The following is a 56,433-nucleotide window of genomic DNA, read 5'->3' on the forward strand; positions in this document are numbered from 1 at the left end:
TCGTGCTTTCGCCGGATGCGGTGACCTGGTCGAACCCGGCTACCAACATCAATTCGAAGGTTGTTGCGGCTCTCAACGCCCGAGTGCCGTCGGTACAGATCACGCCGCCGCAGGGTTGGCAGCCGAGCCAGCAGGCCGTTGCAGTCTTCCAGCAGGTCCAGCAGATCTACATGATGGCTGCACGCCAGCAGGCTGCTGTGGCCGCCCAGCAGCAGCAACAGCAGCAGCCGGCACAGCCTTCGGGCCGCTAATCGATACGGGAGCAGGGGATATGAGCGATACCGGTTTCGATGTCGTCGAGGTGCTGAAGCGCCTGCCGCACCGCTATCCCCTGCTGCTTGTTGATCGTGTGAAAGAACTCGTCGTCGACGAGCGCATTCACGCGGTCAAAGCGGTCAGCTTCAACGAAGACTTCTTCCAGGGCCATTTCCCTGGCTCACCGATCATGCCCGGCGTTCTCCAGATCGAGGCGCTGGCGCAGGCCGCTGGTGTGCTCGCAGTGGAAAGCCTCGGCCTCGCTGGATCGGGCAAGCTCGTCTATTTCATGGCGATCGAGAACGCGAAGTTCCGGGCGCCGGTCACGCCGGGCGTACTACTCGATCTCGAAGCGGAATTTGTTCAAAAGCGCGCTCGTGTCTGCAAGTTCGCAGGCAAGGCAAGCGTCGATGGCAAGGTCACTTGCGAAGTCAGCTTCACCGCTATGATTGCGGACGCACCCGAATAGCCTTGCGAATCCCGGCGCACGCCGCTATGCGCGCGCCTTTCCCAACACAGCTGGACCGGTCGGAACCGCTCCGAAGCTAGAAGGACGTATATCATGAAGGCCGAAGGTCACCCCGATTACCACATGATCACGGTCAAGATGACCGATGGCACCGAATTTCAGACGCGCTCGACGTGGGGCAAGGAAGGCGACACGCTCGCCCTCGAAATCGACCCGACCAGCCACCCGGCATGGACGGGCGGCAAGCAGCAGCTTCAGGAAGGCGGCCGCGTTGCAGCCTTCAACAAGCGCTTCGGCGGGCTTACCCTCAAGAAGTAAGCGCTCGAGCAATCGACGAGATCAGGAAGGGCGGCCTCGCGGGGCCGCCCTTTTTGCTTGGGCTGCTAATCCGCGCAATCGATGCAGCGCGTGGCGATCGGGCGCGCTTCGAGACGTGCTTCGGAAATCTGCTTGCCGCATTTCGCGCAAGTTCCGTAGGTTCCGTTCTCTATCCTGAGCAGTGCCATGCGGATTTGGCTGACTTCATTGCGAAGGACGTCATCCACTCCTTCGAGCGCTTCGTCGTCGGCCAGGTCTACCGCTTGCTCGCTGGAATCGGCATCCAGCGGATGGCGCAGGTCGTCCTCGATTTCCTCGGCCCGCTCAAGCAGGTTCTGGAGACGGTCTTCCAAACGGGCGCGCATTGCTTCGTATTCGCTCATGGTCACATCCTCGAAAAGCTTCGGCAAATGTAGCACGGCGGCCGAGAGGAGCGTTTGACCTGGATCAATTGCGGACCTGCTTGCCTACCAACCCCATTCCTTTTCGCGGTACCATTTGGTGATCACGTATTTGACGCCTTTCCTCACCTTCATCCCGTGATGAAGGGTGTTGGGGTTCTCACGCCCGTCCGGTCGCATGTTGTTCCAGCAAACGAGCTTGCCGGTTTCCGGCTGGAATGTCTTCTTCACCGCCTTGAACCGGGTCGCCCCTCCGGCCTTCACTTCGTTCAGATAGATCATGAAGGTCCACGTCCGCTGACCCGCGACCGAGCAATACTTGTCCCAGTCCTGCCCGCCTCGATTGAAATAGTCGCAGTGAGGCTTGAATTCCTGGCCCACGTCATAGCGCTGGCCTTGCAGCGGTTCGCCGTATGCAGGATCGATCCCGTTGAGGGCGGATAGTAGCGATTCCAGCTCTCGTACCGCCGGCAAGTCGGCATCGAGATCGCAGGTCTCGCTGGTCCGGAAGTAGTGGTCGTCACCGGCATCGGCCAGCGTCGAGGGGCGGCGATCCTTCTCGATCAGTTCGATTAGTTTGCCGCACAATTCCGCGTTTGCGAAGTCGCGCAACTGGAAGAGCTCGATCTTGTCCGAGGGCACGCGTTGCACCCCCGGACGGGTAAGGAGCAGCTCTGTGGAGGATTCGCCTGGTCGGTTCATGGCGGGCACGATAATTCCCCGCCACGGCTCCGCAAGCCACGAAAGATAATTACGCCGGGAACGCCATTTTCGCTTTTTCGCTTCCCATTTGCGGTCCGTTGTGCAACAGGCGCTCGCCGTTGCGCAAGGCGGGTTGACGGCCCGTTTGTCGCGTATATGTGCCGCCTTCCCGGCAGCGTTCCGGGGGCGTGTGGCGATCGTAGCTCAGTTGGTTAGAGCGCCGGTTTGTGGTACCGGAGGTCGCGGGTTCGAACCCCGTCGATCGCCCCATTTTCTCCTTTCGCTCCGGGTTTGAGAGACACCTTATTGCAAGGGGCGAGAGGCCGATGACAGCGTTCTGGACCGAAGCGGATTACGACGATCACGAGCTCGTGCAGCTTGTGCGCGACGCGAAAAGCGGCCTGACGGCGATCATCGCCCTGCATTCCACCCACCTCGGCCCGGGCGCCGGCGGAACGCGGTTCTGGCATTACGCCGAACCCGAAGCCGCCATGCGCGACGCGCTGCGTCTTTCACGCGGCATGAGCTACAAGAACGCCATGGCCGGCCTGCCCATGGGCGGCGGCAAGGCCGTGATTCTCGCTGACGAAAGCAAGACCAAGACTCCCGAGCTGCTCGCAGCCTTTGCTGACGCAGTGCAGGCGCTGGGTGGCCAGTACGTGACCGCAGAGGACGTCGGGATATCGGAAGCCGACATGGCGGCCGTGGCCGAACGCACGCAGTATGTCTCAGGCCTCCCGGTCGAGGGCGAAGACGCCGCTGGTGGCGATCCGGGCCCGTTCACGGCCCTCGGCATCTTCCACGGCATCAAGGCGGCGGTGAAGCACAAGCTGGGCAAGGACAGCATGGAAGGCGTACATGTCGCCATCCAGGGCACGGGCAGCGTGGGCGGCGGCGTAGCGCGCCTGCTCGCGAAAGAAGGCGCGAGGCTCACCCTCTCGGATATCCACGAGGATCGCTGCGAGGCACTCGCGGCCGAACTCGATGCGGACAGCGTGGCACCCGATGCGATCATGTCGGTATCGTGCGATGTCTTCAGCCCCAACGCGCTCGGCGCGATCCTCGATGACGAGGGCATTGCGCGCCTTGACTGCCAGATCGTGGCGGGCGGGGCGAACAACCAGCTCAAGCGCACCGAGCACGGTCCGATGCTGGCCAAGCGCGGTATTCTCTACGCGCCTGACTATGTGATCAACGCCGGCGGTATCATCTCGGTGACCCTCGAATACCTTTGCCGGACCGATGGCGCGCCCTGCGATATCAACGAAGTGCGCAAGCGGATTGCGCTGATCCCCGGCAGGCTCGAGCAGATCTGGCAGGAAAGCGACAAGACTGGTGTTTCACCCGACCAGGTCGCCGACAAAATGGCGCAGGAACTGATCGGGCGCTGATCGCTCTTGCGACCACGTGCGGGGGCTGCAATAGGCTGGCAGCGACGATTTACGACATGCACGGTTTCGCCAATCCCAAACGGTTCCTTGCCCTTGCAGGCTGGTTGACCCCGGTCTTGCTGGTGGGAGGCATTTTGCTCACTGCCGGCGCGCTCGGCTGGGGGTTCACGCAAGTTCCGCCAGACCGGCTGATGGGCGACACGGTTCGCATCCTCTTCATCCACGTCCCTACCGCGTGGCTCGGCATGGGCGGATGGACGGCGATCGCCGTGTCGAGCCTTGTCTTCCTTGTCTGGCGCCATCCACTTGCGGCAATCGCCGCGCGCGGCGCGGCCGTGCCTGGCCTCGTCTTCACCCTGATCTGCCTTGCCACGGGTTCGATCTGGGGACGCCCTACCTGGGGCACGTGGTGGGTCTGGGACGGAAGGCTCACCAGCATGCTGGTGCTTGCGTTTCTCTACATCGCCTATATCGCGCTCGCCCAGTCGGCACAGCGCGAGGGTGTTTCGGCGCGAATCCCGGCGATCTTCGGCCTTCTCGGCGCAATAAACATCCCGATCATCAATCGCAGCGTCGTGTGGTGGAACTCGCTCCACCAGCCGCCCAGCATCACTATGGGCAAGAGCGCTATCGACAGCGAGTTTCTGGTGCCGTTGCTCTTCGCGGTGGTCGGTTTTTCGCTGATCTTCGGCGGTGTGGTCCTGGCCCGCATGCGGGCCTTGCTCGCCGATATCCAGGCGGAGGCACGACTGCGCCGCCGAGCGATGGAGGCCGATTGATGCGCGAGGCGCTCGACCAGTGGACCTTCGTTTACGCTGCCTACCTCATCGGTATCGGCGGCACCTTGGCGATGATCGCCTGGAGCTGGCTGGCGATGAAGCGAGCAGAAGCACGTCGAGAGAGGGCGAGGCGCAAATGAAGGCCAAGCACCAACGCCTTGTTCTTGTCCTTCTGGCGCTTGTCGCGCTGATAGGGGCGGCACTGCTGGCGATCTACGCCCTGCGCAACCAGGCGAGCTATTTCTACCTGCCAGAGCAGATGGAAGCCGATCCGCCGCAAGTGGGTCAAGCAGTGCGCCTTGGCGGAATGGTCGCCCCCGGATCGCTGGCAACAATGCCCGATGGGATCACCGTTACCTTTACCGTGACCGGACGCGAAGATTCGGCCATCGCGGTACGCTATGCCGGAATCCTGCCCGATCTCTTCGTCGAAGGCTCCGGCGTGGTGGCCGAAGGTCGCCTCGGTGCCGATGGCACATTTGTCGCCGACAACCTCCTTGCCAAGCATGACGAAAACTACGTCCCACGTGAACTCGAGGGCATGAGCGAGCACCAGGCCGCCGAGATGGCCGAAGAGACGACGGTCGGCCTCGAATGATCGCAGAAATCGGATTGGCCGCGCTGTGGCTGGCGGCGGCTCTCGCGGTGTTGCAGCTGGCGGGGGGCTTGCTCGCCCTGCGCGGCGACGGCGCGAACGAGATTGCGGCACTGACCCGCCCAGCGGCAGTGCTCCAGGGCGGATTGGTTGCACTGGCCTTCGGTGCATTGCTCTGGGTATTCGCGATCACCGATTTGTCGGTGAAGCTGGTCGCCACGAGCTCTCACACAGCGAAGCCTCTGATTTTCAAGATTTCCGGTGCTTGGGGCAATCATGAAGGATCAATGCTGCTATGGGTCACGGTGATGGCCCTTGCCGGGGCCCTCATTGCAGCGATCGAACGTCGCCTGCCCGAGCGGACCATGCAGGCGACGCTGGCCGCACAGGGGTTCGTCGCGCTCGGTTTTTATGCCTTCCTCCTGCTCAGTTCGAATCCTTTCGAGCGGCTTCCGCAACCGGCGGTGGAGGGATTGGGCCTCAACCCCCTGTTGCAGGACATAGGCCTCGCCTTCCATCCGCCCACGCTTTACATCGGATATGTCGGCCTCTCGGTCGCCTTCAGCTTCGCCGTTGGTGCGCTGATCACGCGGCAAGTCACCCCCGATTTCGCCCGTGCCATGCGGCCATGGATACTCGGAGCGTGGGTTTTCCTCACATTGGGACTCACCGCGGGAAGCTACTGGGCCTATTACGAACTCGGATGGGGCGGCTACTGGTTCTGGGACCCGGTGGAGAACGCAGCGCTCATGCCGTGGCTTGCGGCGACCGCGCTCCTTCACTCCGCAAGCGTGCTTGCAGGCCGTGACGCCTTGCGCGTTTGGACCATCATGCTGGGCGTGGTTGCCTTCTCGATGTCGATGCTCGGCACTTTTCTCGTTCGCTCGGGCGTGTTGACCAGCGTCCATGCATTTGCCGTTGATCCGGAACGCGGGAGTTTCATCCTGTTCCTCCTCGCCATCTACATCGGCGGGGCGCTGCTGCTGTTCGCCCTGAGGGCGGGCGCGATCAGCGAGGGTGAGCGTTTTTCCATGGCCAGTCGCGAGGGTGCGCTGGTGGTCAACAATGTGATGCTCAGCGCGATCCTCGCGGTCGTGCTGCTAGGCACGCTCTATCCGCTCCTGACCGAAGCCTTCGATGTGCGGGTCTCGGTCGGCCCGCCCTATTTCAATCCGGTTGGCGCGATTTTCGCTTTCCCGATGCTGACGGTGATGGCGGTCGGCCCGCTGCTGCGCTGGCGGCAGGATCGCTGGGGACGCATTTCAAAGGAGATGGGGCTGGTCGCGGCTTTGCTGCTTGCCGGCGTGGTTCTGTTCGGCCTGCTGGCCGAGGCAAGCCTGCTCGCTCTTCTCGGCCTGACGTTTGCGGTCGCCCTGGCTGCTGCGAGCTTCCTTCCGCTCAAGGGCCGTAACCTGCGCCGCGTCCCCATTGCGACTTGGGGGATGGTAGTTGCGCATCTCGGTGTTGCCATGATGCTGTTCGGCATGGCTAGCGAAAGCGCCTTCTCGAAGGAGAAACTTGCCGCGCTTGAGGAAGGCGGAATGACGAGCGTCGGCCCCTGGTCCGTCAGACTCGAAGCGGTCGAACCCGTTGCAGGTCCCAACTGGACCGCGATCGCCGGCCGGATGAGCGCCAGCTACGAACAGGGCGAACCGGTTCAGATCGCGCCACAGTCACGCAATTTCTGGGCACCTCCGCAGCAAACCACCGAGAGCGTCCTGATAACGCGCTGGGACGGCCAGCTTTACGCGGTGATGGGAGGGAGCAGCACTGATGGACGCTGGCAGGTACGCCTGTGGTGGAAGCCCTTCGTCACTTTCATCTGGTACGGCGGCTTGCTGGTCGCGCTTGGCGGCGTGATGGCACTGGTGGGCCGCGTACGAGTCGACCTTCGTCGGCGGCTAGTCAGGCGCAAGCTTGCCGAGCGCCGCAACGATATGGAGACGGCAGTATGAGCTGGCGCCTGTGGCTTCCCCTGGCGATTTTCTTCGGGTTTCTCGGCCTTGCCGGTTACCAGCTGACCCAGCCAAAAGACGACGCCATCAAGAGCACGATGGTGGGCAAGGGGTTGCCGTACTTCATGCTTCCGCCCGCCAGCCTCGACCGACCCGGCGTCGACAGCCGCTATTTCCACCAGGGCGAGCCCAAACTGCTGAACATCTGGGCCAGCTGGTGCCTGCCATGCATTGCCGAGGCGCCGCAGCTGGAGCAGCTCAAGCAAGAGGGCGTCGAGATCGTCGGCGTGGCGATCCGCGACAAGCCCGTCGATGTGATGCGATTCCTTACCGATCACGGCAATCCCTACACGCGCATCGGGCGCGACGATCTGTCCGAAGTCCAGCTGGGCATCGGTTCGTCGGGCGTGCCGGAAACCTTCGTCGTCGATGGCAAGGGCGTGATCACTTACCAGCATATCGGGGATATCCGGCCGGAGCACGTGCCGATACTGCTTGAGGAACTGCGAAAGGCCGGGCAGTGAGGGTTCTGATTGCTCTCCTGATGGCCCTCATGGCGGTTCCGCTGGCAGCGCAGGGCGACGTGCCGCCTGCGCCCTATGCCTATCGCCAGCTCGACGACCCGGCTCAGGAGGCTGCGGCGCAGGAGCTGATGGAAACGCTGCGCTGCCTCAAGTGCCAGTCGCAGTCGATTGCCGATAGCGATGCTCCGATGGCGGGCGACATGCGCCACCAGGTCCGTATCCGCATTGCCGATGGAGAGGAGCCGGAGGCGATCCGCCGCTGGCTGATGGACCGCTATGGCGATTATGTCAGCTATGAGCCGGTCATGAGCGCCACTACCTGGCCGCTATTCGTTATCCCTATCCTGCTGGTCCTGCTGGCCATGCTGATCTTCCGGCGCCGCTTCAGGGGGCGCACATGAGCTGGCTGCCGATTATCGCCATTGCAGTACTGTCGTTTCTCGCGGCTATCCTTCTGCTCCGTGTCCGCAAGGGCGGATGGACCCTGCTTGGCGCAACTTTGCTGTTCGGGTTGACCGGCTACGCACTGCAGGGGTCACCTGACCAGCCCTCTTCGCCCGGGCAGGCTGAGCAGCAACAGGCGGTCGATGGCGAATTGTTGATCGAAGCGCGGCGTGAATTCTTCGATACCTCGCAATTCCCATCGCGCTGGATTGTGACCGGTGACAGCTACATGAGACGCGGCGATTTCGATGCTGCAGCCGGTTTCTACCGAAACGCCATCGAAGAGGCCCCGGGTGATATCGAAGCCTGGCTCGGTCTCGGCATTGCCCTGGTGGAGCATGCGGAGGGCAATCTCACACCCGCTGCGCTCCACGCATTCGAGCGGGCGCAGGAGCTTGATGAGACAAATGGCGGTCCACGCTATTTCCTCGGCCTGTCCTGGCTAAGGGCTCGGGAAATCGACCGAACTCTCGAATTATGGCGCGAAGCACTGGCAGCTGCGCCGGACGATGCGCCCTGGCGGGAGTCGCTTGCCCTGAGGCTCGGCGCGCTCGAAACCATGCTCGAAGCGGCGCAGGCTTCCGAATAGGACGCTCGTGCGCCGGATATTGCTACGCTCCATCCATGGTGCTAAGCGCCGCGACCTTGCACGGGAGCGAGGCTCCCGCAGCCAAGGTTTTGACGCTATGCGGCAGGTAACACCCACCCTATGACAGAGGCCACCGCGCCGACCTCGCAGCCCGATGGCGGCGGCGACAATGCTCATGGCCATGGCCACGGGGCGTCCAAGGCAGCACTTGCCGTGGGCGCAATCGGCATCGTTTTCGGCGATATCGGGACCAGCCCGCTCTACGCATTTCGCGAGACCTTTGCCGGTGCGGCGAACATCGCGATCGACCGGATGCATGTCCTCGGCGTTGTCAGCCTGATTTTCTGGTCGATGGTGATCGTGGTGGCGCTGCAATACGTCACGATTCTGATGCGTGCGGACAACAAGGGGCAGGGCGGGAGCCTCGCCCTGATCGCGCTGATAAGCCGCCACATCGGCCAGACGAAATATGCCTGGCTGGTGGTGCTGCTGGGCGTGTTTGCGACCTCGCTGTTCTATGGCGACAGCATGATCACGCCGGCGATCTCGGTCCTGTCCGCGGTGGAAGGGTTGACCGTGGTGGACGCAGGCCTGCAATCCTACGTGATCCCAATCGCGCTGGTCTTGCTGGTATGCCTCTTCGTATTGCAGCAGCGTGGAACGGCCAAGGTTGGGGCCCTGTTCGCCCCGGTGATGATCATCTGGTTCACGACGCTTGCCGGGCTCGGACTCAACCAGATCGTCCAGCACCCTGAGATCCTCTGGGCACTCAATCCCTATTACGCGGTCATGTTCTTCGTGACCGACGGCTTCGTTGCCTTCCTCGCGATGGGCGCGGTCGTTCTGGCAGTTACCGGTTCTGAGGCGCTCTATTCGGACATGGGCCATTTCGGCCGTGGACCCATGCGGCTTTCATGGTTCGGCTTTGTGATGCCGTGCCTCTTGCTCAACTATTTCGGGCAAGGCGCGATGATCGCCAGCCTCCCGGCAGAGCAGGCGGCTGAGGTCGTCAAGAGTCCCTTCTTCCTGCTCGCGAGCGAGGAATTCCGTTTGCCGCTGGTGATCCTTGCCACGGTTGCGACATTCATCGCCAGCCAGGCGGTGATCTCGGGTGCGTTCAGCATCACCCACCAGGCGATGCAGCTGGGTTTCATGCCGCGTATGACGATCCGCCATACGAGCGAGACCGAGGCGGGCCAGATATACATCCCGATCATCAATTGGGCACTGATGGTTGCAGTCATCCTGCTCGTGCTCACTTTCCAGAGCTCGTCCAACCTCGCAGCGGCTTACGGTATCGCGGTAACCGGTGCGGTCACCATCGATACGCTGCTGATGGGTGTGCTCTTCGTCGGCGTGTGGAAGTGGAAGTGGTGGTACGCCGCGCCGGTCGTCATCTTCTTCCTGATCATCGACGGTGCCTATTTCGCGGCAAACCTCTTCAAGGTGCCGCAGGGCGGCTGGTTCCCGCTGGTAGTAGGCCTGATCGCCTTCACCCTGCTCACCACATGGGCGCGTGGCCGCAAGCTGATGCGCGAGCGCATGCACGAGACCGCGCTGCCGATCGAGATTTTCGCCAAGAGCGCCAAGAACTCTGCCACCCGCGTACCCGGCACCGCCATTTTCATGGCCAGCCAGACGGCCGGCGTTCCCAGCGCGCTGCTGCACAACATCAAGCACAACAAGGTGCTCCACGAACGGGTGGTGATCCTGACCGTGCTGATCGCCGACAGCCCCTATGTCGATCCGGAGGAGCGCTGCGAGTACCATGACCTGGGTGACGGATTCTACCGCGCGATCCTGCACTACGGCTTCATGGAGGAAACCGACGTTCCGCAGGGATTGAAGAAGATGCAACGCTGCGGCGGCGAGTTCGACATGATGCACACTAGCTTCTTCCTCTCGCGACAGACGCTGCTGGCCAGCGACAAGCCGGGCATGCCGATCTGGCGCGAGAAGATTTTCGCCTGGATGCTGCGGAATGCGGCAACCGCGATGGATTTCTTCAACCTGCCAACCAACCGCGTCGTGGAATTGGGAAGCCAGGTCGAAATTTAGGAAGCGAGCAGTCGGAACGACCTGTCACGCCGTTCATAGGTTCCAGCATGAGGGACCTTCTCACCTGTTATCGCTGGCCACTCGTCACCTTGCTGCTCACCGGCATGGTGGGGTTTGCTGCCAGATCCGCCATTGGAAGGGTTTATGGTGCAGCAGAGGCTGTCGACCTTCTTAATGCCCTGTCCCGTGCCGGGCTTTATCTCGGATCGGCGGTCGCGACGGCATCGGCGACAATCATCGCGCTGATGCTGACTCTGATCGGGATGATCCGACGGATGGACAAGGACTTTGACCAAGACGCCTACCGCGATGTCGCAATGGTGGCGCGCTTGTCGACGATCACACTGCTGGTCGCGCTGCTCCTGCTCATGGCATTTGCTCTTCCGATCGGGGAGTTCGAGGAATTGCCGTCTTCCTGGTTCGAAAATGTCTACAATGGGCTGTTTGCGGGCACGGTCCTGATGGTCGGGCTGGCAGCGGCAACTGTCGTGCTGATTTATACCACCTTGATGCGTGTCATGACCAAGATCACACCCGGTGACGAGGTTTGACACGGGTAGGTTCGCGCTAGAGCGCTCGCTCCATCTCAGCGCGCTCGAAGCTCTGGTCGCCGATACGGACGACTTGCTGCTCGACGATGGCAAAGCCCATTTTCTCGAATGCAGGCTGAGCCATCAGGCTGGCATGCACCCAGAGCCGCGTTTCACCCATCTCGCGCGCCTTTAGCTCTATCGCTTCGTAAAGCTGCCGGAACAGACCGCTGCCCTGTGCAGACGGGCGGATATAGGCGAAATCGATATAGCCATCTGCATCGAGGCTCATGAAACCGAGCGCAGTCCCACCTTCCGAACGGACAAGGATGATGTCCTGGCGCAGGAGCCGTTCATCCCAGGCATCGCCGCTACGGGGCGCTGGTACCCAGGCGGCACGTTGGGCTTCCGAATAGCGGCTCGGCCCGTTGCGCACGGCGTCGAACATGATGTCGGCGAGGATCGCGTGGTCCTGATAGCTTGCCCATGAAAGATCGATTCTCGCAGTCATCGGCGGGCTCATAGGCCGCCAGTCTGGCAAATCAACCGGTCGGCGGTTCGTCCTTCAACACGTCGTCGGTGTCCTCCAGCGAAAGCCCGTGCTTCAGCAGCATCGGAATTTGCGTGAAGGTGAAGAGGAAGGTCAGTGGGAGAAACACCCAGAGCTTTGCCCAGAGCCAGCTTTCGAAACTCAAAGTCTCGACCAGCACTTCGTTGAGACCTGCGAGAGCAAAGAAGAAGAAGCCCCAGTTGCGCGAGAGTTTGAGCCAGCCTTCTTGCGTGACGCCCTCGAATGCCGCTTCCAGCAGGACCTGCAGCCACGCGCGCCCGCGCAGCCAGCCAACGATAAGTACGACGCCGAAGAGAAGGTAGATGGCGGTCGGCTTGAACTGGATGAAGCGTTCGTCTCGCAGCCAGATGGTGAGCGCGCCGAAGCCGACGATCAGTGTGGTCGAGAGGATCAGCATCGGGCTGACCTTGCCGAACTTCCATTTGCTGAAAATGAGCGCGACGACGGCTGCAACCATGAAGGCGATCGTGCCATAGATGACTGCAGCGATCTCGCCGAATGTGGAGGTCTCGGGTGGCTGGTAGAATTTGTAGACGCCGAGGAAGACCAGCAGCGGCCCGTAGTCGACCAGCGTGTGCAGCCAGCCTGTGGGCTTTTTCTCGGTCGGTTTCGTCTCGGTCATCATGCAATCCCTGCAATTACACGCGCCACAAGGTCTGGATCGAAGGGGCGCAAATCGTCGATCTTCTCGCCCACGCCGATGGCATGAATTGGCAGGCCGTATTGTTCTGCAGCCTGAACCAGCACACCGCCACGCGCCGTTCCGTCGAGCTTGGTCATGACGAGACCCGTGACGCCGGCGACTTCCTTGAACACATCGATCTGGCTGAGCGCATTCTGGCCGTTGGTGGCATCGAGCACCAGCACCACGTCATGCGGCGCTTCGGGATTGAGGCGGCCGAGGACCTTCCTGATCTTGGCCAGTTCATCCATCAGCTCGCGTTTGTTCTGGAGGCGACCTGCAGTGTCGACGATCAGCACGTCCGTACCAATCTCGGTACCCTTCTTGACCGCGTCGAACACGATTGATGCCGGATCGCCACCCTCGGGGCCGCGCACGATGGGAACGCCGACCCGGTCGGCCCAGGTCTGTAGCTGGCCGATGGCAGCCGCACGGAAGGTGTCGCCTGCCGCCAGCATGACGTTGTAGTCATCCTCGACAAAGAGATGGGCGAGCTTGGCAATGGTCGTCGTCTTGCCCGACCCGTTGACGCCGATAACAAGCAACACCTGCGGGCGCGGGAAGGCAGTAATCTCGAGCGGCTTCGCAACCGGGCGCAGAATCGCCGCGATTTCGTCCGCTACCGCCTGCTTCAGCTCATCGGCGCTGATTTCGAGGCCGAAGCGCTTTTCCTTCAGGCTCTCCCGGATACGCGCAGCGGCGCTCGGTCCGAGATCGGACATGATCAGCGCATCCTCGACATCGTCGAGCGTCGCATCGTCGAGCTTGGCCTTGGTGACCGCCTCGGTGAGGTTCTCGGTCAGGCGTTCCGACGTCTTCTTGAAGCCGCCGAACAGGCGCTCGGTCCAGCTGGGTTTGCTCATGACAGGAGATTGTCCTCGAGTGTCTTGGGCGTCACGGTGACGATGGAGCCGCGCCGCGACCCTTCCGGAAGCTGCACGCGGGCGAATTCGGGCGAATAGCCGGTCCCGTCGGCTTCTGCGAGGACTTGCAGCGGCTTATCGACGAGCGTCCGAAGCCAGTCTGCACGCAGCGTCGCGACTTCGGCGCGCAGCTCAGCGGCTCGGCGCTTGATCGTGGCGCGCTCGACCTGCGGCATGCGCGCAGCGGGCGTGCCGGGGCGCGGCGAATAGGGAAAGATGTGGCCGTGCACGATGTCGAGATCACGAATTATGGAAAGATTGGCCGCGTGATGCTCCTCGGTCTCGGTCGGGAAACCTGCGATCAGGTCCGCTCCGACGGCGAGGTCAGGGCGGCGCTCTTTCAACCGCGCGACGAGGTCCACCGCATCGACACGCAGGTGGCGGCGCTTCATGCGCTTGAGGATCAGGTCGTGACCGTGCTGAAGCGACAGGTGGATATGCGGCATGACCCGGCTTTCACCGGCGAAGAGCTCGAACAGCTGTTCATCCACCTCGATCCCGTCGATGGACGACATGCGAATGCGGGTCAGGGCGGGAAAGGCGTCGAGCACGGCACGCACCAATGCGCCGAGCTTCGGGCTGCCGGGCAGGTCGTGTCCCCAGGAGGTCACGTCCACGCCAGTGAGAACGACTTCTCCCGCACCGGCTTCGAGATGCGCTTCCACCTCGCGCAAGACCTCTGAAATGCTCAGTGAGCGGCTCCTGCCGCGACCCTGCGGGATGACACAGAAGGTGCAGGCATGATCGCAGCCGTTCTGCACTGCCACGAAGGCGCGAGTGTGGAGGGCTGGAACGGGCGGGGCACTGGCGGGCACGTTCCATGCGCGCGGGTCCAGCTTCGCTTCATTTGCGATCAGCCCGTCGACCTCTGGCATGGCAGCGAGCTGGTCGCGTTCGATATCGGCTGCACAGCCGGTGACCAGCAAGCGGGCATCGGGATTGGCCTTGCGGGCTTTGCGGATCGCTTGCCTCGTCTGGCGCACGGCTTCGCTGGTGACGGCGCAGCTGTTGACCACGACGAGGTTCTCCTCACCCGCCAGCATGGCGCGCATACGCTCGCTCTCGGAGATATTGAGGCGGCAGCCGAGCGAAACGATTTCAGGCATTTTCATGGGAGCGTTCACGCGTAGTCGTCCCACTCGAATGTGCCCCGAAAGCTCTCGGTGGCGGGGCCTGTCATGCGGATCGAACCGCCAGCTTGCCATTCGATTTCCAGGTCGCCTCCAGGGAGCGAAACTGTCACCGGACTGTCGACCAGCTTTCGGCGCATTGCATGGACGGCGGTGGCACAGGCTCCCGTGCCGCAAGCGCGGGTGAGGCCCGCGCCGCGCTCCCACACGCGCAGGCGGATACTGTTGCGGTCCTCTACCGTGGCAACGTTGACGTTGACGCGTTCGGGAAAAAGGGGATCGTTTTCGATCTCCGGGCCAAGCCGGTCGAGCGGCACGACATCGGTATTCTCTACGAAGAAGATCGCGTGCGGATTGCCGACATTCACCGCGCCGGGATTATCGAGCATCTCCCAGCTGACAGGCATGGCCGACGTGTCCATGGCGTATTCAAGCGGGATCGCGTCCCAATCGAAGCGCGGCTCGCCCATGTCCACGCTCGCTCCGCCCTTTGTCGGAGAAGCACGAAGCAGGCCGCCTGCGGTTTCGATACTAGCCTCTTCGCCATGAAGCATGGCCACCGCGCGCGTTGCATTGCCGCAGGCCTCCACCTCGCCGCCGTCATGGTTGAATATCCGCATCCGGAAATCGGCCTTGTCGCTCGGTTCGAGCAGGATAAGCTGGTCGCAGCCGAGGCCCGTATTGCGGTCGGCGAGGGCAGCGGCCATCTGTGCGCTAATGGCCGGGAGAGTATTCGCACGCGCGTCCAGCACGACGAAGTCGTTGCCGAGACCGTGCATCTTGGTGAAACCGACGCGCATAGGCCCGCGCATCTAGGTGCTGGAAGGGGGAAGGTCCAGCCTCAGACCGCGTTGCGGCTGCCGTCGAGTTCCTCGTCACTGGCAGTCTTGCCCACCAGTCCGGTAATCTCGACGACGTTTTCATCGCTTGCCTCGACCAATCGGCCCAGGTTTTCCAGGCGTTCGACGACCTTTCGTGCTGGTTCCGGCCGACCGTAGTGATAGCCCTGTCCCTTGAGCTGGCCCCAGCGCTTCAGGGCGTTGGCGACCTCTTCGTCTTCGATCCCTTCGGCGGTGATGGGCATCTTCAGGCCGTCGCTCATCGAGATGATCGCCTCGACCAACTGGTCGCCTTCGTTCTTGTTCTTGAGCTCGCGGATGAAGCTGCGATCGATCTTGAGGCGATCGAAGGGCAGGCTGCGCAGTTGCGATAGGCTGGCGTAGCCGGTGCCGAAATCGTCGAGGCTGACCCTGACCCCCTGGTTGCGCAGCGAGGTAATCATCGAACGCACCATGCCGATATTCTCGTGCAGGCAGGTCTCGGTGACCTCGATTTCCAGGCGGTTGGCGGGGAAGCGATGTTCGACCAGCATTTTGAGGATCTTCTGGGCAAACCAGGGATCGCGCATCTGCACCGGGGAAATATTGACCGACAGCGTGATGCTCGGATCCCACTGCTTAGCGTCTTCGAATGCCTTGGCGATCAGGCGCTCGGACAGTTCGGCGATGACGCCGATTTCCTCGGCGATCGGGATGAAGATGTCCGGATTGACGAGGCCCATCTCGGGCGATTCCCAACGGGCGAGCATCTCGAACCCGGCGATCTCGCCAGTGTCGAGATCGATCTGCTGTTCGTAATAGGGCACGAACTCGTCGTTATCGATGCCGCGGCGAATGCCGGCTTCCAGTTCGTTGCGGAAGCGCAGTTCGTTTTCCATCGGCGGTTCAAACCAGTAGAAACGGTTCTTTCCCTGCTTCTTGGCGTGATACATGGCGATATCCGCCTTGTGCATCAGGTCCTGCGCCGGTGTTTCCGTTGGTTCGTCGCCGAGGTGGTGGGAACCTGCAATACCGATCGACACGGTCACATCGATGGCTGTGGACTGGTGCAGCACGGGGCGCGCAACCTGTTCCACCATCCGCATGACAAGGTGGTCGATCCGGTCGGGCGAATGCGTGTGATAGGGGACGGCGCAAATGAACTCGTCGCCGCCGAGGCGGGCAAGGCAGGCACCTTCAGGCAAGAGCTTGGCGATGCGCTCGGCACTCTCGCAAAGCACCCGGTCTCCGGCAGCATGGCCGTTGAGATCGTTGACCTGCTTGAAGTTGTCGAGGTCGATCGCGATCGTCGCGATGCCATGGTCGGCGGTGCATTTCGTCGCCAGCAGTTCTTCGAGCCGGGCGGCGAAGCTGCGCCGGTTAAGCGAGCCGGTGAGGTCGTCCATGTCGGCCAGCTGACGCGCCTCCATCTCCGCTTCACGATGCGACGCGAGCTCGCTGGTCAGCACCTTGTAGCGTTGCCAGCCGAGGAGGATGAGTGCGATGTTGAGCAGCAGGGCATTGGTCAGGACTGCATCGGGAGCATTGCGGCTACCGAGATAGGATTGGGCAAGAGCAGGCAGCACCGCACTGGCGAGCGCGACGAAAAGGCCGATGGCTGAGAACGCGATGACCAATGCCACATAGTTGCGTCTTCCACGCGCCCCTTCGGCCGGCGTTTCGCGGCTTGCGTGATCGATGTCTGTCAACTGATCCTGCGCCAAGGGACCCCCCGGAATTTTCGGCCATCCCGGATTATGCAGACAAAGCTAATATGCGGTTAATTCGCGGAGGCTTCCACAAGGGGAGGGTAGCCAAGGAATTGCGCGCTCGCTACGCAGCGCCAACTAGGACAACCCACCTGCCAATCCAGGAGAATCCCCCAATGGCCCGATACTGGCTGATGAAATCGGAACCCTTCAAATACAGCTGGGACGATCTCGTGGCCGAGAAGGAGGGGACTTGGGACGGCGTTCGTAACCACCGCGCGAAGAACAATCTTGCGGCGATGGAGGTGGGTGATCAGGCTTTCTTCTACCACTCGCGCGAGGGATTGGAGATCGTCGGCATCTGCGAAGTCAGCGTCGCCGGCATCACCGATCCGACCGATCCGGAAGGGAAGTGGGCGGCGGTCAAGGTGAAGCCCAAGACCAAATTGCCGCATCCGGTCACGCTCAAGCAGATCAAGGCCGAGCCCAAGCTCGCCGAGTGCGAACTGGTCAAGCTGTCGCGTCTTTCGGTGGCCGAGATCACGCCGGACGAGTGGTCGGTGATCTGCTCGATGGCGGGTATCTGACAGGGCTGGATCCAAGGAACGGGTTACGCCTGCCGCTCATTGAGTGAGTGAGTTCCTCATAGGAGAGCAGACAGGATGGACCGTTTCAAAGGCAAGCGCATACTGATTACCGGCGGCACGAGTGGCATGGGCCTGGCCGGTGCGAAGTTGATCGTCGAGGAGGGTGGAGAAGTCGCGGTAACCGGGACCAGCCAGAATCATCTTGATGAAGCCGGGCGAGATTTGCCTTCCGGATCGCTCGTCCTGCGCAACGATGCCTCCGACCCCGAAGCGGCCAGGGAACTCGGCGCCAAGATCAAGGACCAGATGGGTTCGATCGACGGAGTCTGGCTAAACGCGGGATTCGGCAAGTTCGGTGACAATACCGAGATCGATGCCGAGACTTTCGACGGCATGACGAACGTGAATGTCCGAGGGCCTGTACTGCAGATGGCACAGCTGATTCCCCTGATTTCCGATGGCGGTTCGGTCGTCGTGACAGCATCGGTGTCGCCCTATCTGGGACAACCGCAGGGTGCAGTCTATGCTGCGACGAAAGGCGCGGTCACCGCCCTGACGCGCGCTTGGGCTGCCGATCTAGCCGGTCGAAACATCCGCGTGAACTCAATCGCACCGGGACCAATTGAAACAAACTTCTTCGAGGGAATGGGTCTATCTGACGAAGAGGTCGAAGGCTTCAGCAAACAGATCAAAAAAATGGTTCCGCTGGGCCGGTTTGGGAGTAGCGAAGAGGCCGCACAGGTGGCCCTCTTCCTGTTGTCGGACCAGGCAAGTTACGTAACCGGCTCGCAATACATGGTCGACGGCGGGATGACGATGCGTTAGCCGCTGCGTAGTCCGCTTACGGTCGCTCCGCTGGCGGCGAGCTGCTCGATCTCGATGTGGCAATGGATCAGGCGCAACCCGCTGCGTCCTTCGGCAGCGACCAGCGCGTCCTTGAATTCCTGCGCGGTCGTGGCGGTCGCGGACCAGCCGCCGAAGGCCGAACCCATGGCCGCGAAATCGGGATTGGCGAGACGTGTTCCGCTGATCCGCTCCTCGCCCGGGAACTCGCGTTCCTGGTGCATTCGGATCGTGCCATAGGCCGAATTGTCGATCACGATGACGATAAGGTCTGCGCCGTGCTGGACCACCGTCGCCAGCTCCTGTCCGTTCATCAGGAAATCGCCGTCACCTGCGACGGCAACGACCGTCCGGTCGCGGTGGCGCAGAGCGGCCGCAACGGCGGCAGGAACGCCATATCCCATCGCGCCGCAGGTCGGGGCGAGCTGGGTCGGGAATCCCTCGTATCGCCAGTACCGATGCCACCAGCCAGCGAAATTGCCCGCGCCGTTGCAGATGATCGTGTCGGCTGGGAGCGTGTCGCGCATGAACTGCACGCACTGGCCCATGTCGAGTTCAAACTGCGGGGCGGGGTGTGCGGTTGCCCAGGCCTCCCATTCGGCGTGGGCCTCGACGCCGGCATCGAAGTCGATAGTCTCGCCATCGTCCCACAGCGCCGCACTCTCGGCGAACTCGTCCATCTCGGCGCAGATCGCGAGATCGGCGGGGTAGACGCTGTTGAGCTCGTTCGGGTCGGGATGGATGTGGACCAGCTTGCGATCCTCGGCCAGCAGCGGCGGGACAGTGTAGCCATCGGTCGTGGCCTCGCCGAGACGTGCGCCCACGGCAATAACGAGGTCGGCATTCTTGACCCGTTCGACCAGCTTGGGGTTGGGCCCGTAACCGAGGTTGCCTGCATAGACCCGGCTGGAAGGCGAGATAGCGTCCTGGCGGCGGAAAGCGGTTGCGACGGGTAGGCCGAGGCGTTCGGCGAAAAGCTGGAAGTGCTGGCGGGCCTTGGCGTTCCAGCCTGCGCCGCCGATGATCGCGACCGGCGAGGCGGCATCGGCGATCAAAGCCATCATTGCCTGCATTGCGTCGGGGCAGGGGGCCTGTGCGGGACGCTCGACCCGTGGGCGGGGCTTTGCTGAAGTGTCGCGGCTGAGCATGTCCTCGGGCAGGGCGAGTACGACCGGCCCGGGGCGGCCGGAAATCGCGGTGGCATAGGCGCGCGCGACATATTCCGGGATGCGGTCAGCCGAATCTATCCGCGTCGCCCATTTGGCGATGGGTCCGAAGAAGGCCGCGAAATCGACTTCCTGAAAACCCTCGCGGTCGCGCATCTCGCTGTCGACGTCGCCAACGAACAAGATCATCGGCTGCGAATCCTGCATCGCGACATGGACGCCGATGCTGGCGTTGGTCGCGCCCGGCCCGCGCGTGACGAAGGCGACACCTGGGCGCTGGGTCATGGCACCGTCCGCACATGCCATCATCGCCACTCCGCCTTCCTGGCGGCAGGTGACGAGGTCGATCGTATCCTGCTGGCCGAGCGCGTCGAGTACCTGGAGGAAGCTTTCGCCGGGGACGGTGAAAATCCGCTCGCAGCCCTGCTCGATCAGGCAATCGACAAGCAGTTTGGCGGCGGCGGGGGTGGGATGTTTGCTCATGGCTGGGGCGGTTAGCCGCGCAGACCCTGCGGTGCAATCTTTGCTGTCGTTCCAGACGCTTATCCCCGGAGCGAAAACGCTTGTCCCGAATTGGAACAGCTTGATTTTGCGGGAAACTTTTAGTTAAAGAAGCGTTAACTCGACATCATGAGACGCGCACTTGTTCTTACCAACGAGACCGCCCGGCACTGGCTTCGGGCATCTCTGCCGCAGCGCCGCCGTATGTTTGCGGATGTCCCTCAGGCCGATGTCGTCGACTGGCGGCTGACGGCTTCGGACGTGCGCGGCGTCGCGACGACCTATTTCGCCACAGTCGCTGCGGTTCTCGCCTTCATCATCTAGGCACTCGCGCCGGCAGCTGCCGCTGCGGTTCGCTCTGCTACCAAGAGGCGGCGGCCGAGCCATGCCGAGATCAGGCACATGGCTGCGCTGATCAGAACCTGCTCGACGATTGGCACGCCGGCGACGCTCATCCCCATCGCGAGCAGCGATCCGCAGACCATCGCCCCCGAATTGACGATATTGTTGGCCGCGATCGTTCGCGAGGCGCGATCCGGTGCGACGCGCGTCGTGAGGAATGCGTAGAGCGGCACCACGAACATCCCGCCTGCCACCGCGATCCCCAGCAGGCTCAGCAGGATCACGGTCGCAAGCGGCCAGGAGAGGAAGCCCGCGACATCGAGCAGTTCGGTCGGCTTGTCCGATTCCCACAGTTTGCAGACCAGGTAGAAGGCAACCACGAAGACCCCCATCGCGATCACCGATAGCGGCGCATAGCGGGCGGAGACCTTGCCCTTGAGCAAAGCCCCGACAATCACCGAACCGATCGCGACGCCGACCGAGAATACGACGAGGAAGATGCTGGCCACCTCCTTGCTCGCCATGATCACGTTCTTGGCGAGCGGCGGGAACTGGATGAACAACACTGCCCCGATGGTCCAGAAGAAGCTGATCGCGAGGATGGCGTAGTAGACCTCGCGGTTGTGCATCGTCTCGCGGATCAGCTGGGTCGAGGCCCTCAGGATGTGCAAGTCGATCTTCTCGATCTTGCCTTGCGGCGGGGCGGGGGGAACCTGCCGGCTGACGAGGTAGCCGACGATAGAAGTCAGCACGATGCCCACGGCGGCAACCTCGACCGCGATCCATCCGGCCAAGATCGTGCCCGCGAGAATCGCGATATAGGTTCCGGCCTCGACCAGCCCGGTGCCCGCCAGTACCTCGTCTTTGTGCAAGTGCTGCGGCAGGATCGCGTATTTGATCGGCCCGAGGAAGGTCGACTGGATCCCGGTCATGAACAGCGCCAGCAGCATCAGCAGGACGGGAACGCTTGTCTGGATCCCGAACAGATTCACCGGCATCTCATAGCCCTGCCATGCGAGCATCAATCCGCTCGCGCCGATCAGCATCAGCACGATCTCGCAGGCCTTCACCTTGCGGATGATCGAGGCCTTGTCGCGCATGTCGGCCAGCTGCCCGGCGAGCGCGGACAGGATGAAGAAGGGCAGGATGAACAGGCCCGACGCGATCGCCGAAAACAGCCCCTCCGCCTCTTCCGAATTGAAGATCGAATAGACAACGAACAGGACCATCGCGGTCTTGTAGAGATTGTCGTTGAAGGCGTTGAAGAGCTGCGTGACGAACAGCGGCAGGAACCGCCTGGTGCGCAGCAAGTGAGTGCTTGTGAACATGACCCCCCGGGAAGAAACCTTCCGTATAGGAACCCTTGGTAGAGACATCGCGGCGGCGGACAACCCCGTGTCGCGTCTTTTGCGGCGGGGCGTTTGCCGTTAGGGGAACGAGGAACGATGCTGACGCTGCCCAATATCCTGACGCTTTCGCGCATTTTCGCGATTCCCGTGCTGGCCTTCCTGCTGTGGTGGCCCGGCTGGGAACTGGGCTTCCTGATGGCATTCGGCCTCTATTCGCTGATGGGCATCACCGACTATTTCGACGGCTATCTCGCGCGCAGCAGCGGGACGGTGTCGAAGCTCGGCATCTTCCTCGACCCGATTGCAGACAAGATCATGGTGGCCGCCGTAATCCTCGTGCTTGCCGCGCAGGGCGTGCTTACAGGGCCCTATGTCGGCGATGCGCATGTGATCGCGGGGCTCATCATCCTGATGCGCGAGATCGCCGTATCGGGCCTGCGCGAGTTCCTCGGGCCGTTGCAGGTCTCCGTCCCGGTCAGCCGCCTCGCCAAGTGGAAGACGACCTTCCAGATGCTGGCGCTGGGCTCGCTAATCCTCGGCCAGGGCCTGCCGGACTGGAACGTGATGATCGGCACGGTCGATGCGAATGTGCCGCACACCGTGGGCCTGATCACCCTGTGGGGCGCGGCCGTGATGACGGTGATCACAGGCTGGGATTACCTGCGGGTCGGCCTCAAGCACATGGATTAGGACTGCGCGGGCGATCCTACAGCTTGGAACACATGGAACACGGTCTTTGAGGGGAAGCTCTCTTGGGCCTGAAGCCGCGGTGTGTGAGTGATCGACTGGGAGAAAGAGCGGACTGGAAGCTAGCTGCCTCCGGGCAGGTAGGAAATGTCGGGAATGGGGTGAAAAGCGGACATTCGCTAGCGTCATTCGTTTTCCACTCTCCTGTCCGGCATTGCTTCTAATGCCGCAGCGGCGCACTCTCGAATCTGCTCCCAGCGCGGATCAGAGAAGAGCGCTTCGCGCCTCCAAAACGCCTTGTCACCGCCAGTTCGAAGGTCCCCAAAGATTGCGGCAACTGACCGCGCCGCATCAATTTCAGCCTGTGTAATTTCACCAAGCTCATGTTTGTATTCGCAAGCAACGTAGTAATCGTCAAATTCCAATAGCAACTCGTCGTTGCCGTAGCAGGCGGCACTTTTTCCATTTGTCAAATTTCTAAAGGTGTAATCGAGGTATTCGACTTGGGCCTGCGCAGGAGACGCAAGTATCAAGATCGAGTCTCGCAAATTTGCATACCACAAACTCATGTTTGGACACTATCTGCCAAATTTCTTGGACACAATGCTCTGCGCGAGATGTCAGACTCACAGACCTAGAAGTATTGATCGCAAATTCGGGCGGCTGTCAGCCTTCGGGTCGCTCGCGAACCTTCCTCACCCCGCCCGCAATTCCTCTGCCAGCAGTTCGAAATCTTCCCGCCGCGGGGAGTTCTTGCGCCAGATCAGTGCGATCTCGCGGCTGGCGCTCTTTGATTTGAGCGGGCGGGCGACCACCTCGGTGCCGCGCAGGATGCCGGCCTCGACCGCCATTTCGGGCAGCATCGTCAGCCCCAGGCCGTTGTCGACCATTTGCACCAGCGTGTGCAGGCTGGTGCCGATCATGGTGGTCGAACCGCGCAGTTCGGGCCGGTTGCAGGCGGCGAGTGCGTGGTCCTTCAGGCAGTGCCCGTCTTCGAGCAGCAGCAGTCGCCCGTCGTCGATCATGTCGGGGCTCACCGTCGCGGGTGGATCGCGCGGATCGTCTTTCGGGAAGGCGACATAGAGCGGATCGTCGGAGATATGCGCCTTCTCCACCTCTCCGGTGGCAAAGGGGAGGGCGAGCAGCACGCAATCGACGCGCCCGTGCTGGAGCGATTCTACCGCGTCGTGGCTGGTCTCCTCGCGCAGGAATAGCTCGAGCTCGGGCCGTTCCTTGCGCAGGCGCGGCAGGAAGCGCGGGAGCAGGAAAGGCGCGATGGTCGGGATCACGCTCATGCGCAGCTGGCCCGCCAGCGGCTTGCCCGCGGCCTGGACGAGGTCCGCCAGTTCCTCCGTCTCGCGCAGCACCCGGTGCGCCTTTTCGACCACCTGGTTGCCCAGTGCCGTGAAACGCACCACCCGCCGGCTCCGCTCGACCAACGTCACGCCCAGCAACGACTCCAGCTCGCGAATGCCCGCAGACAGCGTCGACTGCGACACGAAGCTGGCCTCGGCAGCACGGCCGAAATGGCCATGCTCGTGCAGCGCCACGAGGTACTGCAGCTGCTTGAGAGTGGGGAGGTAGGTAGACATTCTGGCTCGGCCCTATCCGTTCGCCCTGAGCTTGTCGAAGGGCCGTACTTCACTTTGAGCGATGCGCTAGATGAAAAAGCGGTGCTTCGACAAGCTCAGCACGAACGGAAAGCCTACTCCGCCGTTATCACTTCATCTTGAGCCGCTTCCATCATGCCGGCGTGCACATCGTCGACGTGGGTCATCAGCAGGCGACCGTCTTTGACCGCGAATGCCAGGCGGCCTTCGACCAGTTCGAGGGCATCCTTGCCGAACACCTCGTAGCGCCAGCCCTGCAAGATCGGCAGCTTGCGCACGCCAGCCGCCAGCGCTTCCATTTCGTCGGCGCGGGTCAGGAGGCGGGCGGCCACGTCGATCTCGCGAGCGCGGATCTTGAGCAAGAGCTTGAGAAGGTCCGCCACCAGCGCGCCCTCCTTGCCCAGCGGCGCACCGCGCTTGGGCTTTTCGGGCATCTCGTCCTTGGACAGCGGTTCGGCCTTGTCGATGACCTTCATCAGCCGCTTGCCGATGTCATTGTCCTTCCACGCATTGGACAGGCCGCGGACCTTGGTGAGGTCGCCCTGCTTCTTCGGTGGGTGGCTGGCGATGTCTGCCAGCGTTTCGTCGCGCATGATCCGGCCGCGCGGGATGTTCTTGTGCTGCGCCTCACCTTCGCGCCATGCGGCGAGCGCTTTCAGGCGGCCGAGGACGGTGGGGTTGCGCCCTGGCGAGCGAATGCGCTTCCACGCCTGGTCGGCATCATTGGCGTAGTTTTCCGGATCGGCGAGCTTGTCCATCTCCGCATCGAGCCAGGCGCCGCGGCCGGTCTTGATCAGCTTCTTCAGGATCTTGGGGAAGATCTTCGAGAGGTGCGTTACGTCGCCGATCGCATATTCGATCTGCCGGTCGGTCAGCGGGCGGCGCCCCCAGTCGGTGAAGCGCGCGCCCTTGTCCACGGTAATGCCGAGCCAGCTTTCGACCAGATTGGCATAGCCGATCTGCTCGTTCTGGCTGATCGCCATCATCGCGATCTGCGTGTCGAAGATCGGGTGCGGCGTCTTGCCGGTGAAATTATAGACGATCTCGACGTCCTGTCCGCCGGCATGGAAGACCTTGAGGACCTCCTCATTGTCGCACAGCAGCTCCCACAGGGGTGCAAGGTCGATACCTTCGGCCAGCGGGTCGATGGCCGCGGCCTCATCCTCGTTTGCGATCTGCACCAGGCACAGCTCCGGCCAGTAGGTGTTCTCGCGCATGAATTCGGTGTCGACGGTGACGAAATCGCTCTTCGCCAGGCGCTCGCAAAGATCGGCGAGCGTATCGGTATCGGTAATCAGTTCGTGTATTTTCATCGTGTCTTTTCTGTCGTTCGAGCGGAGTGCCGCTCCCGCACCGCAAGCGAACCTTGACAAAAGCCCGCTGGTGCCCTGTTAGCGCGCGCGATTCCCCGCTAGGGGTCCGCGCACGCCAGCGCCCTTAGCGCCATACATCCCAAATTGGAAAGACTTCCAGATGCACGCCTATCGTACCCACAACTGCGCTCAGCTGACGAAAGACAATGTCGGCGAAACCGTCCGCCTGTCAGGCTGGGTGCACAACAAGCGCGATCATGGCGGCGTGCTCTTCGTCGATTTGCGCGATCACTATGGCATCACGCAGATCGTTGCCGATAGCGACAGCCCGGCGCTGCCCGTGCTGGAGAAGATGAAGCTGGAATCGGTCGTCACCATCGACGGCACGGTAAAGGCGCGCGACGAGGTTGCGGTCAACAAGAACCTGCCGACGGGTGAGATCGAGGTCTTCGCCCGCGAAATCACCGTCCAGAGCCGCGCGGACGACCTGCCGCTGATCGTGAACCAGGCAGAAGACTATCCGGAAGAGACGCGTCTCAAATACCGCTTCGTCGACCTGCGCCGCGAGCGTGTTCACAACAACATCATGTTGCGCAACCGTGTGATTACCTCGCTGCGCCAGCGCATGATCGCGCAAGGGTTTTCCGAGTTCCAGACGCCCATCCTCGGTGCATCGAGCCCCGAAGGCGCGCGCGACTATCTCGTGCCCAGCCGTCTCCACCCGGGCCGCTTCTACGCGCTTCCGCAGGCGCCGCAGATGTTCAAGCAGCTGCTGATGGTCGCCGGTTTCGACCGCTACTTCCAGATCGCGCCCTGCTTCCGCGACGAAGACCTGCGCGCCGACCGCAGCCCCGAATTCTACCAGCTCGACTTCGAAATGAGCTTCGTGACGCAGGAAGATGTCTTCCAGGCGATCGAACCGGTGCTTGCTGGCGTGTTCGAGGAGTTCTCGGGTGGCAAGACTGTGACCCCGGCCGGTGAATTCCCGCGCATCCCCTATGCCGAGGCGATGCTGAAGTATGGTTCGGACAAGCCCGACCTGCGCAACCCGCTGATCATTTCGGACGTCACCTCGCACTTTGAAAAGTCGGGCTTCGGACTGTTCGAGAAGATTGTCGGCACCGGCGGCAAGGTCCGCGTGGTCCCGGCTCCGAACACGCATGAAAAGAGCCGCAAGTTCTTCGACGAGATGAACGACTGGGCGCGTAAGGAAGGTTTTGCCGGTCTCGGCTACGTCACGCGCAAGGGAGGCGAGTTCGGCGGTCCGATCGCCAAGAACCACGGCACCGAAGGCATGGAAAAGCTCTATGCCGAACTGGGCCTCGGTGAAAACGACGGCCTGTTCTTTGCCGCGGGCAAGGAAAAGGATGCTGCCAAGCTGGCCGGTGCTGCGCGCACCCGCGTCGCTGAGGAACTGGGCCTGATCGAAGAAGGCTGCTTCAAGTTCTGCTGGATCGTCGACTTCCCCATGTTCGAATATGACGAGGAACTGAAGAAGGTCGATTTCAGCCACAACCCCTTCTCGATGCCGCAGGGCGAGATGGAAGCGCTGGAAACCAAGGACCCGCTCGATATCCTCGCATGGCAGTACGACATCGTCTGCAACGGCTACGAACTGTCCTCGGGTGCGATCCGGAACCACAAGCCGGAAATCATGTACAAGGCGTTCGAAATTGCCGGCTACACGCAGGCCGATGTGGACGAGAATTTCTCGGGCATGATTGAGGCCTTCAAGCTCGGCGCACCGCCCCACGGCGGTTCCGCACCGGGCATCGACCGCATCGTGATGCTGCTCGCCGACGAGCCGAACATCCGCGAAGTGATCGCTTTCCCGCTCAACCAGAAGGCTCAGGACCTGATGATGGGCGCACCCAATCTCGTCAGCCCGCGCCAGCTGCGTGACGTGCATATCCGCACCGTTGAAGCCCCCAAGCCGCAAGGCGCCGAGGCAACCCGCGTGGACCGTAGCGGCGGCGAGTAAACCCATGCCCCTTGCGCAAGCCTCTTGCGTTCATTAGGGCGAAACCCAACTTAATAACCCCCAAGATTGAGAGGGAATAGAATGAGCGATACTGCCGACCGCGTGCAGAAGATTGTCGTCGAGCATCTCGGCGTCGAGGCCGACAAGGTTACCCAGGAAGCCAGCTTCATCGACGATCTGGGCGCAGACAGCCTCGACATCGTCGAACTGGTCATGGCGTTCGAAGAAGAGTTCGGCGTCGAAATCCCCGACGATGCGGCTGAGAAGATCACCACCGTCGGCGACGCGACCAAGTATATCGAAGAGCACAAGGGCTAAGCCCAACCTGCTTTTTGCACCCGCGTGATGCGCGGGACCGGACAGGCCCGACCCTGATGATGGGCCGGGCCTGTTGTCTTTTTTGCGGAGAATTACATGCGGCGTGTGGTCGTTACCGGACTTGGCCTTGTCACCCCCCTTGGCGGTGATGTCGAAACCTCGTGGAAGAACCTGATCGCAGGCAAGAGCGGGGCGGGGCAGATCACCCGCTTCGATACCGAAGGCCAGAAGGCCACGATCGCCTGCGAGGTGAAGGACAAGGACCACGAATGGGGCTTCGATCCTGACAAGCGCGTCGATCACAAGGTCCAGCGCCAGGTCGATCCCTTCATCATCTACGGCATCGATGCCGCCGGACAGGCGATCGAAGATGCCGGGCTCGAAGACATGGACGAAGAGACCAAGCTGCGCGCGGGTGTCTCGATCGGTTCGGGCATCGGCGGCCTGCCGGGAATCGAAAGCGAATCGCTCGTCTGCCGTGACCGCGGCCCGGGCCGCGTCAGCCCGCATTTCGTCCACGGACGCCTGATCAACCTCATCAGCGGCCAGGTCTCGATCAAATACGGTCTCATGGGCCCGAACCACGCGGTCGTGACCGCCTGTTCGACCGGCGCGCACTCGATCGGCGATGCCGCGCGCATGATCGCGCTCGACGATGCCGACATCATGCTGGCTGGCGGTGCGGAAAGCACGATCAACCCGCTTGGCGTGGCGGGCTTTGCACAAGCACGTGCGCTCAACATGAGCATGAACGATCGCCCCGAGGAAGCTAGCCGCCCCTATGACAAGAACCGCGACGGTTTCGTCATGGGCGAAGGCGCCGGTGTTGTCGTGCTGGAGGAATACGAGCACGCCAAGGCACGCGGCGCAAAGATCTACGCCGAAGTGGTTGGCTATGGCCTGTCGGGCGATGCCTATCACGTCACCGCCCCGCATCCTGAAGGCAAGGGCGCGGAACTGGCGATGCGGATGGCGCTCAAGAAATCCGGTCTCGAACCCTGCGACATCGACTACGTCAATGCGCATGGCACCTCGACCATGGCCGACACGATCGAACTGGCGGCGGTCAAGCGCGTGCTGGGCGACGATCTGTGCGGCGCCTCGATGAGCAGCACCAAGTCTGCCATCGGGCACCTCCTGGGCGGTGCGGGCGCAGTGGAAGCGATCTTTTGCATCCTAGCTATCCGCGACCAGGTCGTTCCGCCGACGCTCAACCTGACCGATCCGGATGAAGGCACGGAAGGCGTCGACCTCGTCCCGCTGCAGGCGAAGAAGCGCGAAGTGAAGGCCTGCCTCAACAACAGCTTCGGCTTTGGTGGCACCAACGCTTCGCTGATCGTCAAGAAGGTCGACTAAGGTGAAGAAGGCTGCCCTCTTGCTGGGGGCTGTCGTCGTACTGCTGATGGCAGGCGCCGGCGTCTGGCTGGCGAGCGGCTGGTACGGATCTTCCACCGTGTCCGAAGATTCCGGTTTCGTCGTGCCACAGGGCGCGAGCGGGACCGCAATCGCGCAAAAGCTCGAGGAAGAGGGGCTGATCCTGTCGGCGGACGCCTTCCTCCTGCGCGCGCGGATTTTCGGTGGCAGCGGCACCATCAAGGCGGGCGAATACTCCATCCCGGCCCAGGCGAGCTCGGCCGAGATCATGGATATCCTCCAGAGCGGCGAGGTCGTCCTGAACTTCGTCACTATCCCTGAGGGGCTGCCCTCGATCCTCGTCCACGAACGCCTGATGGCAGTCGAAGGCCTGGTCGGCGAAATCCCGGTGCCCGACGAGGGCTCGATCCTGCCCGACACTTATGATTTCCAGACGGGCGAGGAGCGTTCGGCGGTCGTCGCGCGCATGCAGGCCGCGATGGACGATTATCTTGCCGAAGCCTGGTCGAAACGCACCGACAAGTCGGTGGTGAAATCGCCCGAAGAAGCCCTGATCCTCGCTTCCATCGTGGAGAAGGAGACAGCGCAGGCAGACGAACGCCCGATGGTCGCCGGCGTCATGACCAATCGTGTGCGTATCGGCATGATGCTGGGCGCGGATGCGACCACGATCTATCCGATCACCAAGGGCAAGCCCCTGGGCCGTCGTATCCGCGTGTCGGAACTGCGCAGCACCAATCCCTACAACACCCGTGCCGTCGCGGGGCTGCCACCGGGGCCGATCACCAATCCCGGACGCGAGAGCATTGCCGCGGTGCTCGATCCGGCCGAAACGAAGGCGCTCTACTATGTCGCCGATGGCAGCGGCGGTCATGTTTTTGCAGAGACGCTTGAAGAGCATAATCGCAACGCAGCGAAGTGGCGCCAGCTGCGCCGCGAACGCGGGGAAATGTGAGCGAGGCCGATGCGTCGCTGATTCTGGCGGCCGAACTGCCGCCGGAGATGCATCGCCGCTACACCGACCTACGCACGCAATTTTTCCCGCCCGAGCGCAATTATCTCGAAGCGCATGTCACGCTGTTTCACGCCATCCCAGCGCAATGCGAAGACGAGTTGCGTCGGTACCTCGCGCGGCTGACTGGCGAGGTCCCGCCGATCCGTGGACAGGTCGAAGGGCTGATGTCTCTAGGAGGAGGCACTGCCATCAAGCTGTCGAGCCCGGATCTGCTCGCCCTGCGCGACGAAATCGCCGAGCATCTTCGCGGGATGCTGACCCAGCAGGACCAGCACCGCCCGCGGCTCCATGTGACGATCCAGAACAAGGTGACATCGAAGGACGCGAAGGCGCTGCAGGCGCAGCTGGCGGGCACGATCGAGCCCCGCGAATTCGCCTTTTCGGGCCTCGCGCTGTACATCTATCGCGGCGGCCCGTGGGAATTCGTACGGCGCTTCGCATTTCGCGGGAAATGAGTGTTGACCACCGGGGCCACGCGCCCTAAATGCGCCGCCTGCCGAGCGGGCATATGCCCGCCGCACGGCCTTTCGGGGCGGAGTAGCTCAGGTGGTTAGAGCAGCGGAATCATAATCCGCGTGTCGGGGGTTCGAGTCCCTCCTCCGCTACCAATTTTACCCGATCGTTGATTTGTCCGGGCCGACTTGCGGCCACCAGTGATCGTGGGCTGCCGCAGCCCGAGGTCCCCGGCCCTCTTGCGCCAGCGCTCACCTTCGACCGTATTGGCACGCCTTGTCGGATTAACCTCGGCTGTCGTCGGCATCTGCCGCTCCGTTCGGCTCTCACCAATCCGCAAAATCCGTCAGGCCTGAGGGCGCATGGATGCGCTGCGAAGTTGCGCATTCCCGGCGCATTTGGCCACCATCTTGCGGATATCGCGGATTGCTGGCACAATATGAACATGAGCAGGCGATTTTTCTGTCCTGATTGCGGCCTCGTTGCCGTACGCCGATCGGTGGAGTTTCATCTCACCGACTGGTTCAACGAGTAATCCCGAACCGCGCGGGATAGGCGCGGATTTCGGGCACGCTCCTGATCGTGCCTTCCGACATTCCGGGCCCATCCCCGACCATTCGCATGCGGCCATTGCGCTGCCCATGAAGGTTCGAGGGATCACACCATGTCAATGCAATCGAATATCCGTTGCGGGGCTGCCGGCACCGCTGCCCTGCTGCTCGCAGGAATTTCCACACCCGTCCTTGCGCAAGCCGTCGCCGGGACCGAAGAGGCCACTCAGACCGACGACGAGGTAATCGTCGTCACCGGTAGCCGCATCGAAGGACTGCCATCCGATGGCCCGGTCCAGACCATCTCCATCGGCCGCGACGATATCGTCGAATCGGGTGCAGGCACTATCATCGAGGTTCTCCAGGACCTTCCAGTGGCCACCGGAGGCGGCGCGACATTCTCGACCGCAACCGCCGGACCGCTCTCGTCCGATACGCCGGTCGGCGCGTCTGCTGTCTCGCTCCGCGGACTGGGCGCGTCCTCGACGTTGACCCTGATCAACGGCCGCCGCGCACAGATCAGTGCCTTCGCGCGCGGTCAGGAAAGTTTCATCGACGCCAGCTCCATTCCCCTGGCAGCGGTAGAACGGGTCGAAGTCCTGCCCTCCGGTGCTTCGGCGATCTATGGGGCTGACGCGGTGGCCGGCGTGGTCAATTACGTCCTGCGCGATGATTTCGAGGGTATCGAGCTCACTGCAAGCTACGGCAACTCCACGGCAGGAACAGACGAGGGGCGCTACAACATTACCGGGGTCGTCGGTACGCGTCTTGGTGATCGCAATTCGGTCATGCTGGTGGTCGACTACTTCAAGCGCAATCCCTTCTTCCTGCGCGACCGGGCCATAAGCCGCGACAGCTTCCGTCCCAGCCAGCAGGGTTTCTATCCCAGCTATAACGACCTGTTTTTCCAGTTCTTCGACCAGACCGAAGAGCCTGCCGACGGTGGCTGCGCCGCCGACGATTTCGGTTTCGGCAATTTCGGCGAGTTCTGCGAGGTCAACACCAACGCCTTTATTTCGGCGCAGGATCGGCTGGAGACCATTGGCGGCCTGTTCACTCACCAGTTCGAGATCTCGGACAGGCTGACGTGGTACAATGATGTGCTCTATAGCCGGGTGGAATCGCGCGGCATCAGCTCGCCCGCAAACTTCTCGCGTGCGCCCATCGATCCGGAAAATCCGTTCTGGCCCGCAGCCTTGCAGGCAGACATTGTCGAAGAAGGCGGGGTCACCGATTTCAGCGACTACTTCGGCTTCCCGATCTTCGCCTGGGGCAAGATCCCAGAGCCGCGCGCAGTAGAAATCGAATCCGACAGCTATCGGATTACGTCAGGCTTGCGCGGCGATCTGGCAGGTGACTGGCGATTCGACGCCGCTTTCCTGTTCGGCGGCAATGACCGCATCCAGAGAGGCTTGTCCGGGCTGGTCGTCGCGCAGAATTTCTACGATCTCAATCTCGGCAACATCTGTACCGACGGGACGAGGGTGGAACGCTGGGATGTCGATCCGGGGCGCCCGACCGCGGATTTCGTGGGTGACACCTGTGAAGACATCGGCCTGACCACGCTCTGGTACAATCCTTTCGGAGGCCAGACTACCCAGGAAGCAGGAGTGGCGGAACTGCTCGGCACCGAGGCGGAACGCAGCGGCAAGTCGCGGCTCTACGCCTTCGATGCGAGCGTCAACGGCACGCTGCTCGAGATGCCTGCCGGTCCGTTGAAGGCAGCATTTGGGGGCGAGTTCCGCCGCGAAACGCTGCGGGACACCCCGTCTGGGATTGCAGTCGCGACAATTGACAATCCGGAGCCCATCCTCGGCTTCTCTTCCACCAGCGCCGAGGCGGATCGCAACAGCTGGTCGCTCTACGGTGAATTCTACGTACCACTCGCAGCTGGGCTAGACCTGCAGCTTGCCGGGCGGTTCGACGATTTCGAAGGCTTTGGGAGCGACTTCAATCCGAAGATCGCCGCGCGCTGGGAACCAGTCGACTGGCTTGCCCTGCGCGCCAATTATTCGACCTCATTCCGCGCTCCTTCGCTCGCCCAGAGCGGTGCGGGTGTGCTGCTGAGCTCGTATCGTGTCGATTGCGAAGCGACGCCAGGCGCGTGCGACGATGATCCCACTGCCGATGGCGAGGCACTGTTGTCCGAAGATGTCGGCAATCCGAACCTCGGTGCCGAGAACGCTCGGAGCTTCGGCGGCGGCATTGTCGTCATGCCCAATTCGGATATCGAGCTGCGTGTCGACTACTGGAATATCCGGCACGAGGACCTGGTCGGCATCGACGAGGACGACTTCATTCGCCGTGCCTTGGCGGGAGAATTCGCTGTTGTCGGGGATGGGGAACTGGCCACCGGTACGCCCGGCCTCGAAGTCACCAACGGTTTTGTGACCGACGCCCATTTCCAGATCACCAATCTCGGATTCCAGAAAACCGACGGCATCGACTTTGCCTATACCCACCGGTTTGGTGGCGGAGATGCGGGCGATTTCACCTTCTTGCTGGACGCTACCCACATCCTCAACTTCGAGCGCAAGGCCTCGGAAGCCAGCCCGCTGGAGCAGTTGGCGGGCGACTATCTTTATCCCGACTTCATCGCGAGCGGGAAGTTGCGCTGGCGCAAGGATGAATGGCGAGCCGCGCTATCCGGCCACTACAAGAGCGGGTATCGCGACGATCCGTCGGACCGCACGCTCGAGGCGCTCGGACTGCCACTGGATAGCGAATACGAGGTCGACGATTACCTGACCTTCGATCTCAGCGTGAGCTACGACTTCGCCGAGGACAGCTTCATCCAGCTATCGCTGCGCAACATCCTCGATGCGGACCCGCCACGGGTGCTTGGATCCTCCTCGAATGTCGATCTCTTCAACCATGACCTGATCGGGCGCTACGCTACGATCCGCGTGACGAAGCGCTTCTAACGCGACAAGGTCAGAAATCCGCCGTGTCGGGGCCTGCCATTGGGTGGCAGGTCCCGGGCGGCGACGACGGGAGAAGGCGATGGCCGATCGAGAATCCGACAAGGCGGAGGGTGCTGCCGACGCATCGACGCGGGTCTGGCGGATGCCGGACACGCTGCTCATCATGTTCGTGCTGGCGGTGCTGGCCTGGGCCGCGACATTCGTCTTCATACCTGGCCAGTTCGACGTGGCAGGCGATCCGGCGCGGATCGTACCGGGCAGCTTCCAGGCGGCCTCCGGGACAATGCCTGCGCCCGTGCTGGGCGATGAAGACCGCGCGGGTTTCCTCGACTTTTTCTATGCCGGGCTCGTAACCGGTGATCGTTATTCGCCCACCGTGGGCCTGATGGCCTTCATCATCGTGCTGGGCGGGGTGTTCGGCATGATCATGCGCACCCGTGCAATCGACGCTGCGCTTCAGGCCTCGCTACCTGGCGGCAAAGCGCAGGGAGAGACGCTGATACTGCTGCTGTTCGTGTCTTTCTCCCTCGGCGGCGCTGTTTTCGGCCTGTCCGAAGAAGCGATTGCCCTGACGCTGATCCTGGCGCCATCGCTGAGCCGCGCGGGCTATGACTCCATTACAGCATTGCTCGTCTGCCTGTGCGCGAGCCAGATCGGTTTCGCGACGAGCTGGATGAACCCTTTCAGCGTCGTGATTGCGCAGAGCATATCTGGTCTCCCCCCCATGTCCGGCATGGGTCCACGAGTGGCGATCTGGGCCAGCTTCACGGTGCTCGGCGCCCTGTTTACCTGGCACTACGCACGCCGGGTCCGCCTCGGGATCCGTCCGGCAGTTGGGAAGATCGCCGACACGTCCGACAAGGGCGCAATCGACAAGTTTCGCCTCGCCCACCTGTCGGTATTGGCCACTCTTCTGGCGGGTGTCGCCTGGGTGGCGTGGGGCGTGACGACGCGTGGCTACTATTTGCCGGAAATCGCGGCACAATTCTTCGCAGTGGGCATGGTTACGGCGGTCATCGCTTATTTGGGCAAGCTCGAGGGTGGATCGACCGGCGAGATGATGGAGGCATTTCGCGAGGGAGCGGCACAATTGCTGCCGGCCGCACTTATCGTCGGTGCCGCGAAGGGGATCATGCTCCTGCTGGGAGGCGATTCCCCGACAAGCGTTTCGCTGCTCAATGCGTTGCTGAACGGCCTTGCAAACCTGACGGCGGCAGTGCCCGACTGGATGACGGCCTGGGCCATGTATCTGGCCCAGAGCATTTTCAACTTCGCGGTGTCCTCCGGCTCGGGCCAGGCGAGCATCACCATGCCGATTATGGCCCCGCTTGCCGATCTTTCGGGCGTGACACGTCAGACCGCGGTGCTCGCCTTCCAACTGGGCGACGGCTTCACCAATTTGGTGGTGCCGACTTCCGCCACGCTGATGGGCTGCCTCGCTGCAGCACGCGTTTCTTACGGCCAATGGCTGGCGTTCTTCTGGAAACCCATGGTGGCGCTGTTCGTCTTAGCCAGCGCGGTCATGTTGATCGCCCACGCAGGAGGGTTCTGATGGCCTGGAAACTCCTGACGGCCTTCCTAGCCCTCGCGATGGGAGCCTGCACAACGCCCAGCCTTCTGGCTCAACCGGGCACTCTGGTGATCGTCGGCGGCGGGCTCGAGGCCGACAATGAGGAAGTCTTCCGGGCCTTCCTCGAAGCACGGCTAACGGAAGCTACCTCCATCGCAATTGTCCCCGCGGCGTCGGGCGCGCCGAGCCAATCTGCTGCGGACTTCCGTGATGCGCTTGTCAGGCACGGTGCCGATCCTGCCGACATCAGGATTGTCGAGCTTGCGGTAAAGGACGATCCGGCGACGGCCGATATTGACGAGGCCGGCTGGTCGGCGAACGCCGACAATCCATCGGAAATCGAGAAAATCGCGCAGGCAGGAGCGATCTGGTTAACCGGAGGCGACCAGTCGCGACTGACCGAGTTGCTGATCGGCGAAGGTGGCCGCGACACGGCGATGCTGGCTGCCATTCGCGCGCGCTTGGAAGCAGGCGCGGTGGTAGGCGGGACCTCGGCGGGCGCCGCAATCATGAGCGATCCGATGATCACGCAGGGCGATACGCTGGCAGCACTACTGCCAAATGCTCCCGGAGAGGAGGTTCGCTTCGACCGGGGACTGGGGTTCTTTCAAAGGGCACTGGTCGATCAGCACTTCGGGGAGCGGGCAAGGCTCGGCAGGCTCGCCGCGCTCCTCGTCAGCAAGGACCAACCGCATCGGATCGGGATCGGGATCGACGAGAATACCGCAATCCAGTTCACAGTCGGAGAAACACATGTCCTCGTTCTGGGGTCAGGATATGTGACCTTCCTGGATGCGCGCTCGGCCAAGATCGGGGACGGGTCGCGGTTTGCAGTCCGGAACCTGGCGCTGAGCCTCGCCTCGAGCGGGGACCGGATCGCGCTGGGAGATGGCCAGGTCGAACCCGCGCCTAACAAGCAAGCGACCGTCGGCAATGAATATTTCGACGCTGAGACCATCTCCGGAGGCGGCATGGCGCTTGGCGGCAGCACGCTTGCCGAGGTGGCCGGCGAGGCCCTCCTCGACAATTCGGCTGCCCGCAGCGTCGAACGCCACAGTTTCAGCGGCACCTTCGGAGTAACTTATCGCTTGGTGCAAACCGACGATTCCCGGGGCTGGTGGGGGCGCTCTCCGGCCGGGAACGCAAGCTATGCCCTGTCGGGCATCCGCTTCGACATCGAACCTATCGATATAACCATAATGAAAGCAGAAAACTGATGTCGCATGACCATGTCATAGCCTTGCACGGCGGTGCTGGAGTGAACCCGGAACGCGACTACGCGAAGGTTGAGACGCATCTAAGCGAGCTGGTCGACCGATGCGAGCAGATGCTGGCTGGCGGCGAAACGGCTCTCGACACGGTCGAATTTGCCGTGGCCGAGATGGAAGACAGCGGGCTCTACGTTGCCGGGCGAGGATCCGCCCCGAACGACCAGGGCGTGGTGGAATGCGATGCCGCGATCATGGACGGCGCGCGCCTGAGGGCTGGCGGCATCTGCGCCGCCGTCGATGTTGCGCAACCTATCCGGGCTGCACGCGAAGTTCTCGAGAATACTCCCTACGTCCTACTGGCTGGTGACGGAGCGAACGCATTCGCTCGCGAGCGGGGTCTGGAGATGGTGTCGGACCCGGTCTCCCATTTCGTATTGCCTGTCGGAGTTGAGGCGGAGGAACTGCTGAAGCTCGATGACGGCCTCGCGCATGGGACGGTCGGTGCCGTCGCCCTAGATCGCAACGGCCAGCTCGCGTCGGCGACCTCGACCGGCGGCTTGCTGGGAAAGCGGGCTGGCAGGGTGGGCGACACGCCTATTACGGGGATTGGAAACTGGGCCGATGAGGAGGTCGCGGTCAGCTGCACCGGGATTGGCGAGGCGTTCATCTACGCCGGGGGCGCGCGCGATCTCGCGTCTCGCATGGCATATGCCGGGCAAAGCCTGGAGGATGCCGGCGCCTCTTTGCTCGCGGAAGTCGCGCGGCACCGCGGCGATGGCGGTCTGATCGCAGTCCACCGGACTGGCGAGGTTATCATGCCTTTTAATTCGGCCGGCATGAAACGGGCGGTCGCAGGTTCTCGGATCACCCGGGCGGTAGCGATTTTATAGCGCAAACTGTCCGGGCGATTGGTCGCAAGAGAGGCTTCGCAAGCCTTGCAGTCCCGCCCCATTCCCTCCTGACCGAGCGTCAGAAGGAGTACTTCGTCGAGACCTGGACCTTTTGCAGGTTCCCGCTCTGGCCGTCCTCTGTCGTGCGTTCGGCATACATGTATTCGATGCCGATATCGATCGGTCGGGCAGGGGAGTAGATGATGTTCGCCAGCACGTTCCAGCTTTCATCGGTGGCTGCGCCCGAGGTCAGCAGGACGGGATTATCCGCCTTGAAGTAGGAAGCGCCGATATTGGAGCGGAGCTTGTCGGACCACGAATGGCGCAAGGCACCGAATCCGGAATAGGTGAAGATCGGGTCGAGGTTGCCCTCGGCATCGACCGCCGCATCGTTGACGATGTTCAGGCCGATGTAGCGTCCGAGCCCGTCACCGACGGTCCCCATGAACCGGAAGTCATCGCGCTCGCCGAGTTTGAGCTTGCCCGAGACGCTGAGGCCGTAGCCGAACGCGCTGTCCGAACCCGTGCCGAAGTCATCATCGGATATGCGCAGCGTCCTGAAGATGCCTGCAGTCGAAAGCGAACCCCAGTCGCCGGTGAAGTTGTATCGCGCGACGATATCCGGGATCGTGTCGTCGCCTGCCAGCACGCGCGATCCATCGCTGGCGGTCACGGTCGTTTCGGGTTGTTCGACTGCAAGCATCAGCCCGCCATCGGTGTAGCGGATCATCGGCTGGCGTTCGAACACGGTCCCCGGCGTCGTGCCGATGAAATCGAGGCTTTCGGGCAGTGCACCCACGTTCTGGAAGGTCGACCAGGCTTGGCCGAACAGCCACTTGTCATAGGTGATGAATGCTTGCCGCAGGCGCGGTTGGTAGCTGTTCGAGATGCGTTCGTCGCCTCCCGGCGTGACCATGAAATCGAGCTCGATTTGCGAATTGAGCGAATGTTCGGCGCCGACATCGGTCGCAGTCTTGAAAATGAAGCGCGTCTGGCGCGCGTTGAAATCGGTGTCCCAGCCGGATGACTCGCCGCCCACCGGGATGGCGCCGGGAATGAGGAAATCGCGCACGATGCTGCCCGTACCGACCTGTCCCGCGCTCGTGCGCTGGGCGATCGCATCGAGCTTCACATAGCCAGCATAGGATACGAGCGTGCTGCCAACGCGGAAGCCCTTGTCTTCCTGCTTCTTGGGTTCGTCGATCTGGGCGGCGAGTTCTTCCTGCCTTTCCTGGAGCGCGCGTGTTTCGGCTAGCGCTTGCTGCGTCTGTGCGACGGTTTCGGCCTGTTGGGCATCCATCTGGCCTTCCTGCGCATCGAGCCGCTCGACCAGCTGCATGACCAGCGCCTCGAGCCGATCCAGCCGCGCTTCGACGTCGTCGTCCTGCGCCGCGGCAGGAGCTGCCGCAAGGCATGTCCCCGCAAGTAGACCCGCACGGATCACGTTCCTCAAAGCGCTGCCTGCCATTCCTTCCTCCCATTCACATTGCGAGGTCGAATGATGCGCTCGTTTGTGCCCACCGATAAATCGGCAGATGGTCGTAAGACCTTGGTCTGACAGCGCGGGTGTGGGCAGGAGTGCTATCCGAGTCGGCAGACAAGGGAGACTTTCCATGCTCGATGCCGTCCAACGCCTGGGCACCGCCAGCGAAACCCACTGCACCTCGGAACAGTATGATGCGCTTTACCGCCGGTCGGTCGAAGACAGCGACGGATTCTGGCTCGAACAGGCAAAGCGGCTAGACTGGATCGAGCAGCCGACCGTGGCGGGCGAATGGTCATACGACCCGGTCGAGATCAGCTGGTTCGCCGATGGCAAGCTCAACCTGTGCCACAATGCCGTTGACCGGCACCTGGAAAGCCGGGCCAATGAAACCGCACTGATCTTCGAGCCCGACGATCCGAAAAGCGCGGGCCGGTCACTCACCTATCGCCAGCTCCATGACGAAGTCGTCGCAATGGCCAATGCGCTCAAGGCGATAGGCGTAAAGAAGGGCGATCGGGTTACCATCTACATGCCGATGATCGTCGAAGGCGTGCTCGCGATGCTGGCTTGTGCACGGCTCGGAGCGATCCATTCAGTGGTCTTCGGCGGCTTCTCTCCCGAAGCCCTTGCCGGGCGGATCGAGGGCTGTGGCAGCCGCTTCGTGGTCACTGCCGACGAAGGCCTGCGCGGGGGCAAGCGCGTCCCGCTTAAGTCCAATGTCGATGCCGCGCTCGCCGAACCGGATCACGACACGCCGGTCGACGGCATGCTGGTAGTTCGCCACACAGGCGCGGAGATCGCGATGACGGCCGGCCGCGACCATTGGTATCACGATGTAGCCAGCGATGCTGACTGTCCCTGCGAGCCGATGGATGCGGAAGATCCGCTATTCATCCTCTATACCTCGGGCTCGACGGGTAAACCCAAGGGGGTGGTGCACACCACCGGCGGCTATGGCGTGTGGACTGCGACCACCTTCCACTACGTGTTCGATTACCAGAAGGGCGAAGTCTTCTGGTGCAGCGCGGACATAGGCTGGATCACCGGGCACAGCTACATCGCCTATGGCCCGCTGCTGAACGGTGCAACGCAGATGATTTTCGAGGGCATTCCGAGTTTTCCGGACCACAGCCGCTTCTGGGAAGTCGTCGAGAAACACAAGGTCAACATCCTCTACACCGCGCCGACCGCGATCCGCGCGTTGATGCGCGAGGGCGATGCCTATGTGACGGCGCACGACCGGTCCTCGCTCCGCCTGCTCGGCACAGTGGGCGAGCCGATCAATCCGGAAGCATGGCGCTGGTATTTTGACGTCGTTGGCGAGAAGCGTTGCCCCATCGTCGACACCTGGTGGCAGACCGAAACCGGCGGCACGATGATCACCACATTGCCTTCGGCCCACGACATGAAGCCGGGAAGTGCCGGCAGGCCCTTCTTCGGCATCCAGCCGCAGCTGGTCGACAACGATGGTGCCGTGCTCGACGGAGCGACCGAAGGCAACCTCTGTATCACCCACAGCTGGCCGGGGCAGGCGCGCACGGTCCACGGCGATCACGAGCGCTTCGAGCAGACCTATTTCAGCACCTACCCGGGCAAATACTTCACGGGTGATGGCTGCAAGCGCGACGAGGACGGCTATTACTGGATTACGGGCCGGGTCGACGACGTGATCAATGTCTCGGGTCACCGCATGGGTACCGCCGAGGTCGAGAGTGCGCTCGTCAGCCACGCCAAGGTCGCCGAGGCGGCGGTGGTCGGCTACCCGCACGACATCAAGGGGCAGGGCATTTATTGCTACGTCACCCTCAACGCGGGCGAGGAAGGCTCGGACGAGCTCTACGCCCAACTGCGCGGCCACGTGCGCAAGGAAATCGGTCCGATTGCCTCGCCTGACCATATCCAGTTCACCGATGGCCTGCCCAAGACGCGTTCGGGCAAGATCATGCGCCGGATCCTGCGCAAGATTGCCGAGAATGACTACGGCTCGCTTGGCGATACATCCACGCTGGCCGATCCGAGCCTGGTTGATCGCCTGATCGAAGGAAGGCAGAACCGTTAGTCGAGATGGCAAGCCGCATCATCATCGCCGACGACCACCCGCTGTTCCGCACGGCGTTGAGCCACGCGGTGGCCAAGGTCTGGCCCGAAGCCGAGATCGTCGAGGCGTCGAGCGCTGGCGAGGCGAGGCGGGAAGTCGAACAGGGCGCGGAGGCGTTGCTGCTCGACCTTCACATGGAGGATTCGAATGGGCTGAGTGCGCTCATGGATTTCCGGCAGGACTTTCCCGCGCTTCCCGTCGCCATCGTCTCGGCGAGCGAAGAAGTGCGCGTCTATGATGCGGCGAGTCAGTTGGGCGCGGCGGCCTTTATACCCAAATCGGCCAGCCTCGAGCTGATGCGCGAGGCGCTATCTTGCGTGCGCGAAGGCGACAGCTGGTTTCCCGAAAGCGGGGGCGAAACCGACGATGACCTTGCCCGCATTGCCAGCCTGACCCCGGCCCAGCGCCGCATTCTTGGCCAGTTGAACGAAGGACTGCTCAACAAGCAGATCGCCTACGAGCTCGACATCAGCGAGGCTACGGTGAAGGCCCATATCACCGCCATCTTCCGCAAGCTCGGGGTGGTAAACCGCACGCAGGCAGTGCTGCTCGCGGGCAAGCTCGATGTCTCTCAGGACGTGGCGGAGTCGGCCTCCGATTGATCGCGAGACGAGCCGCGCGCAACGCAATCCGAAATAAGCGCCCGTAACGCGGCGGGCGAAGACGGTTTCAACAGGCGGTTCGCACACATGCGCCCTGCCGCAGCTTTTGTCTCCTCGCCCGCTTCCGCTGTCAGCAGGATCGCAGGTGGGCGTGTGCCCCAGGCATTGCAAAGGGCCTCGTAGACAGTGTCACCGCGCTCATCTTCGTCCAGGCGGAAATCCATGATTACGACGTCGGGTGGGGCAGGGGCACTGGCCAAGGCCTCCTGTTTGCTTGCCGCGCATGTTACTTCGAGCCCCCATTTCCCGAGCAGAGCGGTGGTCGCCGCAAGCGCGGACGGATCGTTGTCGACCACGAGAATGCGGGCACCGGACAGCGTCGAGGCTCGGCGACGTCGGCGCTCGGGCTCGGCACGAGCTCCCCAGCGAAGCACCGGCAATCGAACAGAGAAACTGCTCCCACGCCCGAGAACGGAACGCGTGACGACCTCTATTCCCAGCAATGCGGTGATGCGGCGCACAATGGCAAGGCCGAGGCCAAGCCCCTCGCGATCGGCTGTCCTGCCACGCTGAAACTCGTCAAACAGGCGTTCGACATCTTCTTCGGGAATCCCCGGTCCGGTGTCGAACACGCACAGTTCGATATCGTCTCCCGCCCGGCGCACACCGAGCAAAACACCACCACTTTCGGTATAGCGGATCGCGTTGCTCATGAGATTGCGCACTACGCTGGCAAGCAGCGCCCTGTCGGTCCGGATCCACGCACTCGTGTGAACACGGCGCATGGAAAGGCCCTTGTTTTCTGCCTGCACGGTGAACTCGCGCATGATCTCATCGAAAATATCGTCCAGCGCTACCGGCTCCGGCTTCGGCTCGATCCCGCCCCCGTCGAGCTTGGAGATATCGAGCAGCGCACGGATAAGGCGGTCGGCCGAGGTGATCGAACCATCGAGGTCACGAACCAGCACTTCCAGCCGGTCTTTTCCGCGCACCTCCTCGCCCAGCGCCGAGGCGAATAGCCGCGCCGCGTTGAGCGGCTGGATGAGATCGTGACTGGCCGCAGCAAGAAAGCGGGTCTTGGACCGCGTCGCTGCCTCGAGCTTGGTATTCGCCTCGCTTAGCTGCCGGGTACGTTCGGCAACCTTGTGTTCGAGCGCCTGCTCGGCGCGGCGATCGGCTGTCACGTCGCTGTAGCTTGTTACATAGCCGCCACCGGGCGCGGGATTGCCGATGATACGCATGATGCGTCCGTCGTGCTGTTCGCGCTCCATGCGATGCTGGCGGCCGGCGCGCATGTGCTCGAGCCGTCGAGCGACCTGTTCCTCGATTTCCTCTTCGGGCGTGCCGCCTTGTTCGAGGTTGAAGCGGATGAGATCGGCGATTGGTGTACCGACGCTGGCCAGTTCGTCGGGCAGCGTGAACATCTCCTGGTAGCGGCTGTTCCAAGCCACGAGGTTCATGTCCGCATCGACCAATGCCACGCCTTGGTCGATGTTTTCGATGGCGAGTTGCAGGAGGTCGCCGCTGAAACTGAGGCGGCGGTTGGTCTCGTCAAACATGGCGACGACCTGCTCGAGCGGGACAGGATCGCCCTGCGACCAGCTCGACACGAGCATCCTCGCCGATGAGGTTCCCACCACCCCGGCAATTGTCCGTTCGGCCATGGCCACGATGTGCGGATCGGCCGGATCGCTATCTTTTCGGCCGGTCCCCAGGGCTTCCGTTGCCCGCTTCTGGCCGACGAATTGCGCGAGGAGCAGGCGGATATCCGCTACGCGTTTCGCAGTGACGAATGCCGGCCGCGACCCCGGCGGAGCCGTGCCTACAAACGCTGCAGCCTGCGCTGCATCGACCAAGGTTTCACGGCCGAAGGCGGAACCGGCCCAATAGGCAGCGGTATTCGCGCCAAGGCTCAGCAGCACGCCCGAAACCAGGTGATCGGGATGGATCAGGAACAGCGGGGCCTGTCCGGTTGCCGGCGGCACGATCAGCAGCACCAGCCAGCATGCAAAGCCGGCAACAAGGCCGCAGATCATTCCGGTCTTGTTGCCGCGTCTTGTGATCATGCCGAGCACGAGGCCGGGCGCGAATTGCGCCATGGCCGCAAAGGCAAGAGTTCCGAGCCCGGCAAGGTTGGCCGTGGCACCGAAGCCGAGGTAGAAGAGATAGGCGAGAAACAGCAGCGCGGCGATGACCAGTCGCCGGACCATCAGTAGCCGGGCTGCGAGGCGCGTTCGGTCGCCTCCTCCCAGCAATTCTCGCCGGAAAGCGAGTGGCGAGACGAGATCGTTGGTGATCATCGTCGACAGGGCCACGCTGGCGACAACGATCATTCCGGTCGAGGCAGCAAATCCGCCAATGAAGACCAGAAGCGCCAACGCCGCGTTTCCGCTCTCCAGCGGCAGCGCCATCACAATCATGTCCGCTGGTGTCGAAGCTGGCAGCACGGCCACGCCGGCCAGCACGATCGGGACGATGACGAGCGAAGTGATGGCAAGATAGGCAGGGAACAGCCATTGCATGGTCCCGCTGGCGCGGTCGGTTTGCGCTTCGACGAAGCTCATGTGGAACTGGCGCGGCAGGCATAGCGCAGCGCAGGCTGCGATGACCGTCAGGACGGCGAAGCGCGCATCGAACTGGCTGGCCGAGAATGGCGATATCGAGGGAGCGACGACTTCGGGGCGGTCTGCCACGATGGCGAGCGCAAAGGCTGCAACGGCCAGCAGCGCGAGCAGTTTGACGACCGATTCGACTGCTATCGTGAGTACGAGCCCGGCATTGTCGCCCGCGCGGTCGCCGCGGCGCGAGCCGAACAGGATTGCGAACAGCGCCATGCTCCCCGCCACAAGCAGCACCAGTTCGTCCGCCGTGACATTCGCCTGAAGATCCGGGTCGATTGCCAGCAGCGATGCGCCGACCGATTGCAATTGCAGCGCCATGTAGGGAAGCGATCCGATCGTGGCGATGATCGTGACGAGTGCAGCGACTATCGCGCTCTTGCCGTACCGGGCGGAAAGGAAGTCGGCGATCGAGGTGGAATGCTGCGCCTTGGCTTGTGCCAGGATGCGTCGCACCAGGCCAAAACCGAGCGTGAAAACGAGCACCGGGCCGAGATAGATGGGCAGGTAGTGCCAGCCCGAACTCGCCGCCGAGCCCACGCCGCCGAAGAAGGTCCAGCTGGTGCAATAGACGGCAAGGCTGAGGCCATAGATCCAATCTCGCCTGCGCGCAGGGACAGCCTGTCCCGCGCCTGCCAGCCTGTCCTGCCGGGCGGCGATCCAGAACAGCAATGCCAGGTAAAGCGTCGCTGCAGCTACCGCCGCTCCGAACAGCATGGCCTACTCCCTCCTTTGCGCAGACTATCGCAACGCGCGTCTCATGCAAGAAAAGGGCGGCACCTCTCGGCACCGCCCCTTCCTGCGATAGCCCGTTGGGCCCTTAGTGAGCGTGGGCCTCTCCGGCGCCACGCGGCACGCGGATCGAATCCACCAGCTTGCGGATTTCGACCGGCGGGCTTGCCGTCATCTTCGACACCGCGATGGCGACGATGAAGTTCAGCAGCATGCCGACCACGCCGATCCCTTCGGGCGAGACGCCGAAGAGCCAGTTCTCCGCTACATTCGCAGCCGGGTTCGCCAGCTTGAAGTAGAAGATGTAGCCGAAGGTGAAGGCAAGGCCCGTCACCATCCCCGCAATCGCCCCTTCCTTGTTCATCCGCTTGGAGAAGATGCCCATGAAGATGGCAGGGAACAGGCTGGCTGCGGCAAGTCCGAAGGCGAAGGCCACTACTTGCGCCACCCACCCCGGGGGATAGATGCCGAGGTAGCCGGCCACCACGATCGCTGCCGTTGCCGCCACGCGTGCCGCCAGCAATTCTCCCTTCTCCGAGATATTCGGCTTGAAGGTCGACTTGAGCAGGTCGTGGCTGACCGAGCTGGAGATCACCAGCAACAGGCCTGCCGCGGTGGACAGTGCTGCCGCAAGGCCGCCCGCTGCCACCAGCGCGATCACCCACCCCGGCAGATTGCCGATCTCAGGGTTGGCGAGGACCATGATGTCGCGATCGACATAAACCTCGTTCTCGCTGTCGGCGACCGGGGTATTGGTCACCACGCGCTCGCCCGAGGGCCCGGCTTCTGCGGCAAACTCCGGCGCACCTTCGAAGGCATCGCCGCTGCGCACCTGCATCACTCCGTCGCCGTTCTTGTCCTGGAAGGCGATGAGGTCATTGCGCTCCCAGTTCTTGAACCAACCGGGTGCTTCGGAATAGCTCGTCTCATTCACCGTATCGATGAAGTTGAGGCGGGCAAAAGCACCCACTGCCGGAGCCGTCGTGTAGAGCAGGGCGATGAAAACCAGCGCCCAGCCGGCGGACTTACGTGCATCCGAGGCCTTGGGAACGGTGAAGAAGCGCACGATCACATGCGGCAGTCCTGCCGTGCCGACCATCAGGGCCAGCGTGATGCAGAACACATCGATCATACTCTTCGACCCGTCGGTGTATTGCCCGAAGCCCAGGTCGGACAGGACGAGGTTGAGCTTTTGTAGGACGTATAGCCCTGACCCGTCATTCACCTGCGATCCAAGGCCGATCTGCGGGATCGGGTTGCCCGTGATCATGAAGCTCAGGAAGAATGCCGGGACCATGTAGGCGAAGATCAGCACGCAATATTGTGCGACCTGCGTATAGGTGATGCCCTTCATCCCGCCGAGCACGGCATAGACGAAGACGATGCCCATTCCGATGATCACGCCCCAGAAGATCGGCACGTCGAGGAAGCGCGAGAACACGATCCCCACGCCGCGCATCTGGCCCGCGATATAGGTGAAGCTGATGAAGATCAGGCAGATCACCGCCACCACACGCGCAGTCTTGGAATAGTATCGCGTACCGATGAAATCGGGCACGGTGAACTGGCCGAACTTGCGCAGATACGGCGCCAGCAGCAGTGCCAGCAACACATAGCCGCCGGTCCAGCCCATCAGGTAGACCGACGCGTCGTAGCCGAGGAAGGCGATGAGGCCCGCCATCGAGATAAAGCTCGCCGCACTCATCCAGTCGGCGGCGGTTGCCATGCCGTTCACGACCGGGTTCACCCCGCCGCCGGCAACGTAGAATTCCTTCGTCGAACCAGCCCGCGACCAGATCGCGATACCGATATAAAGCGCGAAGCTGAGGCCGACGAAGATGTAGATCAGGGTCTGTGTGTCCATGGTCGCCTCCTCAGTCGTCGAGGTCGTACTTGCGCTCGAGCTTCTTCATCCGGACGACGTAGAAGACGATGAGTGCAATGAAGATGTAGATCGAGCCCTGCTGGGCGAACCAGAAGCCGAGCGGGTATCCGCCGAGCATGAACTGGTCGAGGAAGTCGCGGAACAGGATTCCGGCCCCGAAGGAGCAGGCGAACCAGATCGCCATGAGTGAGACCAGCAACCGGATATTGTCGCGCCAGTAGGCGCCCTCCGCTGCGCTGGTTTCGTGGGTTTCGTTCTCGTCGGACATGACCTCCCCTTCCTCTCGTTTTTGCAAAGCCCCCAGGGATTCGGGAGCTTTGCCCGGAAGGCTATGCCGTGCAGCCCGTCACGACGAGCGAGACATAAGTCTAATGAGTGTTGTCAGAGCCTCTCGAGCGAGCCGAGCCGGGTCGCCGCCGGCATGCGCGACAATTGCGCGAGCAGCAGCTCCGCCGCCGCGAGGGCGTCGGACAGAGCATCATGCTGGCCATAGTCCGGCAGGCCGTAGCGCTTGCGGGTCGCAGCGAGGCGGTATGGTCCATTTCCGACCAGGTTGGGATTGAGCTTGCGCTCCAGTGCGAGGGTGCAGATCGACCGGACCGGGATGGCGTGGCCATAGCGTGCTCGCGTGACACGGGAGATCACTTCGCGTTCGACCGATGCGCCATGTGCAACCATGATCCGGCCGGCGAGCGCACCGACCAGATCGTCTACGACGCCGCCAATTCCTTCCCCCGCGCGTGCCCGTTGCTCGCCTATCCCGTGGATCGCGACCGCATCATCGTCGAGCGTGCGCCTGCTCCTTACATCGAAGGATTGCGCAGCCCTGAGATCGATGCCTCGCGCGTCGAACGGCAGCCACCCTGCCTGCAGCAGATGGGCATCTTTCGACAGACCATCGAGCTCGAAATCGAGCGCGAGCAGCGAAACATCGGCCATCGCCATGTCGCCTGCGGGCCAATCTGCCGCGGCATAGCGCGTCAGCCGCTCATCGCCCTGCGCGGCACAGGCCCTCAGCGCGCGTGCGAAACGCCAGGAGCGAAAAGCCTCACGCAATGCCGCCCGCCAAGTTACGCTTAAGCGAGTCGAGCCCGCCGCGGATCACGGAGAATGCATCCTTGAGATAGTCTCGCTCGAGAGGCGAAAGCGAAGAAGGGGCGATGATATTGTCGGGCTGCTTTCCGGCTCGCAGTTGTGCTGCCTGATGGGCAATCCGCAGCTCGTTGACGAGCAGGAAGGCATCCTTGAGGCTTTCGGCATCGCCCCTCGCCATGCGGCCAGCTTCCGCCAGCGCATCGAGCCGGTCGAGTGTGCCGACCGCCGCGAGCCCCTCCGACAGCGTAAAACTGCGCGCAATATCGATCACCGGCAGGATAGCCTGCGCCTTCGCATCGAAGCCCTTTGTGCCATCCTCCGACTTCTCAAGCACGAGATTGCGAAAGATCCCGAGCGGAATGCGGCTGCGCTGTGCATCGCGCGCGAGGTAGCTGAGGAAGAGCCGGTTGCCCGCCACTTTTTCAAGGACGTGATCGCGCACGCGGCTCTCGAGCTCCAGATTTCCATGCACGGCGCGCATGTCGAAGAAGATCGTCGCGCGCAGGATCTTGTCTTCGTCCGGATTGTCGATCCAGTCCTCGTACCGCGATTGCCATTCGCTCACCGTGAGACGCTGATCGGCGTTCTTCGCCATGATCCCGCCCTTGCAGTAGACGAAGCCTGCCTCGTCCAGCATGTCCGAGATGCGCGTCCCGAGTGTTTCGAAATAGGTCCTGCCAGCCTCGTCCACGCGGTCGTCGATAACGAGGCCGTTGTCCTGATCGGACCCCACGAGCTGTTCGCCCCTCGCGAGCGACCCAAACACCAGCAGCGCGTAGGGCACGGGCGGCGGGCCCAGTTCCACCTCTGCCAGCTCGGCTGCCCGTCGATGCACGGCCTCGCCAAGCGCGGAGGTGAAGCGCATCGTGTGCTCGGCGTGGAAACCGCCAGCCTCCATGCGCGTGAAGCCATCGGGAATGCCTTGGGCCGCCGAAACCAGCGCCTCGGGACTCGCGGCGCGTGCTACAAGCATTCCCGTGTCGATCGCGCTGTCTCCGAGATGCGCAAGAATGTCGGTCGCGCTCAGAATGGCGCGCAATTCGCCGTGCTGGCCGAGCACCGGAATGTGGCGAAATCCACCCGCGGCCATCATCGCCATGGCTTCGGAGATGTTCGCGCTTTCGGGCAGGGTGACCGGTGACGGTGTCATCACTGTGCTGACGGGTTCGTCGAAGCCGATCGCCCTTGCGACGACGCGATTGCGCAGGTCCTTGTCGGTGAAGATGCCGATCAGTTTGTCGTCTGCGCATATGGCGAGGGTGCTCACATCGCTTTCGCTCATCAGGCGGGCCGCATCCGACACTTTTGTATCCGGACTGCAGGACACGGGCTGACGATGGGTGAGGAGCGCGCCGATGCTGCTCTGTTCAAGTGTGTTCGAGCGCTTCAGCTTGAGTTCGCGCACCGCGCTTCGAATGCGTTCGCTCTCGCTTTCCGCAAAGAACTCCCGGAACTGCGCCGAGTTCTGTCGCAACTCGTGAAAAATCTGCCCAGGGAGGAGATAGGCCAGCGTATCTTCGAGGGCGATGGTCGTGTTGCGGATTTCGCCACCTCGCAAGAGCGATGGAGAAGCGAAACAGCTGCCTGTAGCGAGGCGCGCGGTCAGCTCCGCTCCGGCGAGACGCAGTTCGACTGCCCCGGAGCGCACGATGAACAGGTGATCGTTTTGCTCACCGCTCGCGAGGATGACTTCTCCCGCGCGGTAATACCGGACCGTGATACGGCGTGTGATGGATGCACGCATGTCAGGGGACAGGCTGTCGAACGGGGCCGTATCCCCGAGGAACGATTGGATTTCGCCCAGCTCACTGACCATGCAGACGGATTAGCACGAATGGCGCCATTTCGCGCATCGACCTTAGTAGTACGGGCATCCCGGCACATTGATTTGGTGAATTCCTGCTGCGCAGTTACCTTCGTGGACAGCTGGATTGGGGGGAATGCGATGACTGGGCGCTTTCTTGTGTTTTTTGCGAGCCTTGCGCTCGCTGGATGCTCCGGCAAGGATTCGCCGGCAGAAGAAGCGACGGAGAATGTCCTGCCGCTCGAAGTGGTGGGGATGACATTTTCCGGTCCGGACACGGTCAAATCGGGATGGACGACCGTGCGCATCACCAATGATGGCGGGATGACCCATTTCGGCCTCGTCTACAAACTGCCCGATGGCGTCGATGCGGAGATGGTGGACGAAGAGGTCGTGCGCCGCTTCCAGGCCAGTCTTACCGCCCGCCTCGCAGGCGATGACGCGGAGGCCGACCGCCTGCTTGCGGGTGTGCCCGAATGGGTGGGCGGGCTGACCTGGCTGGGTGGCCCGGGCATGATTGCCAATGGCGTTGTCGGCGAAGCGACCATGTATCTCGAACCCGGCAATTACATCGTCGAATGCTACGTCAAGACCAATGGCGTGCAGCACAATTTCAACCCCGAGCCGGGCGAGTTCGGCATGGTGCATCCGTTCACCGTAGTGGCGGAGGAAGGCGGCATGGCCGAGCCGGAGGCGAACGTCACGCTCGAGCTTCGCAACGACGGATACCGTATCGCGGATGGGCAGTTCCAGCCCGGCGCGAACAGCGTCAGGGCGCGCTTCGTGGAGCAGAGCCTCTACAACGGCTTCGTCGGGCATGACGCGCATGTCTTTCGCATCGATGACGACACTGATGTCGATGCCGCTGCAAAATGGGTCGATTTCTTCCCGATCGATGGGCAGCAGACCCCGGCCCCGGCAAAGTTCGTGGGCGGGATCCATGACATGCCCCAGGGTTCAACCGGCTATTTCACGCTCCAGCTCGAACCGGGGCGCTATGGCATTGCGGCAGAGATACCCGACACGCAGGCAAGCGGGCATTTCACGACGTTCGAAATCGGCGAGGACTAGGGCGGGAGGATATTTCGACCGGATGTCAGCGGTTCAGGCGATTGGCGATCAGCCCGCGGCCGATGACATGCGCCTGGATTTCGCCCGCACCTTCGAAGATGTTGAGGATGCGTGCGTCGCATAGCACGCGGCTGATCTCGTATTCGAGAGCGTAGCCGTTGCCGCCATGGATCTGCAGGGCGTTGTCGGCATTGGCCCAGGCCACGCGGGCAGCGAGGAGCTTCGCCATGCCCGCCTCGATATCGCAGCGTTCGCCGCGATCCTTGTGACGCGCGGCCGAATAGGTGAGCTCGCGCGCCATCAGCAATTCGCACACCATCATCACGAGCTTGTCGGCCACACGCGGAAAAGCGATCAGAGGCTTGGCGAACTGCTTGCGATCGAGCGCGTAGGCGACGCCGAGATCGAAGGCGTTCCAGCCGACACCGATCGCGCGGGCGGCGGTCTGGATGCGCGCACCCTCGAATGTCTGCATCAACTGTTTGAATCCCTGGCCCTCGTTCCCGCCGAGCAGTCCGCTTTCAGCGACGGCGAAGCCATCGAAGCCGAGCGCATATTCTTTCATGCCGCGATAGCCGAGCACCTCGATCTCGCTGCCGTCGATGCCGGGATCGGGGAAGGGCGCGTCTTCGCTGCCGCGGGTCTTCTCGGCGAGCATCATCGACAGCCCGCCATAGCCAGAGACCGCCGGATCGGTGCGGCACAGCACCGTCATCAGATCGGCACGCGCGGCATGGGTGATCCATGTCTTCGCCCCGGTGATATGCCAGGTTCCGTCCTCCTGCCGGTCGGCGCGCGTGCGGACCGATGCGAGGTCGGAACCGGTATCGGGTTCGGTAAAGACGGCGGTAGGGAGGATCGAGCCGTCAGCGATGCGGGGGAGGAAGTACGCCTTCTGCGCTTCGGTGCCGTTCTTTCCGATCAGCTCACCGGCAATCTCCGAGCGGGTGCCGAGCGACCCGGCGCAAATCCACCCGCGCGACAATTCTTCGGACACGAGGCACATCGCCATCTTGCCGAGGCCAAGCCCGCCGTACTCCTCCGCAATGCAGATACCGAAGACGCCGAGGTCGGCCATCTCCTCGACTACTGCGAGCGGAATGAGCGCATCGGCGAGGTGCCATTTGTGCGTATGCGGCGCGATGCGATCGGAGGCGAAGGCGCGGAACTGCTCACGGATCATGTCGAGTGTTTCGTCACCCGAGCCCTCGAAAGGCCGCTCGCCATCGGCCAGGCGCCGGGCAAGGGCAGCGCGATTGGTTGTCGAGCTCGCAAAAGCGATGAGCTGGCTGACTGCTTCTCCATCGGCGAAAGCGCGCGCTTCTGGTTCAAGGGCAAAGGCAGATGGGCGGATCACCTCGTTCTGGCTCATCGCCACGCCACTGGCGATCTGTGAGCAATATTCGCCGAATCCGATCCCGAGGGCTAGCGCTTCGATTTCGCCGAGATTTCCCTCGTCATCCATGCGCTGCGCCCATTTGGCGCTAGCATCCAGTGCAGCCTGGAGGGTTGCGATCCATGCGAAGCCGTGGAGGAGATGCTGCTCGCGTTCGGCGACAGCAGCATCCAGCTTTCCGTCCGGGGCGACAACGGCGGCGAGTTTCGCATGAACGCGATCGGTGTAGTCGGCGGCAGCATCGGCTGCTGCGCGGGTAAGGGCGGGCAAATCCTTCACTGGAATTCCGCCCGCGCGGACATCGCGATCACACCGTCGCAGCGAATGGCCTCATAGGCGCCGTCATCCTGCTTCGAGAGATAGATCGGCTGGCCCAGGAAAAGCGGTGCCATCGCCCGGAACGAAAATCGCGCCAAAGAACCATCGCGCATGGCCAGTCCGGCCAGCTTGGCGGCGGTAAAGGGTCCGTGGACGATCAGCGCGGGATAGCCCTCGACTTCGGTCGTATAGGGCAGGTCGTAATGGATTCGGTGGCCGTTGAAGGTGGCGGCGGAGAAGCGGAAGAGGTTCACCTCATCCGGGTGCCATTTCTCACCTCCGGGATGCGGCGACGATGGCACCGGCATGGGCACTGGGTCGCCCTCGTCGCGGTACACATAGGTTTGCACCTCGCGTACGCAGAGCGAACCGCCTTGTTCAAGCCGTTTCTCGACCTTCGCAAAGACCAGATCGCCCGAACGGCCAGCCTTGTGCGTCACTTCGGCAACCCGGCTGGTCTGCCGCGCGGGCAAGCCGGGTTGCAGAGCGCCGGAAAACTCGATCTCCGAGGCTGCAAACATCCGCCGTGGAAGGCTGACATCGGGTAGGAAATCGCCGCGGCGCGGGTGTCCATCCGGCCCGATCACGGAGTCGAGTGGGCAGGGCAGGAAGAACGCCCAATGGGGGAGGGGCACACCATCGGTCTCGTTCGGCAAGCCGACCGCCCGTGCGAAGCGGCGCAGGGCAAGCGGATCGAGGGTCTCTTCCTCGACCAGTTCCCTCCCGACTGCGGACTGCCAGTCGGCGATCTGCGCTTCGCTGATGCCCGGCATGGCTCAGGCCCCTTTGAATTCGGCCTTCCGCTTCTGGAGGAAGGCCAGCGCACCTTCGACCGCATCCTGCGTGTTGCCGGCCTGTCGCTGGGTCTTCGCCTCTGCTGCCAAGGTAGCGGTGAAGTCCTTCTCAAGCCCTTCGCGCAGCGTCTGCTTCATCAGGCCGAGCGCAACTGTGGGTCCATTGGCAAGCCGCTCGACCAAGGCCCTGGCCTCGGCTTCGAGCGCGTCGTCCTCGACGCATTTGTAGATCAGGCCGATGCGTTCTGCTTCCTCGCCATGGATCTTCTCGCCCAGCATCATCATGCGGGTTGCCTGTGCGCTGCCGACGAGGCGCGGCAGCATCCAGCTCGATCCACCATCCGGGACGAGACCGATATTGACGAAGGCCTGGAGGAAATAGCCGCTCTTGCCCGCGATCACGAAGTCTGCGGCCAATGCCATCGAGCAGCCGACGCCTGCAGCCGGTCCCTGGACCATCGAAACCACCGGCACGGGAAGCGTCGCCAGCGCCTGCACCATCGGATTGTAATGCTGGCTGAGCGAGGCGAATGCGCGGTCGCCACCGCTGATCGACATCTCGGCATTCCCGGCGAGATCGGCGCCGGAACAGAAGGCACGCCCTTCGCCCTTGATGAGCACGGCGCGCGCATCGCCGATATCGCGCACGGCGGTGAATATCTCGTCGGCCATCGCTGGCGGGCAGGCGTTCAGCCGCTCAGGCCGGTCGAGCGTTATGGTGAGAACATTGCCCTCGCGCTCGGTCCGGATCATTTCGAAGTCGCTCATCGCCTGCTCCCAGTCATCTCTTGTGTTGGGGATGCTTTGGGCAAACGGGTCTGGAATTGCAACCTAGCTTTGCGTCAGGCGGCCTGCCCGTAAGCCATCGTCTTGGTCGATTTGTCAGACAGGCGATGTCCCAGCACGAATGCGTGCGGCGTGGTGGTCGCGTAGCGCCAGAATAGATGCCGCGGGTTCACGATCATCCGGTGCAGCCATTCGAGGCTGTTGTCCTGCATCCACTGCGGTGCGCGAGGATAGTCGCCGGTGATGAAATTGAAGCAGCCGCCGCAGGTGATCGTCCAGACCGCGTCGAGGCGGTCCTTGTATTCGACGCAGAACTTCTGTTCGAGCGGCTTGCCAAGACCCACCCAAAGGAAATCGGGCTTCTTCTCCGAAATATCGGCAAGGATTTCGTCTTCGCGGCCCTTGAAGAAGCCGTGGTTGCGCCCGACGATATTCAGCTTCGGATACATCTTGCGCAGTATGCGCGTGCATTCCGAATTGATCTCTTCCGGCGCGCCGAGGAGATAGAAAGTCCGCCCGCTTTCCTCGCACGCCTTGGCGAAATCGTGGATCATGTCGGTGGTCGGAGTGCGCTCGGGAATAGGTTCGGCACAGTAACGCTTCGACATCTCGACAATGAACTGACCGTCGGCATGGATGACGTCGGCATGATCAAGAGCGGCGCGAAATTCCGGGTCCGTGCGCGCCATTGATACGCCCTGGCCGTTCGAATCGAAGATCAGTCTTGTGCGTACGCGGCCATGCGCATCGGCATAGTCGGCATCGGCATGGGCGGCATCGACGAAGTCCTGACGACTGGCAGCCGCGACCCATTGGTCGGCCACTCGTACGTGCCGGATCGGTGTCCAAACTTGGTCGGTCATCTGACCCTTCGACAATCCCTGCTCTGCTGGCGATCGGTCAGCCGTCCGCCATCTGCCAAAGCCCCATGCCCGCTTCATCGCGGACGATCAATCCCGCTGTCCCCACAGGCTCTCGAATCCCGTCGGTCAGGAAAGTGATGGTATTATCGTCTGTTGCAGGGACATGGGCAAGGGTGCGATTTCCGCTAGCCGTCCGGGCTACGATGACGCCGGATTTCACCGAACCGTCGCGCTCATAGTGGACTACATAGGTCTCGATCATGGCCTCTCCGGTGTAGTCCTCCTCGATATCGGGAATGGGGCCACGCCTTGCGTCGGCTTCCAACTGAAAGTCGAAATCCTGCGGGAAAACCGCGCCCGTGGGAGCGCCCGACAGCAGGATCGTGTGGCTGTAGGTCGCGTAACCGCCATTGGCGAACAGCAGGCCCTTGTCGCTGGTCCCGCGCAGGCGCAGCACCATTTCAGCCACCGCATGGCTCATGTAATTCCCGATGGGGCCGCCGCCGAAGGTCAGCCCGCCGAACACCGTCGCCGGCCTGTCGAGCGGCCAGCCGAGTACGCGCCGCGCCATCTTGGGGACGCAAGGGAAGCAGGAATAAAGCTCGACATGCGCCAAATCGTCGACCGTGACTTCATTCAGCCGCATCGTCTCCTCGATCGAGACGGCAAGGCTGAAGGATTCGTAGTAATGATCGCGGGCGAGGAAATCGCCATCCTTGCGCGCCGCAGCACCATAGCCAACGAAAGCCAGGCGATCCTCCGGCACTCCCCGCGCGCGTGCCTCGGCAAGGCTGGTCACAAGAAACCCCGCACCCTGGTTTACCGCTGCATTTGCGACCTGGAGCTTGGTATAGGGAAAGGCGATCATCCTGTTATTGGATGAGGGAGTGATTACCTCTTCGGCGCTGACGGGTTTGCGAATCCATGCGCTTTCGTTCTCGGCGGCAACCTCGCTCATCAGCGCCCAGATTGCACCGCTCTCCGCCTGGGCTTCAGCAAGGGTCTGCCCATAGGCGGCGCGGCCTGCGTTCTCATAGAGCGGATAGACATCGGTCGGGATCACCAGGCCGTAACGCTGGGCATAACCTTCGGTCTGGCGGTGCTTGGCATCCCTCAATGCATTGGGTTTGCTGCCATCCTTGCGAGGCTTCAATGCGGCGAGTTGCCCAGCGGTGCGCAACGCCTCTGCGCCGACGACTGCGCAGACCCTTGCCTCGCCTCGCGCAATGCGATTGGCGGCCTCATGCAGCAGGAGGACTGGGCTGTCACCGCTCGGGATGGCGGTTTGCTCACGGTGTGCGTGATCGATCCCAAGCATCTCGGCCAGCGTCCCGTCGACAGGGTTCAAATGCGGCCA

General features: G+C 62.5%; 53 protein-coding genes and 2 tRNA genes (2 of these 55 cut by a window edge). 31 read left to right on the plus strand and 24 right to left on the minus strand.

Translation table 11 applies throughout. The features are described from left to right. From K3146_RS02250 to rpmE, 3 genes are all read left to right on the plus strand, one after another. Window positions 1–251, plus strand: partial view of an OmpH family outer membrane protein gene (locus K3146_RS02250; RefSeq protein WP_221544572.1) — the final stretch only. 439 nt of this gene lie to the left of the window's left edge; only the last 251 of its 690 coding nucleotides appear in the window; its start codon lies beyond the left edge, outside the window; its stop codon occupies window positions 249–251. A 20-nt stretch (window positions 252–271) separates the two neighbouring features. Then, complete coding sequence (gene fabZ, locus K3146_RS02255; RefSeq protein WP_221544573.1) at window positions 272–724, plus strand: 3-hydroxyacyl-ACP dehydratase FabZ; 453 nt, start codon at window positions 272–274, stop codon at window positions 722–724. A 93-nt stretch (window positions 725–817) separates the two neighbouring features. Then, window positions 818–1,042, plus strand: coding sequence for a 50S ribosomal protein L31 (gene rpmE / locus K3146_RS02260; RefSeq protein ID WP_221544574.1), 225 nt, complete (start codon window positions 818–820; stop codon window positions 1,040–1,042). A 65-nt stretch (window positions 1,043–1,107) separates the two neighbouring features. Here rpmE and K3146_RS02265 read toward each other — a convergent pair whose 3' ends face one another. Beyond that, complete coding sequence (locus K3146_RS02265) at window positions 1,108–1,425, minus strand: TraR/DksA family transcriptional regulator (RefSeq protein WP_221544575.1); 318 nt, start codon at window positions 1,423–1,425, stop codon at window positions 1,108–1,110. Between the two features lie 84 nt (window positions 1,426–1,509). Beyond that, window positions 1,510–2,145, minus strand: coding sequence for a prolyl hydroxylase family protein (locus K3146_RS02270; RefSeq protein WP_221544576.1), 636 nt, complete (start codon window positions 2,143–2,145; stop codon window positions 1,510–1,512). Between the two features lie 193 nt (window positions 2,146–2,338). Between K3146_RS02270 and K3146_RS02275 the strand changes: the two genes are divergently transcribed. The 11 genes from K3146_RS02275 to K3146_RS02325 all read left to right on the plus strand — a co-directional run bounded on the left by K3146_RS02275 (window position 2,339) and on the right by K3146_RS02325 (window position 11,031). Further along, window positions 2,339–2,415, plus strand: a tRNA-His gene (locus K3146_RS02275). A gap of 56 nt (window positions 2,416–2,471) precedes the next feature. Next, entirely contained in the window at window positions 2,472–3,536 is a 1,065-nt protein-coding gene (locus K3146_RS02280) for a Leu/Phe/Val dehydrogenase (RefSeq protein ID WP_221544577.1), read from the plus strand. 56 nt (window positions 3,537–3,592) lie between these two features. After that, window positions 3,593–4,315 (plus strand): heme ABC transporter permease CcmC, encoded by a 723-nt coding sequence (ccmC, locus tag K3146_RS02285; protein ID WP_221544578.1) that lies wholly within the window; start codon window positions 3,593–3,595, stop codon window positions 4,313–4,315. Continuing rightward, window positions 4,315–4,455, plus strand: coding sequence for a hypothetical protein (locus K3146_RS02290; RefSeq protein WP_221544579.1), 141 nt, complete (start codon window positions 4,315–4,317; stop codon window positions 4,453–4,455). The genes ccmC and K3146_RS02290 overlap by 1 nt, the downstream gene beginning before the upstream one ends. After that, window positions 4,452–4,913 (plus strand): cytochrome c maturation protein CcmE, encoded by a 462-nt coding sequence (ccmE, locus tag K3146_RS02295; protein WP_221544580.1) that lies wholly within the window; start codon window positions 4,452–4,454, stop codon window positions 4,911–4,913. The genes K3146_RS02290 and ccmE overlap by 4 nt, the downstream gene beginning before the upstream one ends. Then, window positions 4,910–6,865, plus strand: coding sequence for a heme lyase CcmF/NrfE family subunit (locus K3146_RS02300; protein ID WP_221544581.1), 1,956 nt, complete (start codon window positions 4,910–4,912; stop codon window positions 6,863–6,865). The genes ccmE and K3146_RS02300 overlap by 4 nt, the downstream gene beginning before the upstream one ends. After that, window positions 6,862–7,389: a DsbE family thiol:disulfide interchange protein gene (locus K3146_RS02305; RefSeq protein ID WP_221544582.1), complete on the plus strand. Its 528-nt coding sequence runs from the start codon at window positions 6,862–6,864 to the stop codon at window positions 7,387–7,389. The genes K3146_RS02300 and K3146_RS02305 overlap by 4 nt, the downstream gene beginning before the upstream one ends. Window positions 7,390–7,409: 20 nt before the next feature. After that, entirely contained in the window at window positions 7,410–7,790 is a 381-nt protein-coding gene (locus K3146_RS02310; protein WP_221545199.1) for a cytochrome c-type biogenesis protein, read from the plus strand. Then, complete coding sequence (locus K3146_RS02315) at window positions 7,787–8,422, plus strand: tetratricopeptide repeat protein (RefSeq protein WP_221544583.1); 636 nt, start codon at window positions 7,787–7,789, stop codon at window positions 8,420–8,422. Before K3146_RS02310 ends, K3146_RS02315 begins: the two co-directional genes overlap by 4 nt. Before the next feature lie 120 nt (window positions 8,423–8,542). Beyond that, on the plus strand, window positions 8,543–10,480 hold the full coding sequence (locus K3146_RS02320) for a potassium transporter Kup (protein WP_221544584.1): 1,938 nt from the start codon (window positions 8,543–8,545) through the stop codon (window positions 10,478–10,480). A 47-nt stretch (window positions 10,481–10,527) separates the two neighbouring features. Beyond that, window positions 10,528–11,031 carry a hypothetical protein gene (locus K3146_RS02325; protein WP_221544585.1) on the plus strand — a complete coding sequence of 168 codons (504 nt, stop codon included), beginning with the start codon at window positions 10,528–10,530 and terminating at the stop codon, window positions 11,029–11,031. A gap of 16 nt (window positions 11,032–11,047) precedes the next feature. Here K3146_RS02325 and K3146_RS02330 read toward each other — a convergent pair whose 3' ends face one another. From K3146_RS02330 to K3146_RS02355, 6 genes are read right to left on the minus strand one after another with little or no spacing between them, the layout of a single operon-like run. Further along, window positions 11,048–11,521: a GNAT family N-acetyltransferase gene (locus K3146_RS02330; protein ID WP_221544586.1), complete on the minus strand. Its 474-nt coding sequence runs from the start codon at window positions 11,519–11,521 to the stop codon at window positions 11,048–11,050. Window positions 11,522–11,552: 31 nt separating this feature from the next. Beyond that, window positions 11,553–12,203, minus strand: a complete 651-nt coding sequence (locus K3146_RS02335) for an inner membrane-spanning protein YciB (RefSeq protein ID WP_221544587.1) — start codon at window positions 12,201–12,203, stop codon at window positions 11,553–11,555. Beyond that, the gene (gene ftsY, locus K3146_RS02340) at window positions 12,203–13,126 is read right to left on the minus strand and encodes a signal recognition particle-docking protein FtsY (protein WP_221544588.1); all 924 of its coding nucleotides are present in this window, start codon (window positions 13,124–13,126) and stop codon (window positions 12,203–12,205) included. The genes K3146_RS02335 and ftsY overlap by 1 nt, the downstream gene beginning before the upstream one ends. Beyond that, a complete protein-coding gene (locus K3146_RS02345; protein ID WP_221544589.1) occupies window positions 13,123–14,298 on the minus strand; it encodes a MiaB/RimO family radical SAM methylthiotransferase in 1,176 nt (391 codons plus the stop codon). Before K3146_RS02345 ends, ftsY begins: the two co-directional genes overlap by 4 nt. Before the next feature lie 8 nt (window positions 14,299–14,306). After that, on the minus strand, window positions 14,307–15,116 hold the full coding sequence (gene dapF / locus K3146_RS02350; RefSeq protein WP_221544590.1) for a diaminopimelate epimerase: 810 nt from the start codon (window positions 15,114–15,116) through the stop codon (window positions 14,307–14,309). 41 nt (window positions 15,117–15,157) lie between these two features. Then, window positions 15,158–16,843 (minus strand): putative bifunctional diguanylate cyclase/phosphodiesterase, encoded by a 1,686-nt coding sequence (locus K3146_RS02355; RefSeq protein WP_221544591.1) that lies wholly within the window; start codon window positions 16,841–16,843, stop codon window positions 15,158–15,160. A 176-nt stretch (window positions 16,844–17,019) separates the two neighbouring features. Here K3146_RS02355 and K3146_RS02360 point away from each other — a divergent pair, with 176 nt between their 5' ends. Both K3146_RS02360 and K3146_RS02365 read left to right on the plus strand, forming a co-directional pair. Then, window positions 17,020–17,430, plus strand: a complete 411-nt coding sequence (locus K3146_RS02360) for an EVE domain-containing protein (protein WP_221544592.1) — start codon at window positions 17,020–17,022, stop codon at window positions 17,428–17,430. Window positions 17,431–17,505: 75 nt separating this feature from the next. Then, the gene (locus K3146_RS02365; protein WP_221544593.1) at window positions 17,506–18,255 is read left to right on the plus strand and encodes an SDR family oxidoreductase; all 750 of its coding nucleotides are present in this window, start codon (window positions 17,506–17,508) and stop codon (window positions 18,253–18,255) included. Here K3146_RS02365 and K3146_RS02370 read toward each other — a convergent pair. Beyond that, entirely contained in the window at window positions 18,252–19,922 is a 1,671-nt protein-coding gene (locus K3146_RS02370; RefSeq protein WP_221544594.1) for a thiamine pyrophosphate-binding protein, read from the minus strand. The genes K3146_RS02365 and K3146_RS02370 overlap by 4 nt on opposite strands. A 147-nt stretch (window positions 19,923–20,069) precedes the next feature. Here K3146_RS02370 and K3146_RS02375 point away from each other — a divergent pair, with 147 nt between their 5' ends. Continuing rightward, window positions 20,070–20,264, plus strand: a complete 195-nt coding sequence (locus K3146_RS02375) for a hypothetical protein (RefSeq protein WP_221544595.1) — start codon at window positions 20,070–20,072, stop codon at window positions 20,262–20,264. Here the strand turns inward: K3146_RS02375 and K3146_RS02380 are convergent. Next, complete coding sequence (locus K3146_RS02380) at window positions 20,261–21,610, minus strand: MFS transporter (protein WP_221544596.1); 1,350 nt, start codon at window positions 21,608–21,610, stop codon at window positions 20,261–20,263. The two genes, K3146_RS02375 and K3146_RS02380, sit on opposite strands and share 4 nt — an antisense overlap. 117 nt (window positions 21,611–21,727) lie before the next feature. On the opposite strand from K3146_RS02380, the gene pgsA reads away from it, so the two are divergent. Further along, window positions 21,728–22,321 (plus strand): CDP-diacylglycerol--glycerol-3-phosphate 3-phosphatidyltransferase, encoded by a 594-nt coding sequence (pgsA, locus tag K3146_RS02385; protein WP_221544597.1) that lies wholly within the window; start codon window positions 21,728–21,730, stop codon window positions 22,319–22,321. A 182-nt stretch (window positions 22,322–22,503) separates the two neighbouring features. On the opposite strand, the gene K3146_RS02390 is transcribed toward pgsA, so the two are convergent. The 3 genes from K3146_RS02390 to rnd form a co-directional block, all read right to left on the minus strand. Continuing rightward, window positions 22,504–22,887: a hypothetical protein gene (locus K3146_RS02390; protein WP_221544598.1), complete on the minus strand. Its 384-nt coding sequence runs from the start codon at window positions 22,885–22,887 to the stop codon at window positions 22,504–22,506. A gap of 126 nt (window positions 22,888–23,013) precedes the next feature. Continuing rightward, window positions 23,014–23,910 carry a hydrogen peroxide-inducible genes activator gene (locus tag K3146_RS02395; RefSeq protein WP_221544599.1) on the minus strand — a complete coding sequence of 299 codons (897 nt, stop codon included), beginning with the start codon at window positions 23,908–23,910 and terminating at the stop codon, window positions 23,014–23,016. A gap of 113 nt (window positions 23,911–24,023) precedes the next feature. Continuing rightward, a complete protein-coding gene (gene rnd, locus K3146_RS02400) occupies window positions 24,024–25,241 on the minus strand; it encodes a ribonuclease D (RefSeq protein ID WP_221544600.1) in 1,218 nt (405 codons plus the stop codon). A 160-nt stretch (window positions 25,242–25,401) separates the two neighbouring features. On the opposite strand from rnd, the gene aspS reads away from it, so the two are divergent. The 10 genes from aspS to K3146_RS02450 all read left to right on the plus strand — a co-directional run bounded on the left by aspS (window position 25,402) and on the right by K3146_RS02450 (window position 37,528). Continuing rightward, complete coding sequence (gene aspS / locus K3146_RS02405; RefSeq protein ID WP_221544601.1) at window positions 25,402–27,222, plus strand: aspartate--tRNA ligase; 1,821 nt, start codon at window positions 25,402–25,404, stop codon at window positions 27,220–27,222. A gap of 81 nt (window positions 27,223–27,303) precedes the next feature. Beyond that, window positions 27,304–27,540, plus strand: coding sequence for an acyl carrier protein (locus tag K3146_RS02410; RefSeq protein ID WP_006834437.1), 237 nt, complete (start codon window positions 27,304–27,306; stop codon window positions 27,538–27,540). Between the two features lie 96 nt (window positions 27,541–27,636). Next, window positions 27,637–28,896 carry a beta-ketoacyl-ACP synthase II gene (gene fabF / locus K3146_RS02415; protein WP_221544602.1) on the plus strand — a complete coding sequence of 420 codons (1,260 nt, stop codon included), beginning with the start codon at window positions 27,637–27,639 and terminating at the stop codon, window positions 28,894–28,896. A 1-nt stretch (window position 28,897) separates the two neighbouring features. Beyond that, window positions 28,898–29,869 (plus strand): endolytic transglycosylase MltG, encoded by a 972-nt coding sequence (gene mltG, locus K3146_RS02420; RefSeq protein ID WP_345723567.1) that lies wholly within the window; start codon window positions 28,898–28,900, stop codon window positions 29,867–29,869. Next, on the plus strand, window positions 29,866–30,384 hold the full coding sequence (locus tag K3146_RS02425) for a 2'-5' RNA ligase family protein (RefSeq protein ID WP_345723569.1): 519 nt from the start codon (window positions 29,866–29,868) through the stop codon (window positions 30,382–30,384). Before mltG ends, K3146_RS02425 begins: the two co-directional genes overlap by 4 nt. Window positions 30,385–30,460: 76 nt before the next feature. Beyond that, window positions 30,461–30,537, plus strand: a tRNA-Met gene (locus tag K3146_RS02430). A 509-nt stretch (window positions 30,538–31,046) separates the two neighbouring features. Beyond that, on the plus strand, window positions 31,047–33,857 hold the full coding sequence (locus K3146_RS02435) for a TonB-dependent receptor plug domain-containing protein (protein WP_221544603.1): 2,811 nt from the start codon (window positions 31,047–31,049) through the stop codon (window positions 33,855–33,857). Between the two features lie 79 nt (window positions 33,858–33,936). Next, window positions 33,937–35,409 carry a putative basic amino acid antiporter YfcC gene (gene yfcC / locus K3146_RS02440; protein WP_221544604.1) on the plus strand — a complete coding sequence of 491 codons (1,473 nt, stop codon included), beginning with the start codon at window positions 33,937–33,939 and terminating at the stop codon, window positions 35,407–35,409. Further along, on the plus strand, window positions 35,409–36,644 hold the full coding sequence (locus K3146_RS02445; protein WP_221544605.1) for a cyanophycinase: 1,236 nt from the start codon (window positions 35,409–35,411) through the stop codon (window positions 36,642–36,644). The genes yfcC and K3146_RS02445 overlap by 1 nt, the downstream gene beginning before the upstream one ends. Further along, window positions 36,644–37,528 (plus strand): isoaspartyl peptidase/L-asparaginase family protein, encoded by an 885-nt coding sequence (locus K3146_RS02450; RefSeq protein WP_221544606.1) that lies wholly within the window; start codon window positions 36,644–36,646, stop codon window positions 37,526–37,528. The genes K3146_RS02445 and K3146_RS02450 overlap by 1 nt, the downstream gene beginning before the upstream one ends. 79 nt (window positions 37,529–37,607) lie before the next feature. Here K3146_RS02450 and K3146_RS02455 read toward each other — a convergent pair whose 3' ends face one another. Then, entirely contained in the window at window positions 37,608–38,996 is a 1,389-nt protein-coding gene (locus K3146_RS02455) for a DcaP family trimeric outer membrane transporter (RefSeq protein ID WP_221544607.1), read from the minus strand. Between the two features lie 145 nt (window positions 38,997–39,141). Here K3146_RS02455 and acs point away from each other — a divergent pair, with 145 nt between their 5' ends. Together acs and K3146_RS02465 are read left to right on the plus strand one after the other, a co-directional pair. Then, a complete protein-coding gene (acs, locus tag K3146_RS02460) occupies window positions 39,142–41,073 on the plus strand; it encodes an acetate--CoA ligase (protein ID WP_221544608.1) in 1,932 nt (643 codons plus the stop codon). A 5-nt stretch (window positions 41,074–41,078) separates the two neighbouring features. Next, on the plus strand, window positions 41,079–41,714 hold the full coding sequence (locus K3146_RS02465; protein ID WP_221544609.1) for a response regulator transcription factor: 636 nt from the start codon (window positions 41,079–41,081) through the stop codon (window positions 41,712–41,714). Here K3146_RS02465 and K3146_RS02470 read toward each other — a convergent pair. The 5 genes from K3146_RS02470 to K3146_RS02490 all read right to left on the minus strand — a co-directional run bounded on the left by K3146_RS02470 (window position 41,684) and on the right by K3146_RS02490 (window position 49,788). Further along, window positions 41,684–45,049, minus strand: a complete 3,366-nt coding sequence (locus tag K3146_RS02470; RefSeq protein WP_221544610.1) for a hybrid sensor histidine kinase/response regulator — start codon at window positions 45,047–45,049, stop codon at window positions 41,684–41,686. The genes K3146_RS02465 and K3146_RS02470 overlap by 31 nt on opposite strands. A gap of 103 nt (window positions 45,050–45,152) precedes the next feature. Next, the gene (locus K3146_RS02475; protein ID WP_221544611.1) at window positions 45,153–46,928 is read right to left on the minus strand and encodes a sodium:solute symporter family protein; all 1,776 of its coding nucleotides are present in this window, start codon (window positions 46,926–46,928) and stop codon (window positions 45,153–45,155) included. Between the two features lie 10 nt (window positions 46,929–46,938). Beyond that, a complete protein-coding gene (locus tag K3146_RS02480; protein WP_221544612.1) occupies window positions 46,939–47,217 on the minus strand; it encodes a DUF4212 domain-containing protein in 279 nt (92 codons plus the stop codon). Between the two features lie 113 nt (window positions 47,218–47,330). Next, window positions 47,331–48,005, minus strand: coding sequence for an exonuclease domain-containing protein (locus K3146_RS02485; RefSeq protein WP_221544613.1), 675 nt, complete (start codon window positions 48,003–48,005; stop codon window positions 47,331–47,333). After that, window positions 47,998–49,788: a DUF294 nucleotidyltransferase-like domain-containing protein gene (locus K3146_RS02490; protein ID WP_221544614.1), complete on the minus strand. Its 1,791-nt coding sequence runs from the start codon at window positions 49,786–49,788 to the stop codon at window positions 47,998–48,000. Before K3146_RS02490 ends, K3146_RS02485 begins: the two co-directional genes overlap by 8 nt. Window positions 49,789–49,989: 201 nt before the next feature. Here K3146_RS02490 and K3146_RS02495 point away from each other — a divergent pair, with 201 nt between their 5' ends. Beyond that, complete coding sequence (locus K3146_RS02495; RefSeq protein ID WP_221544615.1) at window positions 49,990–50,919, plus strand: hypothetical protein; 930 nt, start codon at window positions 49,990–49,992, stop codon at window positions 50,917–50,919. A 25-nt stretch (window positions 50,920–50,944) separates the two neighbouring features. Here the strand turns inward: K3146_RS02495 and K3146_RS02500 are convergent, their stop codons facing one another. The 5 genes from K3146_RS02500 to K3146_RS02520 form a co-directional block, all read right to left on the minus strand. After that, the gene (locus K3146_RS02500) at window positions 50,945–52,594 is read right to left on the minus strand and encodes an acyl-CoA dehydrogenase family protein (RefSeq protein ID WP_221544616.1); all 1,650 of its coding nucleotides are present in this window, start codon (window positions 52,592–52,594) and stop codon (window positions 50,945–50,947) included. Further along, window positions 52,591–53,406: an HTD2 family dehydratase gene (locus K3146_RS02505; RefSeq protein WP_221544617.1), complete on the minus strand. Its 816-nt coding sequence runs from the start codon at window positions 53,404–53,406 to the stop codon at window positions 52,591–52,593. The genes K3146_RS02500 and K3146_RS02505 overlap by 4 nt, the downstream gene beginning before the upstream one ends. 3 nt (window positions 53,407–53,409) lie before the next feature. Further along, window positions 53,410–54,195: an enoyl-CoA hydratase-related protein gene (locus K3146_RS02510; protein WP_221544618.1), complete on the minus strand. Its 786-nt coding sequence runs from the start codon at window positions 54,193–54,195 to the stop codon at window positions 53,410–53,412. Between the two features lie 74 nt (window positions 54,196–54,269). Further along, window positions 54,270–55,076 carry a WecB/TagA/CpsF family glycosyltransferase gene (locus K3146_RS02515; RefSeq protein WP_221544619.1) on the minus strand — a complete coding sequence of 269 codons (807 nt, stop codon included), beginning with the start codon at window positions 55,074–55,076 and terminating at the stop codon, window positions 54,270–54,272. A 37-nt stretch (window positions 55,077–55,113) separates the two neighbouring features. After that, window positions 55,114–56,433, minus strand: the 3' portion of a protein-coding gene (locus K3146_RS02520; protein WP_221544620.1) for an acetyl-CoA acetyltransferase. The gene runs 192 nt beyond the window's last position; the window shows 1,320 of its 1,512 coding nt (coding positions 193–1,512); the start codon falls outside the window, past its right edge — the gene reads right to left on this strand; the stop codon is at window positions 55,114–55,116.

It is taken from the genome of Qipengyuania vesicularis (assembly GCF_019711415.1).
GTDB classification, from domain to species: domain Bacteria; phylum Pseudomonadota; class Alphaproteobacteria; order Sphingomonadales; family Sphingomonadaceae; genus Qipengyuania; species Qipengyuania vesicularis.

Excerpts from the sequence above, each read along its gene's own strand:
- fabZ (WP_221544573.1), top strand. The coding sequence starts at position 272 with ATGAGCGATACCGGTTTCGATGTCGTCGAGGTGCTGAAGCGCCTGCCG.
- rpmE (WP_221544574.1), top strand. The coding sequence starts at position 818 with ATGAAGGCCGAAGGTCACCCCGATTACCACATGATCACGGTCAAGATG.
- K3146_RS02265 (WP_221544575.1), bottom strand. The coding sequence starts at position 1,425 with ATGAGCGAATACGAAGCAATGCGCGCCCGTTTGGAAGACCGTCTCCAG.
- K3146_RS02270 (WP_221544576.1), bottom strand. The coding sequence starts at position 2,145 with ATGAACCGACCAGGCGAATCCTCCACAGAGCTGCTCCTTACCCGTCCG.
- K3146_RS02280 (WP_221544577.1), top strand. The coding sequence starts at position 2,472 with ATGACAGCGTTCTGGACCGAAGCGGATTACGACGATCACGAGCTCGTG.
- ccmC (WP_221544578.1), top strand. The coding sequence starts at position 3,593 with ATGCACGGTTTCGCCAATCCCAAACGGTTCCTTGCCCTTGCAGGCTGG.
- K3146_RS02290 (WP_221544579.1), top strand. The coding sequence starts at position 4,315 with ATGCGCGAGGCGCTCGACCAGTGGACCTTCGTTTACGCTGCCTACCTC.
- ccmE (WP_221544580.1), top strand. The coding sequence starts at position 4,452 with ATGAAGGCCAAGCACCAACGCCTTGTTCTTGTCCTTCTGGCGCTTGTC.
- K3146_RS02300 (WP_221544581.1), top strand. The coding sequence starts at position 4,910 with ATGATCGCAGAAATCGGATTGGCCGCGCTGTGGCTGGCGGCGGCTCTC.
- K3146_RS02305 (WP_221544582.1), top strand. The coding sequence starts at position 6,862 with ATGAGCTGGCGCCTGTGGCTTCCCCTGGCGATTTTCTTCGGGTTTCTC.
- K3146_RS02310 (WP_221545199.1), top strand. The coding sequence starts at position 7,410 with ATGGCCCTCATGGCGGTTCCGCTGGCAGCGCAGGGCGACGTGCCGCCT.
- K3146_RS02315 (WP_221544583.1), top strand. The coding sequence starts at position 7,787 with ATGAGCTGGCTGCCGATTATCGCCATTGCAGTACTGTCGTTTCTCGCG.
- K3146_RS02320 (WP_221544584.1), top strand. The coding sequence starts at position 8,543 with ATGACAGAGGCCACCGCGCCGACCTCGCAGCCCGATGGCGGCGGCGAC.
- K3146_RS02325 (WP_221544585.1), top strand. The coding sequence starts at position 10,528 with ATGAGGGACCTTCTCACCTGTTATCGCTGGCCACTCGTCACCTTGCTG.
- K3146_RS02330 (WP_221544586.1), bottom strand. The coding sequence starts at position 11,521 with ATGACTGCGAGAATCGATCTTTCATGGGCAAGCTATCAGGACCACGCG.
- K3146_RS02335 (WP_221544587.1), bottom strand. The coding sequence starts at position 12,203 with ATGACCGAGACGAAACCGACCGAGAAAAAGCCCACAGGCTGGCTGCAC.
- ftsY (WP_221544588.1), bottom strand. The coding sequence starts at position 13,126 with ATGAGCAAACCCAGCTGGACCGAGCGCCTGTTCGGCGGCTTCAAGAAG.
- K3146_RS02345 (WP_221544589.1), bottom strand. The coding sequence starts at position 14,298 with ATGAAAATGCCTGAAATCGTTTCGCTCGGCTGCCGCCTCAATATCTCC.
- dapF (WP_221544590.1), bottom strand. The coding sequence starts at position 15,116 with ATGCGCGTCGGTTTCACCAAGATGCACGGTCTCGGCAACGACTTCGTC.
- K3146_RS02360 (WP_221544592.1), top strand. The coding sequence starts at position 17,020 with ATGGCCCGATACTGGCTGATGAAATCGGAACCCTTCAAATACAGCTGG.
- K3146_RS02365 (WP_221544593.1), top strand. The coding sequence starts at position 17,506 with ATGGACCGTTTCAAAGGCAAGCGCATACTGATTACCGGCGGCACGAGT.
- K3146_RS02370 (WP_221544594.1), bottom strand. The coding sequence starts at position 19,922 with ATGAGCAAACATCCCACCCCCGCCGCCGCCAAACTGCTTGTCGATTGC.
- K3146_RS02375 (WP_221544595.1), top strand. The coding sequence starts at position 20,070 with ATGAGACGCGCACTTGTTCTTACCAACGAGACCGCCCGGCACTGGCTT.
- K3146_RS02380 (WP_221544596.1), bottom strand. The coding sequence starts at position 21,610 with ATGTTCACAAGCACTCACTTGCTGCGCACCAGGCGGTTCCTGCCGCTG.
- pgsA (WP_221544597.1), top strand. The coding sequence starts at position 21,728 with ATGCTGACGCTGCCCAATATCCTGACGCTTTCGCGCATTTTCGCGATT.
- K3146_RS02390 (WP_221544598.1), bottom strand. The coding sequence starts at position 22,887 with ATGAGTTTGTGGTATGCAAATTTGCGAGACTCGATCTTGATACTTGCG.
- K3146_RS02395 (WP_221544599.1), bottom strand. The coding sequence starts at position 23,910 with ATGTCTACCTACCTCCCCACTCTCAAGCAGCTGCAGTACCTCGTGGCG.
- rnd (WP_221544600.1), bottom strand. The coding sequence starts at position 25,241 with ATGAAAATACACGAACTGATTACCGATACCGATACGCTCGCCGATCTT.
- aspS (WP_221544601.1), top strand. The coding sequence starts at position 25,402 with ATGCACGCCTATCGTACCCACAACTGCGCTCAGCTGACGAAAGACAAT.
- K3146_RS02410 (WP_006834437.1), top strand. The coding sequence starts at position 27,304 with ATGAGCGATACTGCCGACCGCGTGCAGAAGATTGTCGTCGAGCATCTC.
- fabF (WP_221544602.1), top strand. The coding sequence starts at position 27,637 with ATGCGGCGTGTGGTCGTTACCGGACTTGGCCTTGTCACCCCCCTTGGC.
- K3146_RS02435 (WP_221544603.1), top strand. The coding sequence starts at position 31,047 with ATGTCAATGCAATCGAATATCCGTTGCGGGGCTGCCGGCACCGCTGCC.
- yfcC (WP_221544604.1), top strand. The coding sequence starts at position 33,937 with ATGGCCGATCGAGAATCCGACAAGGCGGAGGGTGCTGCCGACGCATCG.
- K3146_RS02445 (WP_221544605.1), top strand. The coding sequence starts at position 35,409 with ATGGCCTGGAAACTCCTGACGGCCTTCCTAGCCCTCGCGATGGGAGCC.
- K3146_RS02450 (WP_221544606.1), top strand. The coding sequence starts at position 36,644 with ATGTCGCATGACCATGTCATAGCCTTGCACGGCGGTGCTGGAGTGAAC.
- K3146_RS02455 (WP_221544607.1), bottom strand. The coding sequence starts at position 38,996 with ATGGCAGGCAGCGCTTTGAGGAACGTGATCCGTGCGGGTCTACTTGCG.
- acs (WP_221544608.1), top strand. The coding sequence starts at position 39,142 with ATGCTCGATGCCGTCCAACGCCTGGGCACCGCCAGCGAAACCCACTGC.
- K3146_RS02465 (WP_221544609.1), top strand. The coding sequence starts at position 41,079 with ATGGCAAGCCGCATCATCATCGCCGACGACCACCCGCTGTTCCGCACG.
- K3146_RS02470 (WP_221544610.1), bottom strand. The coding sequence starts at position 45,049 with ATGCTGTTCGGAGCGGCGGTAGCTGCAGCGACGCTTTACCTGGCATTG.
- K3146_RS02475 (WP_221544611.1), bottom strand. The coding sequence starts at position 46,928 with ATGGACACACAGACCCTGATCTACATCTTCGTCGGCCTCAGCTTCGCG.
- K3146_RS02480 (WP_221544612.1), bottom strand. The coding sequence starts at position 47,217 with ATGTCCGACGAGAACGAAACCCACGAAACCAGCGCAGCGGAGGGCGCC.
- K3146_RS02490 (WP_221544614.1), bottom strand. The coding sequence starts at position 49,788 with ATGCGTGCATCCATCACACGCCGTATCACGGTCCGGTATTACCGCGCG.
- K3146_RS02495 (WP_221544615.1), top strand. The coding sequence starts at position 49,990 with ATGACTGGGCGCTTTCTTGTGTTTTTTGCGAGCCTTGCGCTCGCTGGA.
- K3146_RS02505 (WP_221544617.1), bottom strand. The coding sequence starts at position 53,406 with ATGCCGGGCATCAGCGAAGCGCAGATCGCCGACTGGCAGTCCGCAGTC.
- K3146_RS02510 (WP_221544618.1), bottom strand. The coding sequence starts at position 54,195 with ATGAGCGACTTCGAAATGATCCGGACCGAGCGCGAGGGCAATGTTCTC.
- K3146_RS02515 (WP_221544619.1), bottom strand. The coding sequence starts at position 55,076 with ATGACCGACCAAGTTTGGACACCGATCCGGCACGTACGAGTGGCCGAC.